The 55,325-nt window shown below is 67.8% G+C and carries 50 protein-coding genes and 3 pseudogenes (1 of these 53 cut by a window edge); 34 read left to right on the top strand and 19 right to left on the bottom strand.

Translation table 11 applies throughout. The features are described from left to right. Positions 1–656: the beginning of a phosphoethanolamine transferase gene (locus tag OMP44_RS13665; RefSeq protein ID WP_280308890.1), read on the bottom strand. The gene continues 1,018 nt to the left of window position 1, outside the view; the window shows 656 of its 1,674 coding nt (coding positions 1–656); it begins with the start codon at positions 654–656; the stop codon falls past the left edge of the window. Between the two features lie 243 nt (positions 657–899). On the opposite strand from OMP44_RS13665, the gene OMP44_RS13660 reads away from it, so the two are divergent. Then, positions 900–1,856, top strand: coding sequence for a cation diffusion facilitator family transporter (locus OMP44_RS13660; protein WP_280308889.1), 957 nt, complete (start codon positions 900–902; stop codon positions 1,854–1,856). On the opposite strand, the gene OMP44_RS13655 is transcribed toward OMP44_RS13660, so the two are convergent. After that, positions 1,853–2,401 carry a cytochrome b/b6 domain-containing protein gene (locus tag OMP44_RS13655; protein WP_133861366.1) on the bottom strand — a complete coding sequence of 183 codons (549 nt, stop codon included), beginning with the start codon at positions 2,399–2,401 and terminating at the stop codon, positions 1,853–1,855. The genes OMP44_RS13660 and OMP44_RS13655 overlap by 4 nt on opposite strands. Beyond that, the gene (locus OMP44_RS13650; RefSeq protein WP_133861367.1) at positions 2,401–2,667 is read right to left on the bottom strand and encodes a PepSY domain-containing protein; all 267 of its coding nucleotides are present in this window, start codon (positions 2,665–2,667) and stop codon (positions 2,401–2,403) included. The genes OMP44_RS13655 and OMP44_RS13650 overlap by 1 nt, the downstream gene beginning before the upstream one ends. A gap of 153 nt (positions 2,668–2,820) precedes the next feature. Here OMP44_RS13650 and OMP44_RS13645 point away from each other — a divergent pair, with 153 nt between their 5' ends. Continuing rightward, complete coding sequence (locus OMP44_RS13645; protein WP_044341620.1) at positions 2,821–3,486, top strand: response regulator; 666 nt, start codon at positions 2,821–2,823, stop codon at positions 3,484–3,486. Further along, a complete protein-coding gene (locus OMP44_RS13640; RefSeq protein WP_187980293.1) occupies positions 3,483–4,844 on the top strand; it encodes an ATP-binding protein in 1,362 nt (453 codons plus the stop codon). The genes OMP44_RS13645 and OMP44_RS13640 overlap by 4 nt, the downstream gene beginning before the upstream one ends. Here the strand turns inward: OMP44_RS13640 and OMP44_RS13635 are convergent. Continuing rightward, the gene (locus OMP44_RS13635; protein WP_273863035.1) at positions 4,841–6,055 is read right to left on the bottom strand and encodes an MFS transporter; all 1,215 of its coding nucleotides are present in this window, start codon (positions 6,053–6,055) and stop codon (positions 4,841–4,843) included. The genes OMP44_RS13640 and OMP44_RS13635 overlap by 4 nt on opposite strands. Positions 6,056–6,133: 78 nt before the next feature. Between OMP44_RS13635 and OMP44_RS13630 the strand changes: the two genes are divergently transcribed. Together OMP44_RS13630 and OMP44_RS13625 are read left to right on the top strand one after the other, a co-directional pair. After that, complete coding sequence (locus OMP44_RS13630) at positions 6,134–6,628, top strand: MarR family winged helix-turn-helix transcriptional regulator (protein ID WP_187980294.1); 495 nt, start codon at positions 6,134–6,136, stop codon at positions 6,626–6,628. Positions 6,629–6,632: 4 nt separating this feature from the next. Continuing rightward, positions 6,633–7,421 carry an AraC family transcriptional regulator gene (locus tag OMP44_RS13625; protein WP_187980295.1) on the top strand — a complete coding sequence of 263 codons (789 nt, stop codon included), beginning with the start codon at positions 6,633–6,635 and terminating at the stop codon, positions 7,419–7,421. On the opposite strand, the gene OMP44_RS13620 is transcribed toward OMP44_RS13625, so the two are convergent. Next, positions 7,402–8,472: a 2-isopropylmalate synthase gene (locus OMP44_RS13620; RefSeq protein WP_280308882.1), complete on the bottom strand. Its 1,071-nt coding sequence runs from the start codon at positions 8,470–8,472 to the stop codon at positions 7,402–7,404. The genes OMP44_RS13625 and OMP44_RS13620 overlap by 20 nt on opposite strands. A 151-nt stretch (positions 8,473–8,623) precedes the next feature. Next, complete coding sequence (locus tag OMP44_RS13615; protein ID WP_133861371.1) at positions 8,624–9,985, bottom strand: MFS transporter; 1,362 nt, start codon at positions 9,983–9,985, stop codon at positions 8,624–8,626. Positions 9,986–10,301: 316 nt separating this feature from the next. Between OMP44_RS13615 and OMP44_RS13610 the strand changes: the two genes are divergently transcribed. Both OMP44_RS13610 and OMP44_RS13605 read left to right on the top strand, forming a co-directional pair. After that, positions 10,302–12,389, top strand: a complete 2,088-nt coding sequence (locus OMP44_RS13610; RefSeq protein WP_280308880.1) for a PAS domain-containing protein — start codon at positions 10,302–10,304, stop codon at positions 12,387–12,389. A 370-nt stretch (positions 12,390–12,759) separates the two neighbouring features. Continuing rightward, positions 12,760–13,041 carry a hypothetical protein gene (locus OMP44_RS13605; RefSeq protein ID WP_187980298.1) on the top strand — a complete coding sequence of 94 codons (282 nt, stop codon included), beginning with the start codon at positions 12,760–12,762 and terminating at the stop codon, positions 13,039–13,041. A gap of 9 nt (positions 13,042–13,050) precedes the next feature. Here the strand turns inward: OMP44_RS13605 and OMP44_RS13600 are convergent, their stop codons facing one another. Beyond that, positions 13,051–13,833 carry an aldolase gene (locus OMP44_RS13600; protein WP_187980299.1) on the bottom strand — a complete coding sequence of 261 codons (783 nt, stop codon included), beginning with the start codon at positions 13,831–13,833 and terminating at the stop codon, positions 13,051–13,053. A 133-nt stretch (positions 13,834–13,966) separates the two neighbouring features. Between OMP44_RS13600 and OMP44_RS13595 the strand changes: the two genes are divergently transcribed. Beyond that, the gene (locus tag OMP44_RS13595) at positions 13,967–15,784 is read left to right on the top strand and encodes an alkaline phosphatase family protein (protein WP_280308876.1); all 1,818 of its coding nucleotides are present in this window, start codon (positions 13,967–13,969) and stop codon (positions 15,782–15,784) included. Between the two features lie 7 nt (positions 15,785–15,791). On the opposite strand, the gene OMP44_RS13590 is transcribed toward OMP44_RS13595, so the two are convergent. Further along, positions 15,792–16,622 (bottom strand): PhzF family phenazine biosynthesis protein, encoded by an 831-nt coding sequence (locus tag OMP44_RS13590; RefSeq protein WP_187980301.1) that lies wholly within the window; start codon positions 16,620–16,622, stop codon positions 15,792–15,794. 456 nt (positions 16,623–17,078) lie between these two features. Continuing rightward, entirely contained in the window at positions 17,079–17,843 is a 765-nt protein-coding gene (locus tag OMP44_RS13585) for a FadR/GntR family transcriptional regulator (RefSeq protein WP_280308874.1), read from the bottom strand. A gap of 151 nt (positions 17,844–17,994) precedes the next feature. Here OMP44_RS13585 and OMP44_RS13580 point away from each other — a divergent pair, with 151 nt between their 5' ends. From OMP44_RS13580 to OMP44_RS13560, 5 genes are all read left to right on the top strand, one after another. Next, positions 17,995–18,735: an SDR family oxidoreductase gene (locus OMP44_RS13580; RefSeq protein WP_133861378.1), complete on the top strand. Its 741-nt coding sequence runs from the start codon at positions 17,995–17,997 to the stop codon at positions 18,733–18,735. Between the two features lie 43 nt (positions 18,736–18,778). After that, entirely contained in the window at positions 18,779–19,627 is an 849-nt protein-coding gene (locus OMP44_RS13575; protein ID WP_108582447.1) for an ureidoglycolate lyase, read from the top strand. A gap of 106 nt (positions 19,628–19,733) precedes the next feature. After that, a complete protein-coding gene (locus OMP44_RS13570) occupies positions 19,734–21,026 on the top strand; it encodes an L-fuconate dehydratase (protein WP_187980304.1) in 1,293 nt (430 codons plus the stop codon). After that, positions 21,023–21,883, top strand: a complete 861-nt coding sequence (locus tag OMP44_RS13565; protein WP_280308868.1) for an amidohydrolase family protein — start codon at positions 21,023–21,025, stop codon at positions 21,881–21,883. Before OMP44_RS13570 ends, OMP44_RS13565 begins: the two co-directional genes overlap by 4 nt. Then, positions 21,880–22,656 carry an L-fucose dehydrogenase gene (locus tag OMP44_RS13560; RefSeq protein ID WP_133861382.1) on the top strand — a complete coding sequence of 259 codons (777 nt, stop codon included), beginning with the start codon at positions 21,880–21,882 and terminating at the stop codon, positions 22,654–22,656. The genes OMP44_RS13565 and OMP44_RS13560 overlap by 4 nt, the downstream gene beginning before the upstream one ends. A gap of 511 nt (positions 22,657–23,167) precedes the next feature. Here the strand turns inward: OMP44_RS13560 and OMP44_RS13555 are convergent. Together OMP44_RS13555 and OMP44_RS13550 are read right to left on the bottom strand one after the other, a co-directional pair. After that, the gene (locus OMP44_RS13555; RefSeq protein ID WP_166655913.1) at positions 23,168–23,305 is read right to left on the bottom strand and encodes a hypothetical protein; all 138 of its coding nucleotides are present in this window, start codon (positions 23,303–23,305) and stop codon (positions 23,168–23,170) included. A gap of 60 nt (positions 23,306–23,365) precedes the next feature. Then, a complete protein-coding gene (locus OMP44_RS13550) occupies positions 23,366–23,929 on the bottom strand; it encodes a TetR/AcrR family transcriptional regulator (RefSeq protein WP_280308863.1) in 564 nt (187 codons plus the stop codon). 73 nt (positions 23,930–24,002) lie between these two features. Between OMP44_RS13550 and OMP44_RS13545 the strand changes: the two genes are divergently transcribed. From OMP44_RS13545 to OMP44_RS13515, 7 genes are all read left to right on the top strand, one after another. Next, entirely contained in the window at positions 24,003–24,875 is an 873-nt protein-coding gene (locus OMP44_RS13545; protein ID WP_133861384.1) for an alpha/beta hydrolase family protein, read from the top strand. 123 nt (positions 24,876–24,998) lie between these two features. Then, positions 24,999–26,117 (top strand): Re/Si-specific NAD(P)(+) transhydrogenase subunit alpha, encoded by a 1,119-nt coding sequence (locus OMP44_RS13540; RefSeq protein ID WP_133861385.1) that lies wholly within the window; start codon positions 24,999–25,001, stop codon positions 26,115–26,117. Between the two features lie 35 nt (positions 26,118–26,152). Continuing rightward, the gene (locus OMP44_RS13535; RefSeq protein WP_133861386.1) at positions 26,153–26,467 is read left to right on the top strand and encodes an NAD(P) transhydrogenase subunit alpha part 2; all 315 of its coding nucleotides are present in this window, start codon (positions 26,153–26,155) and stop codon (positions 26,465–26,467) included. Position 26,468: 1 nt separating this feature from the next. Then, on the top strand, positions 26,469–27,905 hold the full coding sequence (locus OMP44_RS13530; RefSeq protein WP_187980309.1) for an NAD(P)(+) transhydrogenase (Re/Si-specific) subunit beta: 1,437 nt from the start codon (positions 26,469–26,471) through the stop codon (positions 27,903–27,905). Between the two features lie 259 nt (positions 27,906–28,164). Continuing rightward, positions 28,165–29,286 (top strand): hypothetical protein, encoded by a 1,122-nt coding sequence (locus OMP44_RS13525; protein ID WP_187980310.1) that lies wholly within the window; start codon positions 28,165–28,167, stop codon positions 29,284–29,286. Positions 29,287–29,410: 124 nt separating this feature from the next. Next, positions 29,411–29,890, top strand: a complete 480-nt coding sequence (locus OMP44_RS13520; protein WP_187980311.1) for a hypothetical protein — start codon at positions 29,411–29,413, stop codon at positions 29,888–29,890. Positions 29,891–29,959: 69 nt separating this feature from the next. Further along, a complete protein-coding gene (locus OMP44_RS13515; RefSeq protein WP_280308860.1) occupies positions 29,960–30,790 on the top strand; it encodes a glucose 1-dehydrogenase in 831 nt (276 codons plus the stop codon). 178 nt (positions 30,791–30,968) lie between these two features. Here the strand turns inward: OMP44_RS13515 and OMP44_RS13510 are convergent, their stop codons facing one another. Further along, positions 30,969–31,220 (bottom strand): hypothetical protein, encoded by a 252-nt coding sequence (locus OMP44_RS13510; protein WP_133861391.1) that lies wholly within the window; start codon positions 31,218–31,220, stop codon positions 30,969–30,971. A gap of 359 nt (positions 31,221–31,579) precedes the next feature. On the opposite strand from OMP44_RS13510, the gene OMP44_RS13505 reads away from it, so the two are divergent. Then, positions 31,580–32,626: an alpha/beta fold hydrolase gene (locus OMP44_RS13505; protein ID WP_187981258.1), complete on the top strand. Its 1,047-nt coding sequence runs from the start codon at positions 31,580–31,582 to the stop codon at positions 32,624–32,626. A gap of 9 nt (positions 32,627–32,635) precedes the next feature. Here OMP44_RS13505 and OMP44_RS13500 read toward each other — a convergent pair. Continuing rightward, a pseudogene (locus OMP44_RS13500) lies at positions 32,636–33,136 on the bottom strand (GNAT family N-acetyltransferase). 180 nt (positions 33,137–33,316) lie between these two features. Here OMP44_RS13500 and OMP44_RS13495 point away from each other — a divergent pair. Then, the gene (locus OMP44_RS13495) at positions 33,317–33,877 is read left to right on the top strand and encodes a carboxymuconolactone decarboxylase family protein (RefSeq protein WP_280308857.1); all 561 of its coding nucleotides are present in this window, start codon (positions 33,317–33,319) and stop codon (positions 33,875–33,877) included. A gap of 13 nt (positions 33,878–33,890) precedes the next feature. On the opposite strand, the gene OMP44_RS13490 is transcribed toward OMP44_RS13495, so the two are convergent. After that, complete coding sequence (locus OMP44_RS13490) at positions 33,891–35,060, bottom strand: MFS transporter (RefSeq protein ID WP_273863026.1); 1,170 nt, start codon at positions 35,058–35,060, stop codon at positions 33,891–33,893. Between the two features lie 96 nt (positions 35,061–35,156). On the opposite strand from OMP44_RS13490, the gene OMP44_RS13485 reads away from it, so the two are divergent. The 4 genes and pseudogenes from OMP44_RS13485 to OMP44_RS24995 all read left to right on the top strand — a co-directional run bounded on the left by OMP44_RS13485 (position 35,157) and on the right by OMP44_RS24995 (position 39,744). Next, positions 35,157–36,050 (top strand): LysR family transcriptional regulator, encoded by an 894-nt coding sequence (locus tag OMP44_RS13485; RefSeq protein WP_280308854.1) that lies wholly within the window; start codon positions 35,157–35,159, stop codon positions 36,048–36,050. Between the two features lie 184 nt (positions 36,051–36,234). After that, complete coding sequence (locus OMP44_RS13480; protein ID WP_280308852.1) at positions 36,235–37,647, top strand: sugar porter family MFS transporter; 1,413 nt, start codon at positions 36,235–36,237, stop codon at positions 37,645–37,647. Between the two features lie 153 nt (positions 37,648–37,800). Then, positions 37,801–38,889 (top strand): annotated as a pseudogene (locus OMP44_RS25000) (cache domain-containing protein); the annotation flags it as partial. A gap of 87 nt (positions 38,890–38,976) precedes the next feature. After that, positions 38,977–39,744, top strand: coding sequence for a methyl-accepting chemotaxis protein (locus tag OMP44_RS24995; RefSeq protein WP_372240067.1), 768 nt, complete (start codon positions 38,977–38,979; stop codon positions 39,742–39,744). A gap of 290 nt (positions 39,745–40,034) precedes the next feature. Here OMP44_RS24995 and OMP44_RS13470 read toward each other — a convergent pair whose 3' ends face one another. Continuing rightward, positions 40,035–41,471 (bottom strand): dihydrolipoyl dehydrogenase, encoded by a 1,437-nt coding sequence (locus OMP44_RS13470; protein WP_187980318.1) that lies wholly within the window; start codon positions 41,469–41,471, stop codon positions 40,035–40,037. A 234-nt stretch (positions 41,472–41,705) separates the two neighbouring features. On the opposite strand from OMP44_RS13470, the gene OMP44_RS13465 reads away from it, so the two are divergent. Beyond that, a complete protein-coding gene (locus OMP44_RS13465; RefSeq protein WP_187980319.1) occupies positions 41,706–42,227 on the top strand; it encodes a hypothetical protein in 522 nt (173 codons plus the stop codon). 351 nt (positions 42,228–42,578) lie between these two features. Continuing rightward, complete coding sequence (locus OMP44_RS13460; RefSeq protein ID WP_187980320.1) at positions 42,579–43,631, top strand: acyltransferase family protein; 1,053 nt, start codon at positions 42,579–42,581, stop codon at positions 43,629–43,631. Positions 43,632–43,650: 19 nt separating this feature from the next. Here the strand turns inward: OMP44_RS13460 and crcB are convergent, their stop codons facing one another. Beyond that, positions 43,651–44,028, bottom strand: coding sequence for a fluoride efflux transporter CrcB (gene crcB / locus OMP44_RS13455; protein WP_187980321.1), 378 nt, complete (start codon positions 44,026–44,028; stop codon positions 43,651–43,653). Between the two features lie 12 nt (positions 44,029–44,040). Further along, entirely contained in the window at positions 44,041–45,210 is a 1,170-nt protein-coding gene (gene nhaA, locus OMP44_RS13450) for a Na+/H+ antiporter NhaA (protein WP_280308848.1), read from the bottom strand. A gap of 257 nt (positions 45,211–45,467) precedes the next feature. On the opposite strand from nhaA, the gene OMP44_RS13445 reads away from it, so the two are divergent. After that, positions 45,468–46,631, top strand: a complete 1,164-nt coding sequence (locus OMP44_RS13445; RefSeq protein WP_280308846.1) for an HPP family protein — start codon at positions 45,468–45,470, stop codon at positions 46,629–46,631. 3 nt (positions 46,632–46,634) lie between these two features. Here the strand turns inward: OMP44_RS13445 and OMP44_RS13440 are convergent, their stop codons facing one another. Beyond that, positions 46,635–48,260: a methyl-accepting chemotaxis protein gene (locus OMP44_RS13440; protein WP_280308844.1), complete on the bottom strand. Its 1,626-nt coding sequence runs from the start codon at positions 48,258–48,260 to the stop codon at positions 46,635–46,637. A gap of 157 nt (positions 48,261–48,417) precedes the next feature. On the opposite strand from OMP44_RS13440, the gene OMP44_RS13435 reads away from it, so the two are divergent. The 4 genes and pseudogenes from OMP44_RS13435 (at position 48,418) to OMP44_RS13420 (ending at position 50,851) form a co-directional block, all read left to right on the top strand. After that, on the top strand, positions 48,418–48,849 hold the full coding sequence (locus tag OMP44_RS13435; protein ID WP_187980324.1) for a DUF4398 domain-containing protein: 432 nt from the start codon (positions 48,418–48,420) through the stop codon (positions 48,847–48,849). 29 nt (positions 48,850–48,878) lie between these two features. Next, positions 48,879–49,262, top strand: a pseudogene (locus OMP44_RS13430) (DUF4398 domain-containing protein); the annotation flags it as partial. Between the two features lie 105 nt (positions 49,263–49,367). After that, positions 49,368–50,375 carry a zinc-dependent alcohol dehydrogenase family protein gene (locus OMP44_RS13425; RefSeq protein WP_280308841.1) on the top strand — a complete coding sequence of 336 codons (1,008 nt, stop codon included), beginning with the start codon at positions 49,368–49,370 and terminating at the stop codon, positions 50,373–50,375. 83 nt (positions 50,376–50,458) lie between these two features. Next, entirely contained in the window at positions 50,459–50,851 is a 393-nt protein-coding gene (locus OMP44_RS13420; RefSeq protein ID WP_187980332.1) for a response regulator, read from the top strand. Here the strand turns inward: OMP44_RS13420 and OMP44_RS13415 are convergent. Then, entirely contained in the window at positions 50,848–51,231 is a 384-nt protein-coding gene (locus OMP44_RS13415; protein ID WP_051226123.1) for a response regulator, read from the bottom strand. The two genes, OMP44_RS13420 and OMP44_RS13415, sit on opposite strands and share 4 nt — an antisense overlap. A 244-nt stretch (positions 51,232–51,475) precedes the next feature. Here OMP44_RS13415 and OMP44_RS13410 point away from each other — a divergent pair, with 244 nt between their 5' ends. Further along, positions 51,476–54,817 (top strand): PAS domain S-box protein, encoded by a 3,342-nt coding sequence (locus OMP44_RS13410; RefSeq protein WP_280308834.1) that lies wholly within the window; start codon positions 51,476–51,478, stop codon positions 54,815–54,817. The last annotated feature ends 508 nt before the right edge of the window (positions 54,818–55,325 follow it).

Raw genomic sequence — 55,325 nt, 5'->3', positions numbered from 1 at the left:
TAGGGTGCATAGGCGGTGGGCGGCAGGACGACATCGTCCCGCCCGGCCAGGCGCACCGCCCAGGCGGAAAAGGCGTTGAGGCTGTTGTGCAGACCGCTGCGACTGGGACTGGGCACGAAGGCGTCGAGGTTGCGGTAGGTGGCGCGATAGGGTTTGGACAGCAGCACCGCGGCGATCAGCAGCAGCGCCCAGCGACTGGCCGGCAGCGGTACCCGGCCTGGCAGCTGGAGATGCAGGGTGAGCAGCAGGCCATAGGGCAGGCCCACGCAGAGCAGCACCGGCCAGTGTTCGGGCAGGCTGAGCCACAGCGTCTGGCGCACCTCGGCGGTATCGCCCAGCAGGGCCTGGATGTCGATGGCGCTGAGCGGCTCGCCGAAGAAACTCAGGTTGCCCAGCTGCAGCAGCTGCATCAGCGCGAATCCCAGCAGGATGACCGCCGCCAGGCGCGGCAGGTTGCTCAGCCAGAGCGCCAGGCTGAACACCCAGAGCGCGGCGACATAGCCCGCTTCCAGCTCGGCGCGGTTGTTTGGCGTGAAGCCTTGCTGCAGGACGTCGTCGGCCAGCAACAGCAGGCAACTCAGACTGCTGAGCAGCAGCAGATTGCGCCAGGGCCGCCAGCCCGAGGCGCGCGGGCGGGAGAAGGCTGCGAGCAGCATCAGGGTGCCCTGCGTACGCGCGAGGAAAGGCAAAGGCAAGCGGGCATGGCGGGCTCCAGCGACAGGGAGCCGCTACCCTGAGGGGCGAACCTTAATGAAGTCTTAGCGGCTCATGCGCGGTAACAGATGAGCCGAGAGGTCAGATGCCAGCCGACCGGCTTGACCCTGAAGTCACTTCAGGCTTCAGGATAATCGGCAAAGGGCCTCTGCCCTCTGCCTCCTCAACGCTTCGGAGACCTGTAGATGAGTGGCTCCACCCCTCACCACGACCACGACCACGACCACGACCATCAGCATGACCACGACCATGGCCATGGTCACTCCCACGCCCCGCGGGTGACCGCCGCCAACGAGCGCAAGCTCAAGCTGGTCTTCGTCCTGACCTTTGGCTACGCCATCGTCCAGGCCGTGGGCGGCTGGTGGTCCGGCTCCCTGGCGCTGATCGCCGATTCCGGGCACATGGTCTCGGATGCCGCGGCCCTGCTGCTGGCCCTGGTGGCCTACCGCGTGGCGGCCAAGGCGGCCAATGCGCGCTTCACCTATGGCTTCCACCGGGTACGCATCCTCGCCGCCCTGACCAATGGCGTCGCCCTGCTGCTGCTGGTGCTGTGGATCGGCTGGGAAGCCATCATGCGGCTGCGCGAGCCCACCGAGGTGCTCTCCGGCCCCATGCTGGTGGTGGCGGTGATCGGCCTGGTGGTCAATATCGTCGGCTTCGTGGTGCTCAACAGCGGCCACAAGGACGACAGCAACCTGCGCGGCGCCCTGCTCCATGTGGCCGGTGACCTGCTGGGTTCGGTGGGCGCCATCGTCGCCGCCCTGGGCATCCTCTGGACCGGCTGGACCTGGCTGGATCCGGCGCTGTCGATCCTGGTCGCCCTGCTCATCGTCAAATCGGCCTGGACCCTGGTGCGCGATGCCGGCGCGGTGCTCTTGCAGGCGGCGCCGCGGGAATTCGACACGGCCGGCGCCACGGCGGCGGTCCGCGCCCTGCCGGAGGTGGCCGAGGTGGGCCATCTGCACGTCTGGACGCTGACCGACGAAACCCGCATCGCCACCCTGCACATCACCCCGGCGCCGGGCAGCGACCCCCTGCGTCTGCCGACCCTGGTGGGCGAGCTGCTGCGCAGTCGCCACGGCCTGCAGCACGTGACGGTACAGGTGGATCCGCCCGGCACCCTCGACGGGCACTGCGCCTAGTCACGCGGGGAAGACTCATCCAGCGGGCGGCGGCGACCGGTCAGCATCGACAGCGGCAGGTTGTCGCCCACCCGCAGGCTTTCCACCACGGCGGCCACGGCATGCAGGCAGACCAGCGCCAGCAGGCCGTTGGCGAACAGCGCGTGCAGGTCTTCGGGCCAGTCGGCGCCCCAGAGGGCATCCACCTCGCGCATGAGAAAGCCGGTGACGCCCAGGCCGCCGATGGCAGCCATCATCAGCAGCATCACCAGGGCGCCCAGGGGCGAATGGCCGAGGCGATGATGGGGCCGCCCCTGCCAGAGATCACGCAGGTGAGCGCTCAGCCGCGCACGGGTCGGCCAGCAGTCGCTCCAACGCGCGCTGCGCGGGCCGACGAAGCCCCAGACCAGCCGCACCAGCAGCCAGGCACTGGCGTAGTAGCCGATCCAGCGGTGCCAGAAGGCGCCCTTCTCGTTGAAGAAATAGTTGGCGAAGAAGGCGGCGGCGACCGACAGGTGGAACAGCCGTACCAGGGGGTCCCAGAGCCGCACGGTCGCCGTCTTCATCAGCTGCCGATCTCGCTCTTGACCGCCTTGCCGCTCACCGGGTCGTGATAGATCTCGACCTTGCGCTTGTCCTTGTCGAAGCCGTAGATCTCGTAGCAGTTGCCCTTGGTGATCTTGAATTTCTTGATCTCGTAGCCCTGGTCTCGCAGCTGCGCCTGGAATTTCTCGGCGTCCTGCCAGGTGGACTTGTCCGCCTGGGTACACTGGGGTTCGGCGGCAAGGGCCAGGGGACTTGCGAACAGCAACGGCAGCAGCAGGCGGCGCATGGCGACACTCCTCGTGGTTGGAGTGGCCAGACTCGGCGCCGAAGCTTAATGCAGTCTTAGGACGCAACGCCCGGTAACAGTTGCCCCTGCCGCTGCGCCAGGACGCCGGCGATGATGGCGCCCTGGCGGCATTGCCGAGAGAGGAAGGCGATCGTGCGGGTACTGCTGGTGGAAGACGACGCGGCCCTGGCCCAGGGCATTCGCATGGCTCTGCGCGGCGAGGGCTATACCCTGGACTGGGTGGCTGACGGCCTGGCCGCTGAGCACGCCCTGGCGTCCGAGCGCTTCGACCTGGTGCTGCTGGACCTGGGCCTGCCGCGCCTCGACGGCCTCGACCTGCTGCGCCGCCTGCGCAGCCAGCCCGACGGCCAGGTGCCGGTGCTGGTGCTTACCTCTCGCGACGCCAAGGCCGATCGCATCCAGGGCCTGGATGCCGGCGCCGACGACTACCTGGTCAAGCCCTGCGACCTGGACGAACTCAAGGCACGCCTGCGCGCCCTGATCCGCCGCAGCTGTGGTCGCGCGCAACCGCTGCTGGAGCACGCCGGCATCAGCCTCGATCCGGCCAGCCAGGTGGTGCACTACCACGGCGCCGAGGTGGCGGTGACGCCCATGGAATACCAGCTGCTGCACCAGTTGCTGCTGCGACCGGGCGCCGTCATCACCCGCGAGCGGCTGAGCAACGCCCTCTATGGCTGGCAGGAAGCCGCCTCGGGCAACACCCTGGAAGTGCTCATCCACAACCTGCGCAAGAAACTCGACAGCGGCCTGATCCGCACCGTGCGCGGGGTGGGCTATCTGCTGGAGCGTCAGCCATGATCGCCATCCGCACCCGCATCCTCGCGCCCACCCTGGCCCTGGTGCTGGCCGGCAGCCTGGCCCTCGCGCTGTTGGCCCTGCGCGACAGCCATCGCGAGATCGAGGGCATCTACGACGCCCAGCTGGTCCAGGGCGCGCGCCTGCTGGAAGGCCTGCTGCAGGCCGGCACGCCGGCGGCGGCCAGCTGGCCGGAGCTGATTCGAGTGTTCGATCGGGCCATGCAACCCGTGCCCGGCAGCGTGCCGGCGCACCCTTACGAGAACCAGCTGACCTTCCAGATCTGGACCGCTGATGGTCAGTTGCTGGCTCGTTCCGGCAATGCGCCGCGGCTGACCGAGGTGCCGCCAGAAGGACTGCACGAGGTGTTCGACAACGGACGCGAATGGTGCGGGATGCTGGTGCGTACCGCCGATGGCGGCCTGCGCATCTGGGTCGGCGAGCGCGAGGACCTGCGCCAGGACCTGATCCAGCGCATCGTCAGCCATACCCTCTGGCCGACCCTGGTGGGCCTGCCGCTGCTGGTCGGGGTGCTCTGGCTGCTGCTGGGCTGGGGCCTGCGACCGCTGCAGGACTTCGCCCGCGGCCTGCGCGCGCGTGACCCGCACAGTCTGGCGCCGCTGCCGGGCGGCCCGCTGCCGCCGGAATTGCAACCCATGCGCGGCGCCCTGGATCACCAGCTTGCCCAGTTGCGCGCCCTGCTCGACCGGGAGCGGCGCTTCATCGCCGACGCCGCCCACGAATTGCGTACGCCGCTGGCGATCCTCGACCTGCATGCGCAGAACGCCCAGCGCGCCGAGACGGCCGAGGAACGCGACGAAGCCCTGGGCTATCTGCGCCAGGGCGTCAGCCGGGCCACCCGCCTGGCCAGCCAGCTGCTGACCCTGGCGCGCCTGGAACCCGGCGCCACCCAGGTCCAGGCGCTGGACCTGGAGCCCCTGGTGCGCGAGGAGCTGGCGGAATTGACGCCCCTGGCACTGAAGCGGCAGGTGGAACTGGTATTGGCGGCCCAGGCCGGACCGGCGGTGCTCGGCGATCCGGACGCCATCGCCATCGCCCTGCAGAATCTGGTGACCAACGCCCTGGCCTTCGCCCCCGCCGGCAGTGCGGTGGAAGTCGGCATCGAAACCAGCCAGGACCAGGGCGTCTTGCTGCGGGTGGAGGATCGCGGCCCCGGGGTGGACGAGGCCGAACTGACGCGCTTGTGCGATCGTTTCTACAGCGCCGGCAACCCCCAGGGCGCTGGGCTGGGGCTGGCCATCGTCGAGACCATCACCCGCCGCCTGGGCGGTGCCCTGAGCTTCAGCAATCGGGCGCGGGGCGGCTTTTGCGTGGAGTTGCGCCTGCCGCGCGCGGGCTAGGCCTGCTGGCAACCGCGCGCCAGGACCGGCCGCGCGGGTCGGGTCAGGCGCAGGCCGAGGCCCATCAGCAGCACCACGCCCACCGCCATCAGTAGCCAGGCATTGGCCAGGCTGTCCAGATGGTCGCGCAGGATGCCGGCGGCCAGCGGCGCCAGGCTGGCGATCAGATAGCCACCGCCCTGGACGAAACCGAGCAAGGCACCGGCTTCGGCGGGATCGCGCACCTGGTCCATCGCCAGGATCAGCGACAGCGGAAACAGCGCGCCGATGCCCAGGCCGAGCAGGATGGCGGTCGGCACCGCCAGTTGCAGCGGCGCCAGTGCCAGGCACAGCAACCCCACCAGCACCACGCCGAGCACCCCCAGCACCAGCGGCCGGCGATTGCTCAGCCGGGCGATGGTGGCCGACAGCAGCAGGCCGGCGCTGACCTCGGCGAGACTCACGCCGCCCAGCAGCAGGCCGCTGTCGGCCGGTTGCCAGCCGAGGCCGGTGTAGTACGGCGGCAGCCAGGCCAGCACCAGGGTATAGGCGGCGGTACCGATGCCGAAGAAGGCCAGCAGCAGCCAGGCCTGGCGCTGCCGCCAGGGTTGCGCGCGGGGTGCCGCGTGCTGCGCCGGCGCATCCGGACGCGCCAGGGCCAGCCAGACGCCGAGCGCCAGCAGCACCGGCAGGGTCCAGAGCGCCAGGCCCTGGGCCCAGCCCCACTGTTCGGCCAGGGGCGCGGCGGTGGCCGCCGCCACGGCCGCCCCACCCATGATGCCGGTGGTGTAGAGGCCCATCAGGGTGCTGGTGCGCTGCGGATGGCAGCGACGGATGTAGGCGGGGATCAGCGCCTGTACCAGGGCGATACCGACGCCACCCAGACCGGCGGTGAGGATCAGCCCCAGGCCGCTCGGCTGTTCCCAGCGCAGCGCATTGGCCAGGGCCAGCAGCAGCAGGCCGAGGGCGATGCCACGGCGCTCGCCGAGCCAGGCCTGCAGCCGGGCGCCGCCCAGGGCGCAGAGACCCATGGCGGCGATGGGCAGGGTGGTCAGCGCCCCGGCGCCGCTGCCTTCCAGGCCGGTGGCGGCCTGGATGCCATCCAGCAACGGGCCGATGGCGGCCAGGATGGGTCTGAGGTTGAGGCCGACCAGCAGCACCAGCAGCACGGCGAGAAAGGCGTCCTGGCGCGGCGCGGGTGTGGTCGGGGATGAAGGTGAAGCGGAAAGCATGGACAATCTCCAGAATGACGCGGTATTTCTCTTGATGAGAAGTATCTTAACATCAAGATATATTCCCGAGGTAAGCCGATGGCCGATCGCGCCGAATTCGCCGTGGACCAGTGGCATCGCGAGCGCCCCGACCTGGATGCCCTGCCCATGCGCCTGGTGGGCCGCCTGGGTGAAGTGGCCCAGGTGCTCAATCGCGATGTGCTGCAGCCTTTTTTCGACGAGCACCGACTGCACTATGGCGAGTTCGATGTCCTGGCCACCCTGAGGCGAGCGGGCGAGCCCTACGCCCTGAGTCCCACGGTGCTCTATGAGTCGGCCATGATCTCCTCGGGCGGCATGACCAATCGCCTCGACCGCCTGGAGCGAGCCGGCCTGATCGAGCGGCGCAGGAATCCCGAGGATCGCCGCAGTACCCTGGTGGCCCTCACCGCGGACGGCTTCGCCCTGATCGATGGCCTGATGGCCGCCCACGTCGACAACGAGCGCCGGGCCCTGGCAACCCTCAGCGAGGCCGAGCAGCAGCAGCTGGACGCCCTGCTGGGCAAGTGGCTGGCCAGCCGCGCGACGGCCTGACGCCATGCTCATCGACTTCAGCTCATGCAACGGCTTGCACGCCGTGGCCCAGGACTATGCCCATGGCGAACGGGTGCCGCCCCATAGCCATCGCCAGGCGCAGCTGATCCATGCGCTCTGCGGCATCGTGATCGTCAACACCGCCCAGGGCCGCTGGGTGGTGCCGCCCGGACGGGGCGTCTGGGTGCCCGCCGGCGAAGAGCACGACCTGCACCTGCTGGGCCGCGTCGAGGTGCGCACCCTGTTCGTCGATCCGCAGGTACGGGCCGAGCTGCCGACGCGCTGCCAGCTGATCGCCGTCTCGCCGCTCCTGCGCGAACTCATCCTGGCCGCCCTGCCCCTGCCTGCCGACAGACTTGCCGAAGGGCGCGCCCACCATATTCTGCAGCTGATGCTCGACGAGTTGCAGGGCTCGCCCACCGCCGGACTGCACCTGCCCTGGCCGGGGGATGCCACCCTCGCTGAACTCTGCCGCCACCTGCGCCAGCACCCGGGCGAACGCTGGACGCTGACCGGCGCCGCCGCGCGACTGGCGGTCAGCGAGCGCACCCTGAGCCGACTGTTCCTCAAGGAGACCGGCCTGACCTTCGGCCAGTGGCTGCAGCGGGCGCGACTGGATTCCAGTCTGACCTCCCTGGCCGCCGGCCACGCCATCGTCGACGTCGCCCTGGACCACGGCTACGCCAGCCCCAGTGCCTTCGCTACCCGTTTCCGCCAGGTGCTGGGGGTATCGCCCTCGGCCTATCGCGGCCAGGCGGGTCTGCCCGACGCGGTCAGCCCCGCCGCGCCCTGAGTCCCAGCTCGGCCGGATCGACGAGTCCCAGGGCCGCGCCCTGCTCGGTATTGGCGGCCAGGGCCAGGCGACCGCCATAGGGATGGCGCGGATGAATGGTCAGCTGATTGCAGGCTTCCACCACGCTGGCCACCTCCTCCAGACGGGAGAAGTCGATCCCCGGCGTGATCCCCTGGCTGTAGAGATTCAGCGCCAGGGTCACCAGGTCGACGTTGCCGGTGCGCTCGCCATTGCCGAACAGGCAGCCCTCCACCCGCGTGGCCCCGGCCAGCTGGGCCAGTTCGGCGCAGGCGACGCCGGTGCCGCGGTCGTTGTGCGGATGAACGCTGATGGTCACGTGGGGCGCCGGACCCAGGCCGCGGATGAAGCCCTCGATCTGATCGGCATAGACGTTGGGCGTGGCCACTTCCACCGTCGCCGGCAGATTGAGGATCAGCGGGCGGTCCGCCGACGGCTGCCAGGCCTCGCGCACCGCCTGGCAGATCTCCAGGGCGAAGTCCGCTTCGGTGAAGCAGAAGGTTTCGGGCGAATACTGATAAATCCAGGCCGTCTCCGGCTGGGCGTCGCACAGGGCACGCACCCGCTGGGTACCGGCCACCGCCATGGCCAGGGTGGCGGCGCGATTCTGGTCGAACACCACCCGGCGAAACAGCGGCGCGGTGGCGTTGTAGAGATGAACGATGGCGCGGGGTGCCCCAACCAGGGCCGCGAAGGTGCGCTCGATCAGTTCGCTGCGTGCCGGCGTCATCACCTGCAGCCAGAGATCGTCCGGCAGGCCGTCCGCGGTGACCAGTTCGCGCACGAAATCGAAGTCGGTCTGGGACGCCGCCGGAAAGGCCACCTCGATTTCCCGGTAGCCGATCGCCAGCAACAGGGCGAAGAAGCGCCGCTTGCGCTCCAGCCCCATGGGCTCGATCAGTGCCTGGTTGCCATCGCGCAGGTCGGTTGAGCACCAGCGCGGTGCCTGGGTCAGCTGACGGCCCGGCCATTGGCGGTCGGGTAACGAGGGCGCAGCGAAGGCGCGGTACTTGGTCTGGGGTTGCTTGAGCATGGGGGACTCCAGGGCTGGGCCTCAGAGTCTGACCGCCCCACCGGTCCGCTGCGCTCGCGAGCAGGACAGCCCCCTGCGCGATCCGGACAGCGACGGGCGAAAAAAAAACGCCGGGGAAGGCCCCGGCGGCTTCTCTGTCAGCGCTCCCAGGTCAGCCCACCGAGATGCGCTCCAGCGGCACCGGCTTGAGTCGTGGCGTGAGCACATGGATGACCACGATGGCCACCAGGTAGGCACTGCCGGCGACGATGAAGATCGGCTGGTAGGACTTGAAGATCTCCAGGATGTAGCCGTTGTAGGTGGTCATCAGCATGCCGCCAATGGCGCCGGCGGTACCGCCGATGCCGATCACCGAGGCCACGGCTTCCTTGGGGAAGAGGTCCGACGGCAGCGTCATCAGGTTGGCCGACCAGGCCTGGTGGGCCGCGGCGGCGAGGCCGATGATGCCGACCACCAGCCAGAGGCTGGAGACGAACTGGGCAGTGACGATGGGCACGACCGCCAGGGCGCAGAGCAGCATGGTGGTCTTGCGCGCCAGGTTGGCGCTGCGGCCCAGCTTCATCTGCTTGGAAGAGCCCCAGCCGCCCATCACCGAACCGATGTCGGCGAGGATGTAGATGGCGATCAGCGGCGGACCGAAGGATTTCAGATTCAAGCCGTAGGTCTTGCCGAGAAAGTCCGGCAGCCAGAACAGGTACAGCCACCAGATCGGATCGGTGAGGAACTTGCCGGCGGCATAGGCCCAGGTCTCGCGGAAGGTCAGCAGCTTGAACCAGGAGATCTTGGTCGGGGCGCTCGGGGTGGCCGCCACCGGGGAGCCGTCGTCGGCCTGGATGTAGGCCAGCTCTTCACGACTCACCTTGGGGTGCTCGTGGGGACGGCGATAGATCAGCAGCCAGGCGATCAGCCACAGGGCGGTGACGATGCCGATGGAGATGAAGGCCGCGCGCCAGCCCCAGGCCAGGGTGATGGCCGGAACCAGCAAAGGTGTGATGATCGGACCCATGGCGGTGCCGGCGTTGAACAACCCGGTGGCCTGGGCACGTTCCTTTTGCGGAAACCATTCCGACACCGCCTTGAGGCTGGCCGGAAAGCTTCCGGACTCGCCGAAGCCGAGGGTGAAGCGCACCAGCACGAAGTGGGTGACGGTATGGGCGATGCCGTGACCGATGCTGGCGATGGTCCAGATGGTGAAAGCCAGGGCATAGCCGATGCGCACCCCGACCTTGTCGATGATGCGGCCAAAGGTCAGGAAGCCGATGGCATAGGCGCACTGGAACCAGAACACGATCTTGGCGTAGTCGGTCTCCGTCCAGCCCAGGTCCGCCTGCAGCGTGGGCTTGAGGATGCCGATCATCTGGCGATCGATGTAGTTGATGCCGATGGCGATGAACAGCAGGGCGCAGATCAGCCAGCGGTAGCGGGTGATGCGGGAGGCTTGCTGGGTAGCGGCGACGGGCGGGACCTGCGGCCGCAGGGCGGACTCCGTCTCGGGAGTGACCTGGATAGTCATTGAATGGGCTTCCTGACTTGTTGTTATTGACCGGCGTGAACCGGGGTCGTTGGAAAGCTGTTACCAGATATTCATATGACATCGTATGAGTGACTTTCGAAGGTGTCAATCCACCCAAAGCAGAGTGGTCAGACATCTCTCAAGAGGCTAGACGCGGGCCTCTCAAGCCCGCCTTGGTACTCGCGCCTGGCACCCGCCCGGCCCGTGGACACCGCCGTGAAGAATCTGTGACGCGCCTGGCACTTTCTCATCCCGGGTCGTCTAATGCCGGTCTTTGAAGCGAAGCCGTCGCCTCATCCCTCCTGCCGAGCCTGCCGTGCCTGTCGCCGACATCCCTTCCCTGCTGGCGCGCCTTGCCGAGCTGGAGCAGAGCAATCAGCAGCTGCGCCAGCAGCTCGACGCCCGCGTTGCGCCTCCTGAAAACAGCACGACCCTGGCCAGCGAACGCTACCAGTTCCTGTTCAACGCCATGGATGAAGGCTTCTGCATCATCGAATTCATCGACGGCCCCCTTGGGCCGCTGAGCGACTACGTGCATGTCGAGGCCAATCCGGCCTATGCCGCCCATGCCGGCATTCCCAACGTGGTGGGCCAGAAGTTGCGCGACATGGTCGGCGACGAGGCCCAGGCCTGGCTGGATCGCTATGGCCATGTGCTGCGTACGGGCGAAGCCATCCGCTTCGAGCAGGAACTGGTGGCCACCGGGCGCTACCTGGAGCTGACCGCCTTTCGCATCGAGCCGGCCAGCCGCCGCCAGGTCGCCGTGCTGTTCCAGGACATCACCCCACGCAAGCGCGCCGAGGTGGCCCTGCGGCAACTCAACGAAACCCTCGAAGAGCGGGTGCAGGCGGCGCTGGTCGCCAATCGCATCCTGGCCAACGTGGTGGACGCCGCCAGCTCCATGATCCACGTACTGGACTTCGATTTCCGCTGGCTGGCGGTCAACGGCTCCGGCGCCGAGGTGTTCGAAGAGGTGATCGGGGTAAGGCCGCGCATCGGCGACTCCTTCAGCGAAAGCCTGAAGCGGCGGCCTGACCTGCGTGACGGCATCCTCGCGTACTGGCGCCGCGCCTTCGCCGGCGAGACGTTCAGCACCATCATCTCGGTGCACAGGGGATCGCTGCAGCATCATTACGAATTGCAATTCAGTCCGCTGCTCGACGCCGAGGGCCAGCGCATCGGCGCCTATCAGTTCGCCTATGACGTCACCGAGCGCCTCAACGAGCAGGAGCGCATCCGGCTCATGGAAGAAGCCCTGCGGCAATCGCAGAAGATGGAGGCCGTCGGCCAGCTCACCGGTGGCATCGCCCATGACTTCAACAACCTGCTGACCGGCATCCTCGGTTCGCTGGAATTGCTCGACCTGCGCCTGCGCCAGGGCCGGCTGCAGGACCTCGAGCGCTACACCGGCACCGCCCGCAGCGCCGCCCAGCGCGCCGCCGCCCTGACCCACCGGTTGCTGGCCTTTTCCCGTCGCCAGACCCTGGATCCGCAGCCGGTGGCCCTGGAGCAACTGGTCATCGGTCTGGAAGACCTCATCCAGCGCAGCATCGGCCCGCAGATCGCCCTGGAGCGCGAGGCCGATCCCAGGCTCTGGCTGACCCACATCGACGGCGCGCAGCTGGAAAACGCCCTGCTCAACCTCTGCCTCAACGCCCGCGACGCCATGCCCGACGGCGGGCGCATCCGTATCGTCCTGAGCAACGAGCGCCTGGACGAGACCCAGGCCGAGCGCCAGGCGCTGCCCCCGGGTGACTATGTGCGCCTGAGCGTGGGCGATACCGGCAGCGGCATGAGCGACGAGGTGCTCGACAGGGCCTTCGACCCCTTCTTCACCACCAAACCCATTGGCCAGGGCACCGGCCTGGGATTGTCCATGGTGCACGGCTTCGTGCTGCAGTCGGGTGGCGAGATCCGCATCGACTCCGCGCCCGGCGCCGGTACCTGGGTACATCTCTATCTGCCGCGCCAGCGCCTGGCACCGGTGGCCAGCGCGCCGATCTATCCCGAGCTCGAACCCAGCCGGCCCGGCCGGGGCGAGACCATCCTGGTGGTGGATGACGAGCCGACCATCCGCACCCTGCTGGTGGATGCCATGCTCGCCCAGGGCTACCAGGTGCTGGAGGCAGCCGATGCCGCCACCGCCCTGGCACTGGTCACGTCTGCTACCCCTCTGGATCTGCTGGTGACCGACGTCGGCCTGCCGGGGACGCTCAATGGCCGCCAGCTGGCCGATGCCTTGCGCCGGCTACGGCCGCAGTTGCCGGTGCTGTTCATCACCGGCTATGCCGAGGCCAATGTCATCGGGGACGGCGATCTCGACGCCGGCATGCGGGTCCTGACCAAGCCCTTCACCCTGGATACCCTTGAGCGACGGATCCAGGCGATGCTGCAGCCGTCCTGAGCGGCGACCGGGCAACATGTGATAGCTCTTTGCTATCATCCGCCCTCTGCGTCGCTACCCGTGCCCTCGCCCATGGACAAGCTCTCCCTGCTTCACCTGCTGCTGATCTTTACCACCATCGCCTGCATGGCCCTGCTGGCCGAGTTGATTCGCTAGCGGCGTTAAGGCAGCCATAAGGCGGGCGGTGGCAAGCTCTCCTCCATGCCGAAAGGCATCGTAGAAGCTGACATCTGCGCTTTTAGCCCGGGAGGATCCCGGGCTTTTTTTTCGCGTCGACAAAATGCGCAGCAGTCCACGGGTCCGCGCTTTGCCACTGCAGCGCCCTCTGCCGGGCCTGGCAAGATGAGGCTCAGGTCCAGGAGGGACAGTCATGATCACCAGGATGCCGTCAGCCCACGCTCAGTCGCTCGCCTTCGATGTCTGCCCCCTCGGCGCCGACGTCCAGTCCCTGTCCATCGATCTGCTCCGCCAGGGCTTTCTGGCGCTGGATCATCATGGCCAGCTGGACATGAGTCGCGAGCTCAAGCGCCAGTTGCGCGAGCGGCTGGTCGAACAACTGGATGCCCAGCTGCCCGCGGTCGCGGCCGCCGCGCTGGAACGCTCCACCCCGCAACCGCAGGCCTTGCCGCAGCGTCGCAGCCGCGGCGGCTGACCGTCCCTTTCAGTCCCGATAATCCGGCTCCAGCCGCAGCAGCTGGCGCTTCACGCTTTCCAGATGCAGCCGGGCGCTGTCGGCGTTGCCCTGCAGCAGCTGCTGGCAGGCGGCGTGCGCGATGGCCGGTGCCACTGGCTTCAACGGCCGGCCGCTGGCCATGGCCTTGAGTTGCACCTCGGCGGCGCGCTCCAGGTAGTAGAGATCATCCCAGGCCTCGGCGATGCTCGGTCCCAGCACCAGCGGTCCGTGATTCTTCAGCATGACCACCGCCGCGTCACCCGCCGCCCGGGCAATGCGTTCGCCTTCGGCCGCATCCAGCGCCAGGCCGTTGTAGTCCTCGTCCACGCTCAGGCGGTCATAGAACTTCAGCGCGGTCTGCCCGGCCCAGACGAAGGGGTCGCCCTCCAGCAGGCAGAGCGCCGTGGCGTGGGGCATATGGGTGTGGAAGGCCGCCCGCGCCTGGGGATTGAGCCGGTGCAGCTGGGCATGGATATAAAAGGCGGTGGCCTCGGGTGCCCCCTCCCCCACGACCACACCGCCCGCGAAGTCGCAGATCAGCAGCGCGGACGCCGTAACCTCGGCGAAGGCCAGGCCATAGGGATTGACCAGGAACAGGTCGTCGTGGCCGGGCACCACGAAGGAAAAGTGATTGCAGATCCCCTCGCCCAGGCCCAGGCGGGCGGCCATGCGAAAACAGGCGGCGAGATCGATGCGGGCCTGGCGGATGACCGGGGTATCCAGATCAGGGTGACGGGTAGCGGCGACGGTACTCTCGAAGGCGTGGGCCATGGGCAGCTCCTTGGACGGGGACCCAGCCGTTGCACAAAGGATGCCGCCCCCCTGTCACGGCGTTGTCATCATAAAATTGCAGCAATCCCTTGTTACATCTCTGCTGTCTTTCCACCTGCGCAGAGAATCTTCCATGACGCTCCTTCCTACCCGTCTTGCCCGTGCCTGCAGTCTCGCCCTACTTGCCAGCTCGGCCGTCATGGCCGCGGAACCGGCGCGCAACGTCATCCTCTTCATCCCCGATGGCCTGCGCGCCAACATCGTCGATGCCCAGACCGCACCGAATCTGGCCCAGCTGCGGCGCGAGGGCGTGAACTTCCAGAACAGCCACTCGCTGTTCCCGACCTTCACCACGCCCAATGCCTCGGCCCTGGCCACCGGGCACTACCTGGGCGACACCGGGGATTTCAGTAACACGATCTACACCGCCTTCCCGGTTCCAGGGGCGAACAACAGCGTCACACCCTTCCTGGAAAACGACGAGGTCCTGGGCGACGTCGACGAACATTTCGCCGGCAACTACCTGGACGAGGAAACCCTGCTCGCCGCCGCGCGCCAGGCGGGCCTCTCCACCGCCGCCGTCGGCAAGCTCGGCCCGGTGGCCATCCAGGACGTAACCGCCCGCGACGGCGAGAAGACGGTGATCGTCGACGACTCCACCGGCCATCCCACCGGCATTCCCCTGAGCGCGGCCATGCAGGACGCCCTGAAACAGGCCGGTCTGCCGCTGGAAGCCCCGAGCCGGGGCGCCAACGGCAAGGCCGGCAACGCCACCATGCCTGGCACCCTGAGCGCCAACGTCGAGCAGCAGCGCTACTTCCTCGATGTCACCAACCAGGTGCTGCTGCCGCGCTTCAAGGAAAGCGGCAAGCCCTTCGTGCTGGTGTTCTGGTCGCGCGATCCCGACGGCACCCAGCACAACCAGGGCGACAGCCTGGGCAAGGTCACCCCGGGCATCAACGGCCCCACCAGCCTGGCCGCCATCCGCAACGTCGATGCCAACCTTGGCGCCCTGCGCGCCCGGCTGAAGGAACTGGGCCTGGACGGCAACACCGACATCTTCGTCAGCGCCGACCACGGCTTCTCCACCATTTCCAAGGAGAGCAAGACCAGTCCGGCGGCCAAGGCCAGCTACCCCGACGTGCCCAAGGGGCAGCTGCCGCCCGGCTTCCTCGCCCTGGATCTCGCCGCCGCGCTGAACTTGCCGCTGCTCGATCCGGACGCCAAGGGCGCTGCGGTGGCGATGGACCAGGGCCAGCACCCGAGCAAGGCCAATGGCCTGATCGGCCCCGACGCGGCCAAGCCGGAGGTGGTGGTGGCGGCCAACGGCGGTTCGGACCTGGTCTATCTGCCCCAGGGCGATGCCAAGGCGCTGGCGCCCAAGGTGGTCGCGGCGCTGCTCAAGCAGGATTACGTCAGCGGCCTGTTCGTCGACGACGACCTGGGCAAGATCCCCGGCACCCTGCCGCTCTCGGCGATCAACCTCAAGGGCTCGGCGCTCACCCCCTATCCGGCCATCGTGGTCAACTTCCGCTCCTATGACAGCGGCTGCGGCAAACCCGACGTCTGCGCCGTGGAAGTGGCCGACACCGGGCTGCAGCAGGGCCAGGGCATGCACGGCAGCTTCAGCCGCGGCGATACCCACAACTTCATGGCGGCCATCGGTCCGGACTTCCGCAAGGGCTTCGTCGACCTGAGTCCGGTCAGCAACGCCGACGTTGGACAGACCCTGGCGCACCTGCTGCACCTGGAGATCCCGGCCAAGGGGCAACTGGTCGGCCGGGTGATCGGCGAGAGTCTGGAGGGCGGCAAGCCGGTCAAGGCCAGCCATCAGGTGCAGCGCTCGGCACCGGCGGCGGGCGGGCTGGTCACCGAACTCAAGACCCAGAATGTCGGCGACACCCGCTACTTCGATGCCGCCGGCTTCAAGGGACGCTCGGTCGGGCTGTGATCCATGCCTAGAGGCTAAGGGTGCCGCGGATGCAGTCCTGCACCGCGCCCCCCACCCAGATGCGGTCGGCGATACGGGCTACCCGTACCCGGCCGCGCCGGCCCAGCGCCGTGCCCTGGCTGGCCAGATAGCGCTCCGGCGCCAGGCCCGCCGGGATCAGCCACTGCGCCAGGCTGGCGTTGAGGCTACCGGTGACCGGATCTTCGGCGAATTCCTCGCCCATCAGGGCGCGCACCTCGAATTGCGCCTCGGCATCGCTGCCCGTCCAGGGGGCGATCAGGCCGACGTTGAGGCCTTCCAGGGCGGCATAGTCCGGGCGGATCGCCAGCAAGTCCTCACGACTCTCCAGGAGCACCGCGACCCAGCCGGGACCGTTGTCGGCCCACTGGCTGGCCTGGATGCGTTCCGGCGAAAGACCGGTGCCGCGGGCGATGCGTGCCAGGACCTCGGGCTCCACCGCGCCGCCTCGCACCAGCGGCGGCGCGGCAAAGGCCAGTTCCTCTCCGGCGGCACGGATCGCCACCAGGCCGGCGCCGCATTCCTGGATCACCTCGCCGCCCTTGGGTCGTCCGCCTTCACGCAACCAGACATGGCAGCTACCCAGGGTCGGATGACCGGCGAAGGGCAGCTCGCGCTGCGGGGTGAAGATGCGCACCCGGTAGTCCGCCGCGGGATCGGTGGGTTCGAGGAGAAAGGTGGTCTCCGACAGGTTGGTCCAGCGCGCCAGGGCGGCCATCTGCGCGGTGGAAAGCCCATCGGCGCCACAGACCACCGCCAGAGCATTGCCCTCCAGGGGGCGCTGGGCGAAGACATCGACCTGATGAAAGACGAGGGACATGACGGCGGACTCCTGGGGCAAAGAGCCGATTGTCCGCGGTCGGCAGGCGCTAGGAACAGCCACAGCCAGGTGGCCAAGGGGCCGTACAGAAGGGTGTTGCGCGTGGGATTCGCGTGGAAAACGCTGCGCGGTTTTCCACTCTACGGTGTTGCCCTACGGCATCGACGCGGGGCTTGCCCTCACCCCAGCCCTCTCCCCGAGGGAGGGGGGGGCGGTTCCGAGCGCAGGGTGGCGCCGCGCACGAATCACGGGTCACCCGTAGGTTGGCGCTGAGCGCAGCGAAGCCCAACGGTCGGACCACCCGCCCTCACCCCAGCCCTCTCCCCGAGGGAGAGGGGGCGGTTCCGAGCGCAGGGCGGCGCCGCGCACGAATCACCGGTCACCCGTAGGTTGGCGCTGAGCGCAGCGAAGCCCAACAGGGGCGTCCGCCCTCACCCCGAAGGAAAGGGCAGTCCCTCACTCCACCGCTGGTCGCCCGAAAATTCGGGTTACCGCATCCAGGTGCGCGGCCATGGCCTGGCGGGCGGCGTCGGGGTCGTGGGCTTCCAGGGCGTCGAGGATGGCGAGGTGCTCCTGCTGGGAGCGGTCGGGCATGTCTTCCGGGGTGTAGCGGCGCTGCAGGAGCTGGAACATGCTGCCGTAGCGATGGCCGAGCAGATGGCGCAGCAGCAGGGCATAGGCCGAGTTACCGCTGGCCTGGGCGATGCGGATATGGAACAGCCGGTCGCCGGGATGGGTGGTGGAGCCCAGGCGGTTGTCCTCGACGTTGCGACCATAGGCAGCGCGGATGCCGGCCAGTTCGCTTGCGCTGGCGTGCCGGGCGGCCAGGGCGGCGGCTTCCGGTTCCACCAGGCGGCGCGCCTGCAGCAGGGCGAAGGGCGGGATCTCGGCGTCCAGATCCAGCGCCAGGCTCAGCTCCGGATCCATCTCCGCCCACTGGCCGCGCCCGGCCAGCTCCAGTACCGGGGTGTCCGGTGGCGGCGGGGCGCTGGGGGCGCAGACTCGCACACCGTCGCCGACGCGCACGTCCACCAGGCCGATCACCTCCAGGGCGATCAGCGCCTCGCGCACCGAGGCGCGACTCACCCCCAGTTGCTTGGCCAGTTCGCGCTCGGCGGGCAGGCAACTGCCCGGCGGGTATTCGCCGCCGTCGATAAGGGCGCGCAACTGGTCGGCGATCTGCCGGTAAAGCCGTGGTTTTTCAATCACCTGAAGGGGCATGGCGGTCTCGTCTCATGCAGCTCGCGCAGTCTGCCGCGAAAAAATCCTTGCCTGAGAGCCTAGCAGGGTCTAAACAATAGGACCAATGGCCTGACCATTGACCGCTGGCGGTCGGGCACCTCACAACAATAAGCAGCCAAGAGGTCTCCACATGAGTCACGCAGGCAAACGCGTCCTGGTTACCGCCGCCGGCCAGGGGATCGGCCGGGCCACCGCCCTCGCCTTCCATCGCGCCGGTGCCGAGGTCATCGCCACCGACATCAATGCCGCCGCCCTGGACAGCCTCGAAGGGCTGCAGACCCGGGTGCTCGACGTCACCGACGCGGCCGCCGTGACCGCCCTGGTCGCCGAGCTGGGTAGCTTCGACGTGCTGTTCAACTGCGCCGGCTATGTCCACGCCGGCAGCATCCTCGATTGCGACGAAGAGGCCTGGCGCTTCTCCTTCGAACTCAATGCCACCGCCATGTACCGGATGATCCGCGCCGTGCTGCCCGGCATGCTGGCCCAGGGCGGCGGCTGCATCATCAACATGGCCTCGATCGCCTCCAGCCTCAAGGGCGTGGCCAATCGCTGCGCCTATGGCGCCAGCAAGGCGGCGGTGATCGGCCTGACCAAGTCGGTGGCCGCCGACTACGTCGGCCAGGGCATCCGCTGCAACGCCATCTGCCCCGGCACCGTGGATTCCCCCTCGCTGCACCAGCGCATCGCCGACCAGGCCGCCCGCGAAGGCCGCAGCGAAGCCGAGGTGCAGGCCGCCTTCGCCGCCCGCCAGCCGATGGGTCGCGTCGGTCGGCCGGAGGAGATCGCCGCCCTCGCCCTGTATCTTGCCTCCGACGCCGCCGCCTTCGTCACCGGGACCGCCCAGGTGATCGATGGTGGCTGGAGCGTCTGACGCCGTTTTTCGTCCGCACCCTTTTCCCCTCATAGGAGCTCCGATGAAACTCTTGCGCTACGGCCCCCAGGGCCAGGAAAAACCCGGTCTGCTGGATGCCCAGGGCCGGCTTCGCGATCTCTCCGGCCAGGTGGCCGACCTCGCCGGCGAAGCGCTCGGCGCCGAGTCCCTGGCCCGCTTGCGCCAGCTGGACCCAAACAGTCTGCCGCTGGTGGACGGCACCCCGCGCCTGGGCCCCTGCGTGGGTCGGGTCGGCAAGTTCATCTGCATCGGTCTCAACTACGCCGACCACGCCGCCGAATCCGGCCTGGACGTACCCAAGGAACCGGTGGTGTTCAACAAGTGGACCAGCGCCATCTGCGGTCCCAACGACGCGGTGCAGATCCCCCGCGACTCGACCAAGACCGACTGGGAAGTGGAGCTGGGCGTGGTGATCGGCAAGGCCGGACGCTACATCGACGAGGCCAATGCCCTGGACCATGTGGCCGGCTATTGCGTGGTCAACGACGTCTCCGAGCGCGAGTGGCAACTCGAACGCGGCGGCACCTGGGACAAGGGCAAGGGCTTCGACACCTTCGGCCCGCTCGGCCCCTGGCTGGTCACCGCCGACGAGGTGGCCGATCCGCAAAATCTCGATCTCTGGCTGGAGGTGGACGGCCACCGCTACCAGAACGGCAACACCCGCACCATGATCTTCACGGTGGCCCAGATCATCGCCTACCTCAGCCGCTGCATGAGCCTGCAACCGGGTGACGTCATCTCCACCGGCACCCCGCCGGGCGTGGGCATGGGCGTCAAGCCGCAGTCGGTGTACCTCAAGCCCGGCCAGGAAATGCGCCTGGGCATTCAGGGCCTGGGCGAGCAGCACCAGCGCACCGTCGCCGCCGACTAGACCCGACAGCCCCATCCCTGCCTATCAGCCTCCCCGTGCCCGCTTTCATCGAGCGGGCACGGGGCCGGGCTCGCTCAGCCCGCGAAATCCCCTCGAGGACAGCGCCATGCCAACAACAATTACCGGCCTGCAGATCGAAGACATCCGCTTCCCCACCAGCCAGGCGCTGGATGGCTCCGATGCCATGAACCCCGATCCGGACTACTCCGCCGCCTACGTCATCCTGCAGACCGACCAGCCGGGACTGGAAGGCCACGGTCTCACCTTCACCATCGGCCGCGGCAACGAGATCTGCTGCGCCGCCCTGCGCGCCCTGGAGCCGCGGGTGCGCGGCCTGACCCTGGAGTGGATCCAGGAAGATCCGGGCCGCTTCTGGCGCCATATCACCGGCGACAGCCAGCTGCGCTGGATCGGCCCGGACAAGGGTGCCATCCACCTGGCCACCGGCGCGGTGGTCAACGCCGCCTGGGACCTCTGGGCGCGCGCCGTGGGCAAGCCGGTCTGGCGCCTGGTAGCGGAGATGAGCCCCGAGGAGCTGGTGCGCTGCATCGACTTCCGCTATCTCACCGACTGCATCACTCCCGAAGAGGCCCTGGCCCTGCTGCGCCAGCGCGCCGAGGGCAAGGCCGAGCGGCTGCAGCGCCTCGAAGCCGAGGGCTATCCCTGCTACACCACCTCGGCCGGCTGGCTCGGCTATCCCGACGACAAGCTGCGCCGCCTCTGCCAGGAGGCCATCGACGCCGGCTTCTCCCACATCAAGCTCAAGGTCGGTCGCGACCTCGCCGACGACATCCGCCGGGTGCGCATCGCCCGCGAGGTGATCGGCCCCGAGCGCCACCTGATGATCGACGCCAACCAGGTGTGGGAAGTCGGCGAGGCCATCGACTGGGTGCGCGAACTGGCGTTCGCCAAGCCCTGGTTCATCGAGGAGCCCACCAGCCCCGACGACGTGGAAGGCCATCGCGCCATCCGCGAGGCGGTGGCGCCGGTCAAGGTGGCCACCGGCGAGATGTGCCAGAACCGCATCCTCTTCAAGCAATTCATCATGCGCGGCGGTCTGGACGTGGTGCAGCTCGACGCCTGCCGCCTGGGCGGCCTTAACGAGGTGCTGGCGGTACAGCTGATGGCCGCCAAGTACGACCTGCCGGTCTGTCCCCATGCCGGCGGCGTGGGCCTCTGCGAATACGTGCAGCACCTGGCGATGATCGACTACCTCTGCGTCGCCGGCACCCATGAGGGCCGGGTGGTGGAATACGTCGACCACCTCCACGAACACTTCGAGGACCCCTGCCGGGTGCGCGGCGCCGCCTACCTGGCACCCCAGGCGCCGGGGTTCTCCATCGCCATCAAGGCCGCCTCCCGGGCGCGATATCGCCATGCCGGGGAGCAGCCGTCATGAGCCCGCGCCTGGATGCCCACCAGCATTTCTGGCGTTATCGGCCGGCCGAATTCGCCTGGATCGACGGGCGCATGGCCGGCCTGCAAAGGGACCACCTGCCCGCCGATCTGCAACCGCACCTGCAGCGCGCCGGTTTCGACGGCTGCGTCGCCGTCCAGGCGCGCACCCTGGAAGAAGAGACGGACTTTCTGCTCGACCTCGCCGCCCGGACGCCCTGGGTGCAGGCGGTGGTCGGCTGGACCGATCTGCGCGCCGCCGACCTGGTGGCGCGCCTGGAACGTCGCCAGGGCAGTCGTCACCTGCGCGGTTTTCGCCATCCGGTGCAGGACGAGGCCGATCCCGGCGCCTGGCTGGCCGATGCCGCCGCCAACCAGGGCGTCGCCACCCTGCAGCGGCATGGCTATCTCTATGAACTGCTGATCCACGCCGAGACCCTGCCCGCCGCCACCGCCTTCGCCGCGCGCCACGACCATGGCGTGCTGGTGCTGGACCACCTGGGCAAGCCGCCGGGCCGGGTGGCGCCTGCCGATTACGCCCGCCTGCTGGCGCCCCTGGCGCGGCTGCCCCATGTGCACTGCAAGCTGTCCGGGCTGGTCACCGAGGCCGACTGGCACGGCTGGCAGGCGGAGCAGTTGCTGCCCTATGCGCGCATCGCCCTGGAGGCCTTCGGGCCGGAGCGGCTGCTGTTCGGCTCCGACTGGCCGGTCTGCACCCTGGCCGCCAGTTACGCCGAGGTGGTCGACCTGGCCGAACAGGCGCTGCTGGATCTCACGCCCAGTGAGCGCGAAGCGGTCTTTGGCGGCAACGCGGCCCGCCTCTATGGCCTCGGCACCCAGCCCCGGGAGAAGGTGGCATGAATCTGCAGCTGACCGACAAGGTGTTCCTGGTCAGCGGCGGCGGCTCCGGCATCGGCGCCGCCATCTCCCTGGCCCTGGCCGCCGAAGGCGCCATCCCGGTGATCCTCGCCCGCGAGCCGCTGGCGGCCGACTTCGCCGCGCAACTGGCCGAATGTCAGCCCAGGGCGCGGGCCGTCACCGTGGAGCTGTGCGACGAAGCCGCCTGCGAGCGAACCGTGGCCGCGGTGCAGGATGCCTATGGGCGCATCGATGGCTTGGTCAACAACGCCGGGGTCAACGATGGCGTGAGTCTCAGCGCCGGTCGCGCCGCCTTCGTCGCCTCCCTGGAACGCAACCTGGTGCACTACTACCATCTGGCGCACCTCTGCCTGCCGGCGCTGCGCGCCAGCACCGGCGCCATCGTCAACATCGCCTCCAAGACCGCCCTTTCCGGCCAGGGCGACACCAGCGGCTACACCGCGGCCAAGGGCGGCGTGCTGGCGCTGACCCGGGAATGGGCTGCCTCGCTGCTGGACGACGGCATCCGCGTCAACGCGGTGATCCCCGCCGAGGTGATGACCCCGCTCTACGAACGCTGGCTGCAGGGCTTTCCCGACCCCGCCGCCAAGCTTGCCGCCATCACCGCGCGCATTCCCCTCGGCCGCCGCATGACCACCCCGGAGGAGATCGCCGACACCGTGGCCTTTCTGCTGTCGCCACGCTCCAGCCATACCACCGGCCAGTGGCTAAGCGTGGACGGCGGCTACCTGCATCTGGATCGGGCGTTGACGTGAAGACATGGCCGTAGGTTGGCGCTGAGCGCAGCGAAGCCCAACAAGGGGCAGGCGCCCTCACCCCAACCCTCTCCCAGAGGGAGAGGGGGCGGTTCAGCGGATCGTGTTCAGGTTCGGCGTTAGCCGAGATCATCGGCGCGTGAAGAAGCCGCGCGCTCGACGTAGGTTGGCGCTGAGCACAGCGAAGCCCAACGAAGAGGACCACGGCAAGGCACCTGTAGCGTGGACAACGGCGCAGCCTTGTCCACCCGCCGGGCACCGAAACCGCCGCTAAGGTGCAGGCCTGCTGCCGTGACCACCCTCACCCCAACCCTCTCCCGGAGGAGAGGGGGTGGCATCGGTGTCAGTGGCAGGATCATCCGTACGTGGAAAACGCTGCACGGTTTTCCACGCTACCCATCCACTGGAGGTTGGCGCTGAGCACAGCGAAGCCCAACGAAGAGGACCGCAGCGAGGCACCTGTAGCGTGGACAACGGCGCAGCCTTGTCCACCCGCCGGGCACCCAACTCGCTAACGCTTCGGACTCAAGGGACTGTCGTCCTGGTCTTCGCGCTCCTCGGTGGTGGTGGTGTTCGCCGAATCCGGCACGTCGCCGTATTCGTCGTAGTCGTGGGGGGTCTGCTGGTCGTCCGCGGGTTCGGGATTCATGAGGTACTCCAATAAAAGAAGTGCCCTCGGTGGAGTCCACCAGCCCTGGTGGCGTTCCCGCTAGACCAGCGCCACCAGACGTTCGGCCACCCGGTCGAAGGGGTCGATGCTGCGCTGGGCCCGGCACAGCGGGATCACTCCCTGCACCGCCGCCACCAGCAGCGTGGCCAGCCCCGTGGCCGCTTGCTCTGTATGGCCGTGCTCGACCAGCGCCACCTGCAAGCGCGCCTCCCAGCGGCGATAGATGCCCGCCGCCGCATCCAGTTCGCGCTGGGCGATCTCGTCCACCGGTTCTTCCACCGCCACCGCCATCACCGGGCAGCCGACGCGAAAATCCGAGTCCAGCAGGATGTCGCGCCAGAGCCGTAAAAAGCTCTGGATCCCCGCCAACGCCCCGGCCTGCAGCTGCCGCTCCAGATCGCGACTGACCTGGGCGCCGGCCAGCTCCACCGCTTCCACCACCAGCTGGTGCTTGCCGCCGGGAAAGTGATGATAGGTGGACCCCAGCGGCGCCTCGGCGCGCTTGATGGTCTCGCGGATGCTGGTGGCATTGAGGCCGTGCTGCGCCAGCATGGCCGACGCCGCCACCACTACCCGTTCCCGTACCGTCGACTGCTCGGTCATCCATTCTCCTTGCTATGACAGTCGTCATAACCTACCGTCCAGCCATTATAACAACTGTCATAGGGACCACCCCATGCCCAGCGACGCCCTCGTCGAGGATTTGATCACCGCGGACGGTTATCGCCTCAGCACCAGTCGCTATCCCGCCCTGGGGCCGCTGCAGGGACGGCTGATCGTCGCCGGCGCCACCGCCGTGCCCCAGGGCTTCTATCGGCGTTTCGCCCAGCACGCCGCGGCCCGCGGTTTCGAGACCCTGACCCTGGACTATCGCGGTGTCGGCCGTTCGGCGCCGGCCTCGCTCAAGGGCTTTCGCATGGACCTGCTGGACTGGGCGCGCCAGGACCTCGCCGCCGCGGTGGACGCCATGGCCCAGGGCGACGTCCCCCTCTACCTGGTCGGCCACTCCTATGGCGGCCATGCCTTCGGCCTCCTGCCCAACCACGCCAAGGTCGCCGGCTTCTATGTCTTCGGCACCAGCGCCGGCTGGTACGGCTACATGCCGCCGCTGGAAAGACTCAAGGTGCTGACCATGTGGAAACTGGTGCTGCCGGTGCTGACCTGGTGGAAGGGCTATTGCCCCTGGAGCGCCCTGGGCCTGGGCGAAGACCTGCCCCGCGACGTCTATCGCCAGTGGCGTCACTGGTGCAGCTATCCCCACTACTTCTTCGACGACCCGGCCATGCAGGGCATCGAAGCCGGCTACGCGGCGGTGCGCACCCCCATCGTCGCGGTCAATGCCCTGGACGATCTCTGGGCCACCCCGCGCTCGCGCGACGCCTTCATGCAGGCCTATCGCAACGTCGACCTGCAGCGCGAAGACCTTGACCCCCGCCAGCACGGCGGCGCCATCGGCCACATGGGTTATTTCCGCGCCAGCGCCGAGCCACTCTGGGACCGCGCCCTGGACTGGTTCGCCGCCCTGCCCCGGGCACCGGGCGTGAACTGAGCCCCGAACAGGCCGCCCCAGGGCGTGCCTGTCGCTTTTCCAAAAGCTCTCCGTCGTTTCCGGACAGTCATCCCGCTGCCCCAGGTCCCATTGTGGCGGCACGAATAACAAGGAGAAACACCCGTGCTGATCGGCATCCCGATGGAAACCGGTGCGGGGGAAACGCGCGTGGCCGCGACCCCCGAAACCCTCAAGAAACTGATCGGCCAGGGCCACCAGGTGGTGGTGCAACGGGGTGCTGGCGAGCGCGCCAGCGTGCCCGACGCGGCCTATGCCGCCAGCGGTGCCCAGCTCGGCGATGCCGCCGCGGCGCTGGGCGCCGACCTGGTGCTCAAGGTGGCGGCGCCCGATGCCGCCGAGCTGGCGCTGATGAAGCCCGGCGCCGTGCTGATCGGCATGCTCAACCCCTTCGCCCAGGAGACCCTGGACCAGCTCAACGGCCGCGGCCTCACCGCCTTCGCCCTGGAAGCGGCGCCGCGCACCTCCCGCGCCCAGAGCCTGGACGTGCTCTCCTCCCAGGCCAACATCGCCGGCTACAAGGCGGTGATGCTGGCCGCCGACCACTATCCGCGCTTCATGCCCATGCTGATGACCGCCGCCGGCACGGTGAAGGCCGCGCGGGTGCTGATCCTTGGCGCCGGGGTGGCCGGCCTGCAGGCCATCGCCACCGCCAAGCGCCTCGGCGCGGTGATCGAGGCCTCGGACGTGCGTCCGGCGGTCAAGGAGCAGATCGAGTCCCTCGGCGCCAAGTTCGTCGACGTGCCCTTCGAGACCGAGGAAGAACGCCAGTGCGCCGAAGGCGTCGGCGGCTATGCGCGGCCCATGCCGGCCACCTGGATGGAGCGCCAGGCCAAGGCCGTGCACGAGCGCGCCAGGCAGGCCGACATCGTCATCACCACCGCGCTGATCCCCGGTCGCCGCGCCCCCACCCTGCTGCACGAAGCCACCGTGGCCGAGATGAAGCCTGGCTCGGTGGTCGTCGACCTGGCCGCCAGCCAGGGCGGCAACTGCCCGCTGACCGAGCTGGACCAGGTGGTGGTCAGGCACGGCGTCACCCTGGTCGGCTACGGCAACCTGGCGGCGCGCGTCCCGGCGGACGCCTCGGCGCTCTATGCCCGCAACCTGCTGGACTTTCTCAAGCTGGTGCTCAAGGACGGGGCCTTCCACCTCGACCTGGCCGACGACATCGTCGCCGCCTGCCTGATGTGCCACGGCGGCGAATTGCGCCGCAAGAACGCCTGAGCGCCCGCTCTCCGCCCCTCACAAGGACTGCCCCTATGGACCTGATTTCCGACGGCCTCTACAACCTGATCATCTTCGTGCTGGCCATCTATGTCGGCTACCACGTGGTCTGGAACGTCACCCCCGCGCTGCACACCCCGCTGATGGCGGTGACCAACGCCATCTCCGCCATCGTCATCGTCGGCGCCATGCTCGCCGCGGCCCTCACCGTCACCCCGCTGGGCAAGACCATGGGCACCCTGGCCGTGGCCCTGGCGGCGGTCAACGTCTTCGGCGGCTTCCTAGTCACCCGCCGCATGCTGGAGATGTTCAAGAAGAAGGCCCCCAAGGCCCCGGCGGAGCAGCGCTGACATGAGCATGAACCTCATCACCCTGCTCTACCTCGTCGCCTCGGTGTGCTTCATCCAGGCGCTCAAGGGCCTTTCCCACCCCACCACCTCGCGCCGCGGCAACGCCTTCGGCATGGCCGGCATGACCCTCGCCGTGCTCACCACCCTGGCGCTGATCCACAAGCTCGGCAGCGAGCTGGCAGTACAGGGCATCGGCTACGTCATCGTCGGCCTGCTGGTGGGCGGCAGCGCCGGCGCCTACATGGCCAAGCGCGTGGAAATGACCAAGATGCCCGAGCTGGTCGCCTTCATGCACAGCATGATCGGCCTGGCCGCGGTGTTCATCGCCATCGCCGCGGTGGTCGAGCCGCAGTCCCTGGGCATCGTCGCCACCTTCGGCCAAGCGATCCCCAGCGGCAACCGCCTGGAGCTGTTCCTCGGCGCGGCCATCGGCGCCATCACCTTCTCCGGTTCGGTGATCGCCTTCGGCAAGCTCTCCGGCAAATACAAGTTCCGCCTGTTCCAGGGCGCCCCGGTGCGCTTCGCCGGCCAGCACCCGCTCAACCTGGTGATCGGCCTGGCCATCCTTGCCCTGGGCCTGGTCTTCACCTTCAGCGGCAACCTTGGCGCCTTCGCCGTGCTGGTGGCCCTGGCCTTCATCATCGGCGTGCTGATCATCATCCCCATCGGCGGCGCCGACATGCCGGTGGTGGTCTCCATGCTCAACAGCTACTCCGGCTGGGCCGCCGCCGGCATCGGCTTCTCGCTCAACAACTCCATGCTGATCATCGCCGGCTCGCTGGTGGGATCGAGCGGCGCCATCCTCTCCTACATCATGTGCAAGGCGATGAACCGCTCCTTCTTCAACGTCATCCTCGGCGGCTTCGGCGGCGCGACGGAAGCCGCGGCCAGCAATGGCAGCGGCGAGCAGCGCCCGGTCAAAGCCGGCTCGGCGGACGACGCCGCCTTCCTGCTCGGCAACGCCGACAGCGTCATCATCGTCCCCGGCTACGGCCTGGCCGTCGCCCGCGCCCAGCACGCGCTCAAGGAGCTGACCGAAAAGCTGGTCCATAACGGCGTGACGGTGAAATACGCCATCCACCCGGTGGCCGGCCGCATGCCCGGCCATATGAACGTGCTGCTGGCCGAGGCCGAGGTGCCCTACGACCAAGTGTTCGAGATGGACGACATCAACTCCGAATTCGGCCAGGCCGACGTGGTGCTGGTGCTCGGCGCCAACGACGTGGTCAACCCGGCCGCCAAGAACGACCCCACCTCCCCCATCGCCGGCATGCCCATCCTCGAAGCCTTCAAGGCCAAGACGATCATCGTCAACAAGAGGTCCATGGCCAGCGGCTACGCGGGCCTGGACAACGAACTCTTCTACCTGGACAAGACCCTGATGGTCTTTGGCGATGCCAAGAAGGTCATCGAGGAGATGGTCAAGGCGGTGGATTAAGCCGTGGCTCCTCGCGACCGCCTGAGTGGTCGCGAGGAGCTGTTCGTTGGCACCCCATAAGACATACGTTTCTCTCTCGAAGTCTTTAGGCTTACGCACTCAACGCAAGGCTATTCAAGCAAGGATCAGCATCGCTCCTTCGACCGATTGCGCCTTCAGCCTTACTAATCAGATTATTTCTCAGCGCCTCACCTATCCCCTACCCCCCAATCGAACGCTCACGCTCCGGGCTCTCCCAGCCCTCACAAGGACCGTCCCCATGCCAACCTCCCGCTCCCTCCTGGTCGCGTTGCTGCTAGCCAACACCGGTGCCGCCTGGGCCGCGTCCAATACGGCCAACGTCCAGCAGAACGGCGGCTTCAACGTGGTGAACCTGAACCAGGGCAGCGAGCTGTCGGCGCGCAACCAGGCGGATATCCAGCAGCGCGGCAGTTTTCTCAATGCCCAGGTCACCCAGCAGAACGATGCCGATGACCGCGTGCGGGTGCTGCAGACCAATGGCAAGAGCGCTGTCGAGATCAACCAGGCGTGGGGCTCGCAGCGCCTGGTGGATATCGAGCAGCGCGATGGCGGCTATGACCGGGTGCAGGTCGATCAGGGGCCGGGCAGTGGTAACGAGACGGTGGTGCGGCAGAGTGGTTTGCGGCAGGACACCTCTGTCCATCAGGACGGCGGCTATCACCGCATAGATATCGAGCAGGACAGCTACGCCGCAGGCCAGAACACCCTGACGGTGCGGCAGGATGGCCTCGACGGCAAGCTCGACCTGGCGCAGCATGGTGACCGCCAGGACCTGCAGGTGACCAGTTTCGGCCTGCGCAACGGGGTCTGGGTGAGCCAGAACGGCGAGGACTCCAAAACGCTCATCGAGCAGCGCGGCAATGACAACTATGTCGGCCTCAAGCAGGCCGGCGAGCGGGTGGATTCCAAGGTGGTGCAGGAAGGCAACGGCAACGATGCCCGGGTCCGGCACTCCAGCGGCTACTCGCGCCCCAGCAGCGTCGACATCGCCCAGCGCGGCGATCTCAACCGCGCCGATGTCAATGTCTATGGCGTGGGCAGCACCCTGACCCTGGCGCAGACCGGTAACGGCAATGGCGCCTCTGCCACCGTCTCGGGCGAGGGCAATCAGCTGGACCTCGCGTCCACTGGCGACGGCAATGGCATCAATGCCTATTACCTCGGCAACGACGGCCAACTGAAGGTGGATCAGCAGGGCAACGGCCTTGGGGTAACGGCCTACGTCACCGGCGACGCCTCCCGCATCACCGCCAGCCAGAGCGGCTTCCAGCACACCGCCGACCTGACCCAGAACACCGCCGGCAATGCCATCAACATCACCCAGAGCGGCTTTTCCAACCACGCCGTCATCAGCCAGTAGTCAGAGATCAGCGGGGCCAGCCCCCGCGCGCTCCGGCGGCGGCTGAGGTTGCTGCCGCCCCGCTCGCTCAATCTTTGCCCCAGGCGGCCGCTACCCTTGAGATGTACCTTTCAAGGAGTCCGCGATGTCCAGCACGCTGTCGGTGAATGGCATTGGCCACGGCATCTTGCGCGCGCCCACGCTCAGGCTGGGTGGCGCGACTGCCAAGCCCACCGCCGAGGACGAGGCGGCCAAGGTGGAGCAAGCCAAGAAGTCCAAGGGCATCGGCAAGCCCAATCCGCTGAACCAGATCAAGGACCAGGCCGAAGCCGACGCCGCCCCTGCCAGCGAGAAAGGCAGCACCGGCAACAAGACCCTGGATAGCCTGCAGAAAGCCATCGACATGGCCAAGCGGCAACTGGAGCTGGCGCAGAAGCAGTTGCGCGCGGTGGAGGCCCGGAGCAAGGGCGAAGGCAAGGCTGACGAGGCCAGCCAGGCCGCGCGCGAGGCCGCCCAGGCCAATGTCGCTGCCGCCAGCGAGGCCCTGACGACCGCCTATGCTGCCTACACCGAAGCCCTGAAGAAGGCCGGCGAAACCACCAGCGGGGTCAGCGCCCGGGCGTGATGCTGGTCCCCTGACCGAACCACCTGGGCTACCCTCGGAGGCTAGTCACGATCTGGAGGGCGCACTCGCATGGCAGCCAAACTCAAGGACAAGACCGCGCTGGTCACTGGCGCGGCCCAGGGCATAGGCGCCGCCATCGCCCGGGCCTTCGCGGCGGAAGGCGCCTTCGTCTATATCACCGACCTCAACGCTGACCTTGGCCGCGCCGTCGCCGCCGAGCTGGGGGACGGTGCCTGCTACCTGCCCCTGGACGTGCGCCTGGAAGCCGACTGGCAGCAGATCACGCGGCAGATCCTCGATGAGCGCGGCCGGCTGGATGTGCTGGTGAACAACGCGGGGATCACCGGCTTCGAACAGGGCATGGTGGCCCACGACCCGGAACACGCCAGTCTCGAAGACTGGCATGCGGTGCATCGCACCAATCTCGATGGCGTCTTTCTCGGCTGCAAATACGGCATCCGTGCCATGCGGCAGGCAGGCGCCGGGTCCATCATCAATATTTCGTCGCGCTCCGGGCTGGTAGGCATCCCCGGCGCGGCGGCCTATGCCTCGTCCAAGGCGGCCGTGCGCAATCACAGCAAGACGGTAGCGCTCTATTGCGCGGAGCAGGGCCTGGCTATCCGCTGCAATTCCATCCATCCCGCCGCCATCCTCACGCCCATGTGGGAGCCCATGCTGGGCGATGGCCCGGACCGCGCGGCGCGCATGGCGGCGCTGGTGCGAGACACGCCGCTGCGGCGCTTTGGCCGCCCCGAGGAGGTGGCGGCCGTCGCGCTGCTGCTGGCGTCGGACGAAGCCGCCTACATGACCGGCAGCGAGCTGAATCTGGACGGCGGCCTGCTGGCCGGTTCGGCGGTGACGCCCGCGACGGCGGAAGCGCCCTCGCCCACTCCTCCCTGACCTTGACGCTCAGCCGCCATTGGGCGCCAGGCTGTCCGGCCAGGTCCTCGCGGCGGCGGCCAGAGGTCCGTACTGGCGATGTCGATATCCATCGCCAGCAGTCCGCCGTGGCCATCCGTGAGCAGCCACCTGCGGCAGGCCCTAGGCCGGCTGCCAGGTAGAAGGATCGCGCAGGTCGCTAGCTATCCGGATAGATGTCTGCCGCGGTGATGTCCGGGAGGCTGCCGCCGGCGCGCAATTCGTTGATGGCGTCGCGGATCACCTCGTAGAGCAGCGCCGTGTTGCGCACCAGGGCTTGGTTGAGGGTACGCGACACCCGCGCCGGCCGGGCGGGGTCGATGAGGGTGATCAGCAGGTTGTCACCCTGGGATTGGATTTCGTGCTTGATGGGAGGGTCCAGCGCCGCCAGTTGACTACGAAGAGCTTGCATAGAGCCAAGGGTTCTCCAGGTGGTATTGCTCCTTACGACTCGACCGCTGGCGCCCGTGTTCCAGCGCTTCGCTCGCCAACGTCGGTCAGGGCTGACGGGAGCCCTTACCCGCCCCGCCCTGCACAGCGCCGTTTCACAACGGGCGCGCACCTGACCCTCAGCGCACCGACTCAGCGGCGGAGACGAGAGAGTGCCTGGCTGCGGCGGGACGACTGCCGCGGTGGCCGGGCGACTGAGTTGTCAGCGGCGCCGTTAGGACTTATACCTTTCGATTCATCATTATTTTAATAAGAAACGGAAAGGCCTCAATGAACAGCATTCGCACCGTGCGACGCGCCACGGCCACCCTGTACTCGGCCATGACCTTCCTGCTGCTGCTGACCACCCTGGGCGTCAAGGCGGACGAGCCACCCAAGCCGGTCGAAGGCGACTTCGTGGTGCCGCGCTTCACCTTCCATACCGGTCAAACCCTCGACGACTTCCGCCTGCACTACCTGACGCTGGGCAAGCGCGGCAATCCCGTGGTCCTGGTGCTGCACGGCACCGGCCAGCAGGCGGCGGCGATGCTGAGCAAGGATGTCGGCGGTCAGTTGTTCGGTCCGGGCCAGCCGCTGGATGCGAGCAAGTTTTTTATCGTGATTCCGGATGCGATCGGCACCGGTAGCTCGACCAAGCCGTCGGATGGCCTGCGCGCCGCCTTTCCCCATTACAACTATGCCGACATGGTGCAGGCGCACTACCTGCTGCTGACCCAGGGGCTGGGGATAGAGCACCTGCGGCTGATCATCGGCAATTCGATGGGGGGCATGCAGACCTGGCTGTGGGGCGGCCTGCACCCCGGCTTCGCCGATGGCCTGGTGCCCATGGCGGCGCAGCCGACGGAGATGGCCGGCCGCAACTGGATCATGAGGCGCATGCTGGTGGAGTCCATCAGGCAGGACCCGGCCTGGAACCAGGGCAATTACCAGTCCCAGCCGCCGTCCCTGCGCCTGGCCAAGACGATGTTCGAATTCGCCACCAGTGGCGGCACCCTGAACTACCAGGAGATCGCCGGCACCCATGCCCAGGCGGATGCGCTGGTCGACAAGCGCCTGGCGGCCTCGGTGGCCGTCGACGCCAATGACTTCATCTACCAGTGGGAGTCCTCGGCCGACTACAACGCCGAGCCGGGGCTGGCCAAGATCAAGGTGCCGGTGCTGGCCATCAACGCCGCGGATGACGAGCGCAATCCACCGGAAACCGGCCTCATGCAGGCAGCGCTCAAGCAGGTGCCGAGTGCCCGCTATCTGCTGATTCCGGGCAGCGCCGACACGCGCGGGCACGGTACCACCGGGCTGGCCAGGCTCTATGCGGCGGAGCTGGCGCAATTCGTCGCTAAGCTGCCCAGCGTCCCTGCCGGGCGCTAGGCCCCTGGCCTAGAGCGGAGTCGTTTCTTCCTGGTAGATCCGCAGCCCGCGCGCCTGGTAGTTGGCCAGGGCGGCCGGGTGATCCAGGGTGCAGGTGTGTACCTAGACGCGCTCGGTGCCCACCCAGTCCCAGGCGCAGCGGAGGGCGTGGCTGAGCAGCGGACCGCCGAAGCCGAGCCCCATGAAGGCGCCGGCCAGGCCGAAGTAGCGGATCTCCACGTTGCGGCCATCCGGGCGGTACAGCTCGTAGTAACCGGCGATGGCACCGCGGTGATAGGCGACCCAGGTGCGGTGCCCCTCCTGCTCCACCAGTTCGCGCCACTGCGCCTCGCTCCAGCTGTCGAGATCGCTCCAGTCCCAGGCCTGGCCGACCAGGGCATAGAGAAAGCGGTTGAGTTCGGGTTGCGGCACCTCGCACTCGACGATCTGCAGGTCGGGCCGTGGCGGCTTCTCGCGCAACTCGGCCGAAGACGTCATTTCAAGGTAGAAGGTGGTGCAGGTCCGGTCCATCGCCAAGACTCCCTGGAAAAGGTCAGCGCCGATTGTGACCAGACCCGGGGGTGCGCTGCCAGTCTGATTGCGACCCTTGGCAAGACTGTTCGAGCGCGGCAGCGCGACCTTGCCCTGGGGGTCCGAGGTGGTATTGGATGAGCCAACCGAGCTGCCCGCTCCCTTTCGAGGATCACTGCCATGCCCCTCTCGTCGCGCCTGACGCCCCTGTCCGACCAGAACACCACGCCCGAGCAGCAGCGGGTGCTGGACGCCATCCAGAGCGGCCCGCGGGGCAATCTCGACGGTCCTTTCCTGGCCTGGGTGCACAGCCCGGCGCTGGCCGATCACGCCCAGCGGCTGGGCGCCTTCTGCCGCTATGGCACCCGGCTGGACCTGCGCCTCACGGAGCTGGCGATCCTCACCACCGCGGCCTGGTGGCGCTCCCAGGCGGAATGGCAGATCCATGAACCCATCGCCCGCCAGGCGGGCCTGGCGGAGGCCGTGATCGAGGCGCTCAGGCTAGGCGCCGTGCCAGCCTTCGAAACGCCCGCGGAGACCTGTGTCCATGCCATAGGCGTCGCGCTCTATGACACCCGGCGGATTCCCGAGGATCTCTATCGCCAGGGGGTGGCGCTGTTTGGTGAAGCGGGAATGGTCGAACTGGTGGGCGTCTATGGCTACTACAGCCTGGTCGCCATGACCCTCAATGCCTTCGCGGTGGATCGGGGCGGCGATACGCCCCGCCCCTTCGCCGAATGACGCCGACGCGGCCCTAGGCGGCCACCGCCGCAGCGCCGGCCCGACCGCGCCAGGCCAGGACCAGAGCCATCGCCAGGCCCAGGGCGGCCATGCCGGCGCCGGCCAGGGAGATCGCCGGATAGCCGAGACCGGCATCGATCACCGCGCCGCCCAGGGCCGCGCCGAGGGCATTGCCCAGGTTGAAGGCACCGATATTGACCGCCGAGGCCAGGTTGGGAGCGTCCTTGGCGGCTTCCATCACGCGCATCTGCAGCGGCGGCACCAGGGCGAAGCTGGCGATACCCCAGACGAGGATGGCCACGGCGGCCGCCAGCGGCCAGCGCATCAGCACGCTGAAGGCCAGCAGCACCACGATGAGCACGCCCAGGGAGGCGATCAGGGTGCGGTCGATGGATTTGTCCGCCGCCTTGCCACCCCAGAGATTGCCCAGGGTCAGGCCGACGCCGAACAGCACCAGCATGGCGGTGATGAAGGCGGTGGAGCCATGGGTCTCGCGGGCGAGGATGGGCGCGATATAGGTGAAGACGGTGAACATGGCGCCCGAGCCGACCACGGTCAGCCCCAGGGCGGCCAGCACCGGCGGGCGACCCAGCACGCGGATCTCGGCCAGCACCCCGTCGCTCGGTGGCAGGGCCACGTTGGGCAGGGCGAACCAGAGCGCGGCCATGGTCAGCAGGCCGAGACCGGCGATGCCCCAGAAGGCCTGGCGCCAACCGAGCAGTTCGCCGAACCAGGTGGCCAGGGGCACGCCGCCGATGGTGGCCAGGGTCAGGCCCATGAACATGGCGGCGACCGCCCCGGCGCGCTTGTCCGGGGCGACCACACTGGCTGCCACCAGGGCGCCGACGCCAAAGAAGGCGCCATGGTTGAGCGAGGTCACCACCCGGGCGATCAGCAGGCTGGTGTAGTCGGTGGCCAGCGCCGACATCAGGTTGCCCAGGGTGAAGATGGCCATCAGGCCGATCAGCAGATGACGGCGCGGAATGCGGCCGGTGGTCAGGGTCATCAGCGGCGCGCCGATCAGCACGCCCAGGGCATAGGCGCTGATCAGGAGGCCCGCCGCCGGGATGGAGACGCCAAGATCGGCGGCGATGCCGGGCAGCATGCCCATGGGCGCGAATTCGGTGACGCCAATGCCGAAGGCACCGGTGGCCAGGGCCAGCAGGGGTGGATTGATACGCATGGGAAGGACTCCTTATCTATGCCGTGAATGCTAAGCTCCTCTTTCGAACGCCGGTAGACGGCGGTTTTGGCATGCACCTTTGCCCTGGAGTCACAAGTGGATCTCAATGGTCGCTCGGGAGAGATGGCGGTGTTCGTCCAGGTGGTGGCGGCCGGCAGCCTGTCCGCTGCCGCCAGGGCCCTGCGCCTGACGCCTTCGGCGGTGAGTCGCTCCATCGCCCGCACCGAGCAGCGCCTCGGCACGCGGCTGCTGTTGCGCACCACCCGGGCCATTACCCTCACCGCCGAAGGCGCGGCCTATCTGCGCGCGGCGCGACGCATCCTGGCGGACCTGGCCGAGGTGGAAGACGCCATCGCCGACCAGGGCGTGCCCAGAGGACGGCTGAGGGTCAGCGCCGCCCTCGGCCATGGCCGCATGACCCTGGTGCCGCTGGTGGCGGCCTTCAGTGCGCGCTATCCGGATATCGTCGTGGACCTGGCGCTGGGCGACGAGGTGGTGGACATCCTCGCCGGCCAGGCCGACGTGGCGATCCGCTTCGGCCAGTTGGCCGACAGCCCCCTGAGCGCCCGTCCCATCGGCGTCACCGGGCAGGTAGTGGTGGCCTCGCCCGCCTATCTCGCCCGCCACGGCACGCCCCAGGTGCCGGAAGACCTGCTCGACCACAACTGCCTGAGATTCAACTTCCGCCGCGCCCTGCCCGACTGGCCCTTCGTCCGTGACGGCCAGGCCTTCGCCCTGAAGATCAGCGGCAACATCGAATGCAACAGTGGCGAGGCCCTGGCCCTGCTCGCCCGCGAAGGTGCCGGCATCGCCCGCATCGGGGAATTCAGCGTGGCCGAGGACCTGCGCAGCGGCGCCCTGGTGCCGCTGCTGGAGGCCTGGAACCCGGGCGATCTGGAGCCCATCCACGCGGTCTTCGTCGGCGGCTCGATCATGCCGGCGCGGGTCCGGGTGTTCGTGGATTTCCTGGTGGAGCGGCTGGGCAGCTGAAGGTGCGCGGCGCGCCCGGCCGGCCCACCTCGGGAACTCCAGCCGGCATCCCTGCCCTAACCCCCCACGCCCGCATCCATGGCGCCCCTTCGCTGACTCGCAACGCTCCAATCGTTCGCTTCGCTGGCCTGAGGGCGCCCCGTTCGCCGGTCCCTCTCGTGTCTTGCCAGGATCCCGCTCTGCCATGTCCGCTTCCGCTTCCCCCGCCGTCGACCCCGACCAGAAGGCCTCGGCCCGTCGGCTGATCTTCATTACCGTGCTGGTCGCCACCATGGGCGCCCTGGCCTTCGGCTACGACACCGGCATCATCGCCGGCGCCCTGCCCTTCATGACCCTGCCCCCCGACCAGGGCGGCCTGGGCCTCAACGCCTACACCGAGGGGCTGGTCACCGCCGCCCTGATCGTCGGCGCGGCCTTCGGCTCGCTGGCGGCGGGTTATCTCGCCGATCGCTACGGCCGCCGCACCACCCTGCGCCTGCTGTCGATCCTCTTCGTCGTCGGCGCCCTGGGTACCGCGGTGGCGCCCTCGGTGGAACTGATGGTGGTCGCGCGCTTCGTGCTCGGCCTGGCGGTGGGTGGCGGCTCGGCCACGGTGCCGGTGTTCATCGCCGAGATCGCCGGACCCAAGCGCCGCGGTCGCCTGGTGAGTCGCAACGAGCTGATGATCGTCAGCGGCCAGCTGCTGGCCTATGTGCTCAGCGCCCTGCTCGCCTGGCTGGTGCACGACAACGGCATCTGGCGCTACATGCTGGCCATCGCCATGGTGCCGGGCATCCTGCTGTTCGCCGGTACCTTCCTGCTGCCCACCTCGCCGCGCTGGCTGGCGGCCAAGGGCCGCATCGAAGAAGCCGAAGCCGTGCTGGAGCGCCTGCGCGACACCCCCGAGGAGGTCGAGCGCGAGGTCCAGGAGATGCGCGAGAGCGAGGAGCAGGCCAAGCATCGCCCACCCCTGCGCGAACTGCTCGGCCAGGGCTGGGTGGTCAAGTTGCTGCTGCTGGGCATCGGCCTGGGCTTCGTCGCCCAGTTCACCGGGGTCAACGCCTTCATGTACTACACCCCGATCATCCTCAAGAGCACCGGCATGGGCACCAGCGCGGCCCTCACCGCCACCATCGGCAATGGCGTGGTCTCGGTGATCGCCACCCTGCTCGGCATCTGGGCCATCGGCCGCGCCGGACGGCGCACCCTGCTGCTGATCGGCCTGGTGATCGTGGTCGTGGCGCAACTGGCGCTGGGCAGCGTGTTGCTATGGCTGCCGCAGAACCTCACCCAGAGTTACCTGGCGCTGGCCTGCATCCTGGTGTTCCTGCTGTTCATGCAGATGTGCATCGCCCCGGTCTACTGGCTGCTGATGTCCGAGCTGTTTCCCAACCAGGTCCGTGGCCTGCTGACCGGGGTAGCGGTAGCCGTGCAATGGCTGTGCAACGCCACCGTGGCCTTCAGCTTTCCGGTGGCCCTGGAAGCCATCGGCAACTACACCTTCTATGTATTCGCCGCCATCAACCTGGGCTCGCTGGTATTCGTCTATTTCTGCCTGCCGGAGACCCGCGGCAAGTCTCTGGAAGAAATCGAACGCCATCTGAAGAAAGAGCTATAGCGGGTCGTTAGCCGACCGATCGGCGATTTTCCGGCTTGCTGCGGACCAAATGGAATAATTTTTCATTCCGTATCAAGCCGGACTTATCCAAGCCGATGCAGAGTGAAGGCATGTTGCCGTCACTCTTCGCGCAGCGCGCGACCGGGGCTTTCGATGAACATCAAACAAAAACTCACCTCGCTTTTCGCGGTAACCGCCTGCCTCCCGGTGATCCTGGTGGCGGGCGTGGTCATCATGAACGTGCGCAGTCAGGCCACCGGCGACTTCCTCGACGGCAGCGGGCGCGAAATCCGCCAGATCGATCGCAACATCCAGCAGTTCTTTGCCGGCATCCAGCAGAACGTCGACTTCCTCGCCAAGGAGCCGAACATCCTGGCCCTGGAGGGGCTGAAGAACTACAGCGGCGCCGATGCCGCCCAGATCCCGCAACCGGCAGCCGGCCAGCAGGCGCTGAGCTATTTCACCCGCTTCGCCAAGACCCATCCCACCACCGCCTACCTGTCGGTGGGCCTGGCCGATGGCGGCTACGTCAGCTGGCCGGACGACGCCAAGCTGGCCAACTACGATCCGCGCGTGCGCCCCTGGTACCAGGCGGCCATGAACAATCCGGGCAAGGTGGTGCGCACCCCGGCCTACTACTGGGCGACCGACGACGTCTCGCTGATGGGCGTGGTACGGACCATGGAAGACGCCAGCGGCAAGGTCCGCGGCGTGGTGGGCCTGGACATCTCGCTCAAGCAGCTCACCGACCTGGTCAAGAGCATCACCCTGGGCCAGAGCGGCTACCTGATGCTGGTGGAAGACAACGGCAACGTGCTGGTCGACCCCCGCGATCCCAAGCACAACTTCAAGCAGCTCAAGGAGCTGGGCGACGCCTACCAGACCCTCAGCGGCATCCAGAGCGGGCTGGGTGAGGTCAATCTCAACGGCACCGACTACATGGTCAACGTTTATCAGGCCAAGGACCTCGGCTGGAAATTCATCGGCCTGATCGAGCGCAGCGAAGTCATGGGCAAGGCCACCGCCCTGACCTGGCAGATCGCCGGCATCACCGCGGTGCTGGCGCTGCTGTTCGCCGTGCTCGGCGCGGCCTTTGCCGGCATGATCGTGCGGCCGATCCGCGGTGTCTCCGCCGGCCTGGAATCCATCGCCCAGGGCGAAGGCGATCTGACCAAGAGCCTGAACGTGCAGGGCAAGGACGAAACCGCCGCCCTGGCGGGCTGGTTCAACCAGTTCCTCGCCAGCATCCGCCAGCTGGTGCAACGCATCGGCCAGGCCTCCAACGATCTGCAGCAGGCCTCGCAGACCACCACCCAGGCGGCGGCCAGCATGAACGAAGTGGCCGGGCGCCAGCGCGAAGCCGTGGAGCTGGTCTCCACCGCCTTCAACGAGATGGTCGCAACCTCCAACGAGGTCGCGCGCTCCTGCAGCCAGGCCGCGGCCTCCGCCGACGCCGGTCATCACAAGGTGCAGGAAGGCTACGGCCAGATCGAGAAGGCCACCGGCAACGTCAACCGCCTCAGCGGCAGCCTGGCCCAGTCGGCCCAGGCCATGGCGGTGCTGGAGCAGGACAGCCACAACATCAACACCATCCTCGACACCATCCGCGGCATCGCCGAACAGACCAACCTGCTGGCGCTCAACGCCGCCATCGAAGCGGCGCGGGCCGGCGAGCAGGGGCGCGGTTTCGCCGTGGTGGCCGACGAGGTGCGGGCCCTGGCCAAGCGCACCGCCGACTCCACCGGCGAGATCGACGGCCTGCTCGGCAGTCTGGCGCGGCGCACCCAGGAGGTCACCCGCCAGATCGAGACCAGCCTGGAGCTGTCGCAGACCAGCGTGACCTCCATCAGCGAGGCGCGTGGCAGTTTCGAAGGCATCCGCCAGTCGGTGGACGAGATCCGCGACCAGGCGCTGCAGATCGCCGCGGCGGCCGAGGAACAGCATCAGGTGGCCGAGGACATCAACCGCCACATCGCCCAGATCCACGACGACGCCCAGCAGGTGGAAGGCCTGGCCCAGTCCACCACCCGCGACTCCTCGCGCCTGTCGCAACTGTCGGGCGAACTGGATGGCCTGGTAAGGCGCTTCAAGGCCTGATGACTTTTTGGCGGTAACAGAAGCCCCGCGGGTGATTCCGACGGGGCTTTTTGCTGGGCGGGATTTCGGTGGCGCGTGGATAAGGCTGCGCCGTTATCCACTCTACGCAAGCTCCCGCGCTGGATTGCCCCCTCCCCCCCTGGGAGAGGGCTGTGATGAGGGTGCCTCTAGCAAAACCGTAGCGTGGAAAACGGCGCAGCCTTTTCCACTGCTGGATCTGGCAACCCCGTTGGGCTTCGCTGCGCTCAACCCAGCCTGCGACGCCACGACGCGGTCCCGATACACTCCCCTCAAGCTCCGGACGGCAAGCCCTGGTCGCGATCGCCACGCAGGCTGCTATGGGCGGCCTGACAAATCTCGCGCAGGCCGCTCTTGAGGCCTTCTTCGAGGGTGGGGTGGTAGAAGGGCATGTCGAGCAGCGAACTGGCGGTCTCGCCATGGATCAGCGCCAGCACCAGCAGATGGCCGATATGGTCCATGCCCGGCCCCACCATGGCCGCGCCGGTGAGCTTGCCGGTGCCCGGCTCGGCATAGAAACGGGCGATGCCCTGGTTGCGCGCCTCGACCCGGGCGCGGCCCTGGTCGTGGTAGGAAGAGGTGCCGATCAGACTGCCTTTGTCGGGCGGACTGCCCAGCACGGCCACCGGCGGATCGGTGAAGATCAGCGAAAACAGCGGCGACCTGGGGGTGGGTCGGACCTCGGGATAGCAGGCGGCATTGTGCCCGGCGATGGCGCCCTCGTCGGAGGCCTCATGGAGGATCGGCCGGTCGTGGTCGGCATCGCCGGCGATGAAGATCGACGAAGAGCCGCACTGCAGCGTCTCAGGGTCGTAGACCGGGGTGCCATGGTCGTCCAGCTCGATGCCGGTGGTTTCCAGCCCCAGGCCCTTGAGCCGTGGCGGTCGCCCGGCGGCCACCAGCACGTAGTCGAACGCGCCCTCGCCGCTCGCCGCGCCGGACCAGGACAATCGCACGCCCTCGCCTTCGCGGCGGGCGTCCACCTCGACGTCCAGCAGCAAGGTCAGGTCCTGTTCCAGGATCTTGCGCAACTCGGCCTTGACCTCCAGATCCTTGAGCGCGCCCAGGCCATCGTCCTGGCCGAACAGGGTGACGGCCACGCCAAGACGGGCCATGGCCTGGGCCAGTTCCAGGCCCACCGGACCGGTGCCTATCACCGCCAGGGAGCGCGGCAGATCGGGCAGCTCGAAGATCGTCTCGTTGGTCAGCGCCCGCTCGCCCAGCGCGGCGAAAGGTTCCGGCACCAGGGGATAGGAGCCGGTGGCGATGACCACGCTGCGAGCACTTATAGTCTTACCATTACTGAGCTGTAGACGATCCGCCGCCACGAAGCGCGCCGTGGCCTGCTGGGCCACGCCCGTGGGCAACTTGGCGAAACCCTGCTTGGTGGCGGCGACGAAATGGTCGCGCTCACGGCGTACCCGCGCCATGACCGCCGCGCCATCGACGCTGACGCTACCCACTTCGATGCCGAAGGTAGCGGCACGGCGGACAGCGTGATGAGCCTCACCGGCAACGATCAGCAACTTGGAGGGCATGCAGCCCACGGAGGCACAGGTAGTCCCGGCCCAGCGATCGTCGATCAGCAGGGTCCGCGCGCCCTGGCGCCGGGCGGCGCGTTCGGCGGCGAGGCCGGCGGTTCCGGCGCCGATCACGGCGACATCGCAGTCGAGATCGGCAGAACTGGAAGGGGCTGCGGGATCACTCATCTCATCACCTGACGTTGCGAAGGATTAACCCGACTCGCGCCAGGGCTCCAGCAAGGGACCCCAAGCGCAGCGTTGAGGTTGCATTCCCAAGGCGTGACCCACTTCGACAAAAAACCGACAATTCTTGTCAGGACCGTCAAATTCCATGCCACTCGTCACTTTATACTGGCGAACTGGAACCATTGAGGGTGTCCTATCCTCAATTAGCCAACTTAAATGGACGCAGGCACTCACATGGAACGTGACATCAGCAAGATTCCGCTCATCAACGATTGGTCCTACCTGATCGCCCTGGAAACCGGCCTGTTCACCCGTGGTGAACTCAGCGGCGTGGTACTCAAGGCCCTCAATGACCAGGCTCGTCTGCTCTCCCGTCGCTACCTGGTGCAGAAGTCCAAGCTGGATGTCCGCAAGCTGTCGCCGGCCGAGACCGAGATCCTCGATACCCTCAGCGACACCGCCGCCAGTCTGAGACGCCGCCAGCGGCTGCCGCACAACATCGTCAAGAGCCTCAGAGCCGGCGGCCTGATCGCCGCGGTCGAGCGCAGCGTCTGCGCCTCGGGCATCCTGCAGTGCCACAACGGCTTCTACGAAGACGGCCTGGAGCCGGGCGCCTTCGAACAGATCGTCATGCGCCATCCGCATGAATTCGGCGATCACGCCCGCCAGAGCGCTGCCCTCTATTTCGCCCAGGAACCCTTCGCCCTGGAACAGTCGCAAGACGTGCACGAACAGCCGCTGCAGGCCAGCGCCTGATGAGCGAGGCGTACGCAACGACCGGGGCGGCCGGGAGGCCCCAGACCCCGATCGCCTGCGCGCGCCTCGCCGCCCCCGTTCCTTCTTGCAGTACCGCTTTTCCGGAGTCCTGGCGCATGACGCCCGCTTTCGCGCCGCTCAGCCCCCCATAGCGCCCCTGCCCTCGCCGGCCGACCGATCGCGCTGATCGCGTCGGCTGTCGCCCTTTCGCTGCCGGTCCAGCCGGCAGCGGCCTTTGCCTGCGCGCGTCTCACGACGGGCGTTTCCGCCGATGCCGTCTGCGTCGCTGTCCGCCTGGAGTTCGCTCCCGAGCGGCGGCCGCGGCATGGGCCACGGCTGCGAGGAGCAGACATGACCACCGCTCACGTCCCCCACGGACGCAACAACTTCGATTTCCTGAGATTCGCCGCGGCGTCCACCGTGGTGATCGGCCATGGCTTCTGGCTCTCGGGACATATCGGCGCCGAGCCGATCCTCAACTTCACCGGCTTTACCGACGCGGCCAATATCGCCGTCTATGTGTTCTTCGTGATCAGCGGCTTCCTGATCACGGCGTCCTTCCAGCGCAGTCGCAATCCCCTGGACTTCATCCTCAAGCGCGCCCTGCGGATCTTTCCGGCGCTGATCGTCTCGGTGCTGTTCTCGGTGCTGGTGGTGGGCTGGCTCGCCACCAGTCGCGAGACGAGCGCCTACTTCAGCGATCGCCAGACCCTGGGCTTCTTCAAGAACATCCTGCTGATGACGCGCTTCGAGCTGCCCGGCGTCTTCACCGGCAATCCCTTTCCGGACACGGTGAACGGCAGTTACTGGACCCTGCCCTACGAGGTGTTCATGTACCTGTCGCTGCTGATCATCGGCGTGCTGGGGCTGCTGACCCGCTCGGTGGTCATGGCCACTCTGGTGGTGCTGGTGCTGGGCAACTTCCTGCTGCTGCCGCAGATGGGCGTCGCCAGTTTCGTGCTGCACAAGGTGTTCAGCCTGGGGATGTTCTTTTTCGCCGGCGCCCTGCTGCAACTCGCGGGGCCGCGCATCCCCTGGCGCCTGGATATCGCCCTGGCGCTCTGCCTGCTGTCGCTGGCGGCCATCGTCTGGCATATCCTGCCGGTGATCCACCTGGTGTCGCTGGCCTATGTGATCATCTACCTGGCCCAGGTGCAGGTACCGGTGCTGCACGGCTTCGGCCGCTTCGGCGACTATTCCTACGGCCTCTACCTGTTCAACTTCCCGGTCCAGCAACTGCTCATGCACTGGTTTCCCGACAGCTTCTCGCTGCCCGGCTTCCTGCTGGTGAGCTACGTCCTGACCCTGGGCTTCGCGGTGCTCTCCTGGCACCTGATCGAGGCGCCGGCGCTGAGATTCAAGCCGCGCCGCCAGGCCCCGACCGCGCCGGTGGCACCGGCCTGACCCCGGATGGCCGGTCGCCTCAGCCGAGGCGACCGGCGAGGGCGAAACCGGCCAGGGTCAACAGCAAGGATCCCAGCACATGGATGGTGATGGTGAGCGCCGCCCAGCCCAGGCGACCGCTCTGCAGCAGCCCCACCACCTCGGCGGAAAAGGTCGAGAAGGTGGTGAAACCGCCGCAGAAGCCGGTCACCAGCAGCAATCGCCACTGGGCTTCCAGCCCCGGATAGCGGGAAAACAGTCCCAGCGCCAGACCGATGACGAAGCCGCCGACCAGGTTCACCAGCAGGGTGCCCAGGGGCAGCAGTGGGAACAGCGCATTCAGCCGCAGGCCGACCCACCAGCGACAGGCGCTGCCCAGAGCACCGCCAACCATCACCGCGAACAGCGCATAGGGCATCTCAGGTTCCTCTCAACGACGGCGGGCGGCCAGGAGTAGGACGGCAATGCCAGCCAGGGCGGACAGCAGCGACCCCAGCAGCACGCCGATCTTGACCTCGTCGACCAGGAAGGGCGCACCCGGAAAGGCCAGGGCACCAATGAACAGACTCATGGTAAAGCCAATGCCGCAGAGTAGCGCCACGCCATAGAGCTGTAGCCAGCTGGCACCTTCGGGCAGTCGCGCCAGACCGCTGCGGATGGCCAGCACCGCCATCAGCGTGATGCCTACCTGCTTGCCGAGAAACAGCCCCAGGGTCACACCCAGCGGGACCGGATCCAGCAGGTTGGCGGGCGACATCCCGGCCAGGGACACCCCGGCATTGGCGAAGCCGAACAGGGGCACGATCAGAAAGGCCACCCAGGGGTGCAGCGCGGACTCCAGCCGGAGCAGCGGCGAGGCATCGTCGGCCTCGGTATCGCCCAGCGGAATGAACAGCGCCAGGATCACCCCGGCCAGGGTCGCATGGATGCCCGAGCGCAGCATGCAGAACCACAGCAGCGCCCCGACCAGCAGATAGGGCAGCAGGGCGGTGACCTTGAGGCGATTGAGCAGGAACAGCACGGCCACCAGACCGGCCGCGGCCAGCAGCATGGTGGTGGAGAGGTCGCTGGTATAGAACAGCGCGATGATCAGCACGGCGCCGAGGTCATCGAGGATCGCCAGCGCCGAGAGAAACACCTTGAGCGATGCCGGCACCCTCGAACCCAGCAGCGACAGCACACCGAGGGCGAAGGCGATGTCGGTGGCGGCGGGAATGGCCCAGCCGGCGAGCGTCTGGGAGTCGTGGCGATTGACCAGGGCATAGAGCAGCGCCGGCACCAGCATGCCACCCAGGGCGGCGAGACCCGGCAGGGCGCGATCGCCCCAGCTGGCGAGTTGGCCGACCGCCATCTCGCGCTTGATCTCCAGCCCCACCAGCAGGAAGAAGATGGCCATCAGGCCGTCGTTGATCCAGTGACCGAGCGAAAGGCCACCCACATACCAGTGCAGACTGGCGAAATAGCCGTCGGCCGGCGGCGAGTTGGCGACGATGAGGGCGATGGCCGCGGCCACCATCAGCACGATACCGCCGGCCGCTTCGGCGGCGCAGAAGCGATTGAGAAAGGCCAGGGCCTTGGCGGGGGAAGGCAGAGGTGACATGGGCAGCAGGACTCCGCGCGGCGGCCCGACCTGCGCTCGATTCAACCTGTCCTACCGCACGATTGCGGCGACACCCAGCCGATAATCCTACTACGGCAGCGCGGGTGGTCGCAGCAGAAAATCGCCTCACGGTGGCGGGCGCTCTGGTACGCCGCCTGGCCGCTTGCGGTGGCGGCCCGCGGTCTTCGCCGGTATTGCCAGGGCTCCGTACAGGGAGGACCATCAGCGCCCGCGTTCTGCCCAGCAGTTGCTAGCCCATGCCCCAGGAACCCCTTACGCCGTCTCCCTCCCTCTTCACCCGTCTGCTCCAGGGCCTGCGTGCCTTCTGGCCAGCGCCCTTGCCCATCGACGGTCGCGAACGCCTGCGCGCCAGCCTGGGCGCCGGCCTCGGCATCCTGCTCGCCGCGCTCCTGGCGGCCTGGTGGCTGGAAGGCCAGCCGGTGCATCAGCATGGCGCCCTGGCGCTGGCCCTGGTGGCGCCGCTGGGCGCCAGCGCCGTGCTGGTATTCGCCCTGCCCTCCAGTCCGCTGGCGCAGCCCTGGTCGGTGGTGGGTGGCAATACGCTGTCGGCGCTGATCGGCATCGCCTGCGCGCTGTGGATTCCCGAAGCCAACCTGGCCGCCGCGGTGGCGGTTGCGCTGGCCATCGCCGCCATGTTCACGCTGCGCTGTCTGCACCCCCCGGGCGGCGCCTCGGCGCTGCTGATGGTGCTGATCGGCGCCCAGGATTTCAGCTATGCCTGGAGTCCGGTGGCGCTGGACTCGCTGCTGCTGGTGAGTGCCGGCCTGCTCTACAACAACCTGACCCGGCGCCCCTGGCCCCATGTGCCACGCCCGGCCGAGCCGAGCGGCGAGACGCGCCTGCAGCGCGCCGACCTGGACGCCGTGCTGGCGCGCTACAACCAGGTGCTGGACATCAGCCGCGACGACCTCGCCGAATTGCTCGAACAGGTGGAGGCGCGTGCCTACCAGCGCAAGATGGGCGAATTGCGCTGCGCCGATGTCATGAGCCACGAACCGGTGACGGCCCGTGCCGAGATGCCGCTGCAGGAAGCCTGGGCGCTGATGCGCGCCCGCCGCATCAAGGCGCTGCCGGTGGTGGATCGCCAGGGCCATCTGCTGGGCATCGTCACCGTCGCCGACTTCATGCGGCAGATCGACCTGGACGTCCACGAAGGCCTCGGCTGGCGCCTGCGCTCGCTGGTCCGGCCGAAGGCCCGCCAGGACGAAAACAGCGTCGGCCACATCATGACCCGCACCGTGCGGGTGGCCAGCGCCGACCGCCTGCTGATCGACCTGGTGCCGGTGTTTTCCGAGAACGGCCACCGCCACATCCCCATCATCGATGGCTCGCGCCGCCTGGTCGGCATCATCACCCAGTCGGATCTGATCCGGGCGCTGTACCAGGCGGTACGAGCCTAGGGCTCACACCTGGAAGCGATTCACCAGCCCCTGCAGGTCCACCGCCAGCCGAGACAGCTCCTGGCTGGCGGCGTTGGTCTGGCGGGCACCGTCGGCGGACTGGGTGGAGAGATCGCGGATGTTGACCAGATTGCGATCCACTTCCCGGGCTACCTGCGCCTGCTCTTCGGCCGCGCTGGCAATCACCAGGTTGCGCTCGTACATCTCGCCGATGCGGGTATTGATCTCTTCCAGCGCCACCCCGGCGGTTTCCGCCAGGGCACGCGTGGCCTGGGCGCGCTCACTGCTGCTGTGCATGGAGCCCAGGGCCTGACTGGCACCGCTGCGCATGCCCGAGACCATCTGTTCGATCTCGTGGGTGGACTGCTGGGTGCGGCTGGCCAGGGCGCGCACCTCGTCGGCCACCACGGCGAAACCACGCCCGGCCTCGCCGGCCCGCGCCGCCTCGATGGCCGCATTGAGCGCCAGCAGGTTGGTCTGTTCGGCGATGGCGCGAATGACGTCGAGCACCTTGCCGATGTCCTGGGACTGCTCGGCGAGCCGCTGGACCAGGGTCCCGGTGGCGGACACCTCGTCGGACAGGGCGGCGATGGCGCCCAGGGTGTCGGCGACTCGGGTCTGGCCCTGCTGCGCGGCCTGGCTGGAGGCCCGCGAGGCTTCGGAGGTGGAGACGGCGTTGCGCGCCACCTCGTCCACCGCGGTGCTCATCTCGGTGACGGCCGTGGCTGCCTGTTCAAGCTCGTCGTTCTGTCGCTGCAAGCCCTGGCCAGCGGCCTCGGTGACCGCGTTGAGCTCTTCGGCAGCGGTCGCCAGCTGGGTGGAGGAGCCGGCGATGCGCGAGAGGGTCTCGCGCAGTTGCGCCTGCATCTGCTGCAGGGCGCGCTGCAATTCGCTCACCTCGTCGCGGCCTTGCACGGCCAAGGTCTGGGTCAGGTCGCCCTGAGCGACGCGGCGGGCGGCCAGCAGCGCCTCGCGCAGCGGTCCGACGATGCTGCGGGTCAGCAGCCAGGCCATCAGTACCGTGGCCAGGGCGGCCAGGGCGATCACCGCGATGACGATCAGCCGCGAGGCGGCGTAGCGGTCCGCCGAGATCTTGCCGTCGCGTTCGATGCCCTCGGCATAGAAGTCGCCCAACTCGCCCAGCTGCTTGCCGGTGCCGTCCACCACCGGCTTCATGTCCACCAGGGTCAGTTTGTTGAGCGCGGCGGTATCGCCACGGCGGGCCAGGGCGAAGGACTCGGTCATGCCCCGCTGATAGGTGGCGAAATCACGCTTGAAGAGGTCCCAGCGCTGGTGCTCCTCGGGGGTATCGACAAAGACCTCATAGGCCTTGATGCCGTCCATGAGCACCTTGTTGCGTGCCTCGTACTGACCGACGTAGGTATCGATGTTGCGCGGGTCCGAATCCAGCGCCAGGCGCAGGGAAATGGTACGGATGCGCAACATGTTCTCGCGAATGGCGTCCACCGCGCGGATGCTGGGCACCCAGTCACGCTCCGTCACCACCTGGCGCTCGCGGATACCCGCCATCTGTGCCAGGGAAAACAGCCCGAGAAAGGCCACCATCAGGGCAATCAGGCCGAAGCCCAGGGCAGCCCGAGGCGCGATGTTGCAATTGCGTAACAGCATGGAAGTCTCCGTGGCCTCTGGCCCTGTTGTTGTCAGACAACAGATATCGGCTGCTACCCCTGGGGCTTGAGCACAGCGGTCGCAGCGAACCTCGCCGCGTTTTCGCCGTCTCAAAGGCACTGTCGCCCATTCCGGGCGACCTGCCAGGAATGTTCGGATGAAAACCGGTCCCTCTCGTGCCTCCCCGTTCTCCGCGCCTCGTGCGCTGCTCGCCAGCCTGGTCCTGGGCGGCGGTCTGCTGCTCGCGGGCTGCGCCGGCAATCCGCCGACCGCGCAGATGGCCGTGACCCAGTCGGCCGTCAACGAAGCCGTGAGCGGCGGCGGCAACCAGTTCGCTCCGATCGAGACCAAGTCGGCCCAGGACAAGTGGACCCAGGCCCAGGCGGCCCTGTCCAACGAGAAGTACGACGAAGCCAAGCAACTAGCCGAGCAGGCCGAGTGGGATGCCCGTCTGGCGACCCGCAAGACCCAGGCCGCCAAGGCCGCGGCGGCGCTGCAGGATGCCCAGAACAGCATCCAGCAGATCCGTGAGGAAGGTCAGATCAACCTGCAGCTGCAACAGAATCTACAGAAAAAGGTGCAGCAGTAAGGCTGCCCGCTCTCTTGAAGGACGAAACCATGCGTAAACGTTTTCTGCTCCCGCTGATGTCGGCGCTGACCCTGACCCTGGCCGCCTGCGCCACCCCGCCCAACCCCAATCTGGAAAAGGCGCGCAACGACTACGCCGCCCTCGAATCCCAGCCCCAGGCCACCCAGTTGGCGGCACTGGAAACCAAGGATGCCGGCACCTGGCTGGCCAAGACCGACAAGGCCTACAAGGACGGTGAGAACGAGCGCACCGTCGACCAGCTGGCCTACCTGACCCAGCAACGCATCCAGACCGCCATGCAGACCATCAAGCTGCGCATGGCCGAGGCCGAGCTGAAGAAGGTCGACGCCCAGCGCGGCGAAACCCGCCTGAACACCCGCACCGAGCAGCTGCAGCAACTGCAGAAGGCGATCAAGTAAGGTTCAGGGCGCAGGGTTCTTTCGGGAATCCTGCGCCCCCTGCCGTGGTCCTCTACTGACCTGCGAGCGTCCTGCTCGCCACAGTCCGGAGGATCTCTCATGCACGCCATACGCCTACGCAAACCCGGTGGTCTGGACCAGCTGGAAGTCTGCGAACTGCCTGATCCCGGGCAGCCGAGGGCTGGCGAGATCCGGGTGCGGATCAAGGCCAGCTCGCTGAATTTCCATGACCTGGGCGTGGTGCTGGGCAAGATGCCGACCGCCGATGGGCGCATTCCCATGTCCGATGGCGCCGGCGTGGTCGAGGCCGTGGGCGCCGGGGTCAGCGAGTTCGCCGTGGGCGATCACGTGGTCTCGACCTTCTTTCCCCACTGGCTGGATGGCGAGCCGCCCATCGATGACTTTTCCACGACCCCTGGCGATGGCGTCGACGGCTTCGCCTGCGAGGTGGTGGTACGCCCGGCCACGGCCTTCACCCTGGCGCCCAAGGGCTACAGCCATGCCGAGGCGGCGACCCTGACCACCGCCGGACTCACCGCCTGGCGCGCCCTGGTGGTGGACGGCGGACTCAAGGCCGGCGACAGCGTGCTGGTCATGGGGACCGGCGGGGTGTCGATCTTCGCTCTGCAGATGGCCAAGGCCATGGGCGCCACGGTGATTGCCACCTCCTCCTCGGACGAGAAGCTGCAGCGCGCCTATGCCCTGGGCGCCGATCACCTGATCAATTATCGCGACGAACCGGAATGGGGTGCCAAGGTGCAGGCCATCACCGGCGGCCGTGGCGTCGACATCGTGGTGGAAGTGGGCGGCCCGGCGACCCTGGCGCAGTCGATCCAGGCCGCGCGTATCCATGGTCACCTGGCGCTGATCGGGGTGCTCACCGGCGTCGAGGGGCAAGTCCCCACGGCCAATCTGATGCGCCGCCATCAGCGGCTGCAGGGGCTGATCGTCGGCAGCCGTCGCCAGCAGCAGGAGATGATCAAGGCGCTGGAAGGCAACGGCATTAAGCCGGTCATCGATCGCAGTTATCCGCTAGACGAAATTGCCGCGGCCTTCGCCTTCCAGAAGGACGGCAGCCACTTCGGCAAGATCGTCCTGGAGTTCTAACAATGGTCAGACAAAAGCCGGACTGACGCCGGCAAGGCTCTGCTAGACTTCCGGAATCGTCTCGTCGCGTTCCGGAAGTCTCGATGACCTCGCCAGATCCCCTTCCCTATCTCGTCGTCATCGAAGACAACAGCCTGCTCGCCGAGCTGCTGAGCAACCATCTCGAAGACCGCCTCTGCTGGACCTGTCGGCAGTTCGACAATGCCGACGATGCCCTGGTGCATCTGCTCCAGCAGCAGCAGGCTCCCGGGCTGGTAATCACCGATCACCTGATGCCCGGCCAGCTGCGCGGCGGTGAATTGGCCGAAATGCTGCTCCAGCGCTGGCCCGCGCTGCCCATGGTCATCACCTCGGGCTATGGCTACGAGATCACCACGGCGCTGCCCCCGCAGGTGATCTTCCTGCAGAAGCCCTGGACGCTCGATGAGGTGGATTCGGCGGTACGCCTCGCACGCGCGCGTCAGGCGGGCGGTTAGACGCCCAGCTGGCCGCAGGCCTTCAGCAACTGGTCGATGGTCCAGGGCTTGGGCAGGAACAGCGCCCGGTCTTCGCGTTCGGCGTACTGCTGTCCGGTATAGCCGGACGACACCAGTATCGGCAACTGCGGAAAACGTTGGCGGACCTGTTTGGCCAAGGCGAGACCATCCAGCCGACCGGGCATGCGCACGTCGGTGAAGAGGAGATCAGGCGGCAGCGGGTCGGCTTCGAACCAGCACCAGGCGGCATCGGCGGTGTCGAACGACTGGACGGCATAACCCTCCATCTCGAACACCTCCGTCGCCAGCGATCGCAGTACAGGATCGTCCTCGACCACCAGCACAGTGGTAACGGCTGCGGAAGAAACTACATCGGTCATGGCAACGCTACTTCATTAGTACGACTAAATAGACCGAAATTACTCGAATTGGATCACAACCCTCGGATGGACGGCTGGCCGCTTGGTACCGGCACTTGTCTGATGCCGTAACGGCTACTTAATTCCCTGCCTGTCGGAAAAAGGTGCTGGCAGATCGCTAGCCGGCGCCCGACTCTCTTACTCTAAGGCTCTTGCTGGACGTCATTGGCGTCCGCTTCCGCTGCCCACGCGCTTGAAAGATCCCATGGCTGAATCCGCTCCCTCCTACGCTGAACTCCAGGCCGAAGTCCGCCGCCTCCGCGCCGCGCTCGACCAGTGCACCGCGCTGCCACCCCAGGACGCCCAGCGGCGCCTGGCGATCTTCGATGGCGCCATCGATTTCGCCATGGTCGTACTGGATCCGGCCGGGGTCATCACCGACTGGAACACCGGCGCCGAGCGCCTGCTGGGCTGGACCGCCACGGAGATCCGCGGCGCCCCGGCAGAGTGCTTCTTCACCCCGGAAGACAACCGGAACGGCCGGGCCGCGCTGGAAATGCGGCTGGCGCTGCAGGACGGTCGCGCCGAAGACGAACGCTGGCACCTGCGACGCGACGGCACCCGCTTCTGGGCCAGCGGCGAGATGCATCCGCTGCACGACGACGCCGGCCGCCATACCGGCTTCGTCAAGATCCTGCGCGACCGCACCCCCCAGCATCTGGCCGGCGAGGCCCTGCGTGACAGCCAGCGCCACGTCGGCGAGGTACAGCGGCAACTGGCGGAGAGCGAGCGCTACTGGCGCGGCCTGTTCGAGCAACTGGACGAGGGCTTCATCCTTGGCACCATCCTGCGTGATGACCAGGGCCATGGCCGGGACTGGCGCTACGACCAGGTCAACCGCGCCTGGTGCACCCACTTCGGCCTGAGCGCGGAGCAGACGATCGGCCAGACCGCCCGCACCCTGTTTCCCGAACTCGAAGACCTCTGGGTGGAGGATTTCACCCGGGTGGTAGATACCGGCCAGTCGTTCAGTTACGTGCGGCAATTCCAGTTCAACGGCCGCTGGTACGAAGGCCATGCGCACAAGGCTGGCCCGGACAGCTTTCTGGTGCTGTTCCTGGATGTCACCGAGCGCGAGCAGGCCGCCCAGGCCACCCGTGACGAAGAGCGCTATCGCCGCGCCCTGGCGGAGTTGGGCGAAGGCTTCAGCCAGCTGAACGACATCGAGGCGGTCACCGAACTCGCCTGCACCGCCCTGGGCACCATCCTGAATGCCCATCTGGTGGGCTACGGTCTGGTGGACGCCGAGACCGAGACCATCACCGTGGAACGCGACTGGACGATCCCGGGCGCCCGCAGCCTGATGGGCACGCTGAATTTTCGCGACTACGGCAGCTACAGCGAGGCCTTCAAGCGCGGCGAAACCGTGGTGATCGAGGACGTGCAGCAAGACCCTCGTACCCGTGACAACCTCGCGGCCCTGCAACGCCTGGAGACCCGCGCCCTCGTCAACCTGCCGCTGTTCGAGCACGGCAACCTGGTGGCCCTGCTCTATGTCTGTTCCAGTCAGCCGCGGCGCTGGACGCCGGCCGAGCTGCAGTTCATACGCGAGGTCGCCAATCGCACCCGCTCGGCCACGGCGCGACTGACCGCGGAACGTGCCTTGCGCGACAGCGAACTCAATCTGCGCCTGGTGGCCGACACCCTGCCCTGCCTGATCGCCTTCGTCGATCGCGACCTGATCTATCGCTTCGCCAATATCGAGGCGCCCAAGTGGTTCAGGGACGCGCCGCAGAGCATCCTGGGCCGCAGCATGGCCGAGGTGTTCGCGCCGGAACTGTTCGCCGCCCGGCGTCCGGCCATCCAGGCCGCCCTGGACGGTACCCCGGCGCGACTGGACCTGCCGTGGGCCTGGCCGGATGGCCGCCGGCGCATCGCCGACATCCACTACCGCCCACGGCGCGATGCGCGCGGTGCGGTGGACGGCTTCTATGTCTTCGCCCAGGACGTCACCATCCAGCGCGACGCCCAGGCGCTGATCCAGGCGCAGAATCTCAGCCTCAGCCAGGAGGTCCAGGCCCGTACCGCCGAGCGCGACCGGCTCTGGGCGCTCAGCGAAGACCTGCTGCTCACCGCCGACTTCACCGGGCAGCTCCTGCGGGTGAGTCCGTCCTGGTCGCGCGGCCTGGGCTATTCCGAGGCCGAGTTGCTCAGCCGCCCTTACACCGAACTCATCCATCCCGATGATCTGCCCGGCGTGCTGATGGCGCTGGACGAACTGCGCCGCAGCGGCCTGCCGGCGCGGGTGGAGAATCGCGTCCAGGCGGCGGACGGCAGCTGGCGCTGGCTGTCCTGGACGCTGTCGATGGACACCGAACAGGATCGCCTCACCGGCGCCGGGCGCGACATCACCCGGGAAAAGGACGCCGCGGAAACCCAGGCGCTGCTGGAAGAGCAGTTGCGCCAGTCGCAGAAGATGGAAGCGGTCGGCCAACTCACCGGCGGCCTGGCCCACGACTTCAACAACCTGCTCGCCGGTATCGTCGGCAGTCTGGACCTGCTCACGGTGCGCATCGGCCAGGGTCGGCTGAACAATCTCGAGCGCTACACCACCGCCGCCCAGGGCGCCGCCATTCGCGCCGCCGCCCTGACCCACCGGCTGCTGGCCTTTTCCCGCCGGCAGACGCTGGACCCCAAGCCCACCGACGTCAATCGCCTGGTGGCCGGCATGGAAGACCTGATCCGCCGCACGGTGGGGCCGGCGATCCAGATCGAGGTGGTGGCCAGCAGCGAGCTGTGGTCGACCCTGGTCGATCCGCCGCAGCTGGAAAACGCCCTGCTCAATCTCTGCATCAACGCCCGCGACGCCATGCCCGAGGGCGGCCGGATCTTCATCGAGACCGCCAATCGGGCGCTGGATGCGCGCATGGGCCGGGTCCGCGACCTGGACCCGGGCGAATACATCGCCCTCTCGGTGACCGACAACGGCTGCGGCATGCCGCCCGAGGTGATTGCCAAGGCCTTCGATCCCTTCTTCACCACCAAGCCGATCGGGGTGGGCACCGGGCTCGGCCTGTCGATGATCTACGGCTTCGTGCGCCAGTCCGGCGGCCAGGCACGCATCCATTCCCAGGTCGATCAGGGCACCAGCGTCACCCTCTTCCTGCCGCGCCATCGCGAAGTGGCCACTGGCGTTGACCTCGCCGCCAGCCAGCCGACCCTGCCGCGCCAGGGCCACGGCGAAACGGTGCTGGTGGTGGATGACGAACCCACGGTGCGGATGCTGGTGGTGGAGGTGCTGGAAGAACTGGGCTACGCCGCCCTGGAAGCGGCGGATGCCAGCTCCGGGCTGCGCCTGCTGGAATCCGATGTGCGCATCGACCTGCTGATCAGCGATGTCGGCCTGCCTGGCGGGATGAACGGCCGGCAGATGGCCGATGCCGCCCGCCAGCGCCGCCCCGGACTCAAGGTGCTGTTCATCACCGGCTACGCCGAAAACGCCGTGGTCGGCAACGGCCACCTGGAGCCCGGCATGCACGTGATGACCAAGCCCTTCGCCATGGACGCCCTGGCGGTGCGCATCCGCGATCTGATCGTAGGGACCTGACGTCCGCTTTCGAGTGGGTCCCCCTCACCCCAGCCCTCTCCCGGAGGGAGAGGGGGCGGTTGGGATGCCCTGGGTGGATAAGGGTGCAGCCTTCCACGAATGGAGGCAGGCTTGCCCAGTGGAAAACGCTGCGCGGTTTTCCACGCTACGGTGACGCTGCCGGAGTGCACGAACCACAACCCTTCACCCGGCTCGACCGCCCCCTCTCCCCCTGGGAGAGGGCTGGGGTGAGGGCGCTCCAGCACAGAGGTCTCCCCTCGTTGGGCTTCGCTGCGCTCAACCCGACCTATGCAGCCAATCTCCGCCGTAGGGTGGATAACGGCGCAGCCTTATCCACGGATGACGTGAGCTGCCCAGTGGAAAACGCTGCGCGGTTTTCTACGCTACGGTGACGCGGCCAAGGTGCACGAACCACAACCCTGCACCCGGCTCGACCGCCCCCTCTCCCCCTGGGAGAGGGCTGGGGTGAGGGCGCTCCAGCACAGAGGTCTCCCCTCGTTGGGCTTCG

Origin of the sequence: Pseudomonas flavocrustae (assembly GCF_029872515.1) — a bacterium.
Taxonomy (GTDB): domain Bacteria; phylum Pseudomonadota; class Gammaproteobacteria; order Pseudomonadales; family Pseudomonadaceae; genus Chryseomonas; species Chryseomonas aestiva.
This window is presented reverse-complemented; position numbering and strand designations above follow the sequence as displayed.

What these genes read in the sequence shown, in the direction of transcription:
- OMP44_RS13660 (WP_280308889.1), top strand. Translation starts at nt 900, where the DNA reads ATGAGTGGCTCCACCCCTCACCACGACCACGACCACGACCACGACCAT.
- OMP44_RS13655 (WP_133861366.1), bottom strand. Translation starts at nt 2,401, where the DNA reads ATGAAGACGGCGACCGTGCGGCTCTGGGACCCCCTGGTACGGCTGTTC.
- OMP44_RS13650 (WP_133861367.1), bottom strand. Translation starts at nt 2,667, where the DNA reads ATGCGCCGCCTGCTGCTGCCGTTGCTGTTCGCAAGTCCCCTGGCCCTT.
- OMP44_RS13640 (WP_187980293.1), top strand. Translation starts at nt 3,483, where the DNA reads ATGATCGCCATCCGCACCCGCATCCTCGCGCCCACCCTGGCCCTGGTG.
- OMP44_RS13635 (WP_273863035.1), bottom strand. Translation starts at nt 6,055, where the DNA reads ATGCTTTCCGCTTCACCTTCATCCCCGACCACACCCGCGCCGCGCCAG.
- OMP44_RS13630 (WP_187980294.1), top strand. Translation starts at nt 6,134, where the DNA reads ATGGCCGATCGCGCCGAATTCGCCGTGGACCAGTGGCATCGCGAGCGC.
- OMP44_RS13625 (WP_187980295.1), top strand. Translation starts at nt 6,633, where the DNA reads ATGCTCATCGACTTCAGCTCATGCAACGGCTTGCACGCCGTGGCCCAG.
- OMP44_RS13620 (WP_280308882.1), bottom strand. Translation starts at nt 8,472, where the DNA reads ATGCTCAAGCAACCCCAGACCAAGTACCGCGCCTTCGCTGCGCCCTCG.
- OMP44_RS13615 (WP_133861371.1), bottom strand. Translation starts at nt 9,985, where the DNA reads ATGACTATCCAGGTCACTCCCGAGACGGAGTCCGCCCTGCGGCCGCAG.
- OMP44_RS13605 (WP_187980298.1), top strand. Translation starts at nt 12,760, where the DNA reads ATGATCACCAGGATGCCGTCAGCCCACGCTCAGTCGCTCGCCTTCGAT.
- OMP44_RS13600 (WP_187980299.1), bottom strand. Translation starts at nt 13,833, where the DNA reads ATGGCCCACGCCTTCGAGAGTACCGTCGCCGCTACCCGTCACCCTGAT.
- OMP44_RS13595 (WP_280308876.1), top strand. Translation starts at nt 13,967, where the DNA reads ATGACGCTCCTTCCTACCCGTCTTGCCCGTGCCTGCAGTCTCGCCCTA.
- OMP44_RS13590 (WP_187980301.1), bottom strand. Translation starts at nt 16,622, where the DNA reads ATGTCCCTCGTCTTTCATCAGGTCGATGTCTTCGCCCAGCGCCCCCTG.
- OMP44_RS13585 (WP_280308874.1), bottom strand. Translation starts at nt 17,843, where the DNA reads ATGCCCCTTCAGGTGATTGAAAAACCACGGCTTTACCGGCAGATCGCC.
- OMP44_RS13580 (WP_133861378.1), top strand. Translation starts at nt 17,995, where the DNA reads ATGAGTCACGCAGGCAAACGCGTCCTGGTTACCGCCGCCGGCCAGGGG.
- OMP44_RS13575 (WP_108582447.1), top strand. Translation starts at nt 18,779, where the DNA reads ATGAAACTCTTGCGCTACGGCCCCCAGGGCCAGGAAAAACCCGGTCTG.
- OMP44_RS13570 (WP_187980304.1), top strand. Translation starts at nt 19,734, where the DNA reads ATGCCAACAACAATTACCGGCCTGCAGATCGAAGACATCCGCTTCCCC.
- OMP44_RS13565 (WP_280308868.1), top strand. Translation starts at nt 21,023, where the DNA reads ATGAGCCCGCGCCTGGATGCCCACCAGCATTTCTGGCGTTATCGGCCG.
- OMP44_RS13560 (WP_133861382.1), top strand. Translation starts at nt 21,880, where the DNA reads ATGAATCTGCAGCTGACCGACAAGGTGTTCCTGGTCAGCGGCGGCGGC.
- OMP44_RS13555 (WP_166655913.1), bottom strand. Translation starts at nt 23,305, where the DNA reads ATGAATCCCGAACCCGCGGACGACCAGCAGACCCCCCACGACTACGAC.
- OMP44_RS13550 (WP_280308863.1), bottom strand. Translation starts at nt 23,929, where the DNA reads ATGACCGAGCAGTCGACGGTACGGGAACGGGTAGTGGTGGCGGCGTCG.
- OMP44_RS13545 (WP_133861384.1), top strand. Translation starts at nt 24,003, where the DNA reads ATGCCCAGCGACGCCCTCGTCGAGGATTTGATCACCGCGGACGGTTAT.
- OMP44_RS13535 (WP_133861386.1), top strand. Translation starts at nt 26,153, where the DNA reads ATGGACCTGATTTCCGACGGCCTCTACAACCTGATCATCTTCGTGCTG.
- OMP44_RS13530 (WP_187980309.1), top strand. Translation starts at nt 26,469, where the DNA reads ATGAGCATGAACCTCATCACCCTGCTCTACCTCGTCGCCTCGGTGTGC.
- OMP44_RS13525 (WP_187980310.1), top strand. Translation starts at nt 28,165, where the DNA reads ATGCCAACCTCCCGCTCCCTCCTGGTCGCGTTGCTGCTAGCCAACACC.
- OMP44_RS13520 (WP_187980311.1), top strand. Translation starts at nt 29,411, where the DNA reads ATGTCCAGCACGCTGTCGGTGAATGGCATTGGCCACGGCATCTTGCGC.
- OMP44_RS13515 (WP_280308860.1), top strand. Translation starts at nt 29,960, where the DNA reads ATGGCAGCCAAACTCAAGGACAAGACCGCGCTGGTCACTGGCGCGGCC.
- OMP44_RS13510 (WP_133861391.1), bottom strand. Translation starts at nt 31,220, where the DNA reads ATGCAAGCTCTTCGTAGTCAACTGGCGGCGCTGGACCCTCCCATCAAG.
- OMP44_RS13505 (WP_187981258.1), top strand. Translation starts at nt 31,580, where the DNA reads ATGACCTTCCTGCTGCTGCTGACCACCCTGGGCGTCAAGGCGGACGAG.
- OMP44_RS13495 (WP_280308857.1), top strand. Translation starts at nt 33,317, where the DNA reads ATGCCCCTCTCGTCGCGCCTGACGCCCCTGTCCGACCAGAACACCACG.
- OMP44_RS13490 (WP_273863026.1), bottom strand. Translation starts at nt 35,060, where the DNA reads ATGCGTATCAATCCACCCCTGCTGGCCCTGGCCACCGGTGCCTTCGGC.
- OMP44_RS13480 (WP_280308852.1), top strand. Translation starts at nt 36,235, where the DNA reads ATGTCCGCTTCCGCTTCCCCCGCCGTCGACCCCGACCAGAAGGCCTCG.
- OMP44_RS24995 (WP_372240067.1), top strand. Translation starts at nt 38,977, where the DNA reads ATGAACGAAGTGGCCGGGCGCCAGCGCGAAGCCGTGGAGCTGGTCTCC.
- OMP44_RS13470 (WP_187980318.1), bottom strand. Translation starts at nt 41,471, where the DNA reads ATGAGTGATCCCGCAGCCCCTTCCAGTTCTGCCGATCTCGACTGCGAT.
- OMP44_RS13465 (WP_187980319.1), top strand. Translation starts at nt 41,706, where the DNA reads ATGGAACGTGACATCAGCAAGATTCCGCTCATCAACGATTGGTCCTAC.
- OMP44_RS13460 (WP_187980320.1), top strand. Translation starts at nt 42,579, where the DNA reads ATGACCACCGCTCACGTCCCCCACGGACGCAACAACTTCGATTTCCTG.
- crcB (WP_187980321.1), bottom strand. Translation starts at nt 44,028, where the DNA reads ATGCCCTATGCGCTGTTCGCGGTGATGGTTGGCGGTGCTCTGGGCAGC.
- nhaA (WP_280308848.1), bottom strand. Translation starts at nt 45,210, where the DNA reads ATGTCACCTCTGCCTTCCCCCGCCAAGGCCCTGGCCTTTCTCAATCGC.
- OMP44_RS13445 (WP_280308846.1), top strand. Translation starts at nt 45,468, where the DNA reads ATGCCCCAGGAACCCCTTACGCCGTCTCCCTCCCTCTTCACCCGTCTG.
- OMP44_RS13440 (WP_280308844.1), bottom strand. Translation starts at nt 48,260, where the DNA reads ATGCTGTTACGCAATTGCAACATCGCGCCTCGGGCTGCCCTGGGCTTC.
- OMP44_RS13435 (WP_187980324.1), top strand. Translation starts at nt 48,418, where the DNA reads ATGAAAACCGGTCCCTCTCGTGCCTCCCCGTTCTCCGCGCCTCGTGCG.
- OMP44_RS13425 (WP_280308841.1), top strand. Translation starts at nt 49,368, where the DNA reads ATGCACGCCATACGCCTACGCAAACCCGGTGGTCTGGACCAGCTGGAA.
- OMP44_RS13420 (WP_187980332.1), top strand. Translation starts at nt 50,459, where the DNA reads ATGACCTCGCCAGATCCCCTTCCCTATCTCGTCGTCATCGAAGACAAC.
- OMP44_RS13415 (WP_051226123.1), bottom strand. Translation starts at nt 51,231, where the DNA reads ATGACCGATGTAGTTTCTTCCGCAGCCGTTACCACTGTGCTGGTGGTC.
- OMP44_RS13410 (WP_280308834.1), top strand. Translation starts at nt 51,476, where the DNA reads ATGGCTGAATCCGCTCCCTCCTACGCTGAACTCCAGGCCGAAGTCCGC.